This is a genomic window from Paractinoplanes ferrugineus (assembly GCF_016862195.1).
GTDB classification, from domain to species: domain Bacteria; phylum Actinomycetota; class Actinomycetes; order Mycobacteriales; family Micromonosporaceae; genus Actinoplanes; species Actinoplanes ferrugineus.
This window is the reverse complement of sequence record NZ_BOMM01000008.1, coordinates 115,344-171,002: the sequence shown is the minus strand read 5'-3', so window position 1 is coordinate 171,002 and position 55,659 is coordinate 115,344. Positions and strand designations below refer to the sequence as shown.

Sequence of the window (55,659 nt, the reverse complement as noted above, 5' to 3'; positions counted from 1 at the left end):
TGTGCGCGTCCTCGCCGGCCAGGAACGCCGGGACGTGCGCCTTGTTGAACTCGGCCGGCCGGTGCAGCCCCATCTGCGACCAGACCGGCGCCAGGTGGCGGCCGAACGCGGTCCGGCGGAACAGGCCGTACGCGTCCTGCAGCGCGTCCGACGAGCCCGAGTGCCACCAGATCATCACGTCGGCGTCGGCCCGCAGGCCGGACACGTCATAGGTGCCGCGGACCGTCACGTCCTTGCCCGACAGCTGCTCGAACAGGCCGTCGACCTCGGTGGCGAGGTCCTCCCGCAGCGCGGGCAGCGGCGTGGTCGCCTTGAACACCGACCACATCGTGTAGCGGATCGATGCGTTCAACTCGGCAATGCGCTCGCGGGTGGGCTGGGTCTCGTCGCTCATTCATCCTCCAAGGACTTGCTTACGTCTTCCGCCGCGCGCTCGCCGCTCGCCACACACGCGGGAATGCCCACTCCGTCGAACGCCGCCCCGGCCAGGGCCAGGCCGGCCGGCAGCTGCTGCCGGGCGAACGCCACCCGGTCGCGGTGGCCCGGCGCGTACTGCGGGAGGCCGCCACCCCAGCGCTGGACCCAGGTCGCCATCGGGGCCGGCAGCTCGTGGCCGACCAACTCGCCGAGCTCGCGGATCGCCCGCGCCAGCAGCTCCTCGTCGGGCAGCTGCAGACGCTCCTGCTCGCCGAAGCGGCCGAGCGACGCCCGGACGATCACCGGGTCGGCCGCGTCGGCCAGATGGGGCCATTTGCGGGTGAAGAACGTGGCCGCCTTGACCAGGGTGCCCTCGCTCGGCGGCACCAGGAAGCCCGACAACTCGGGCAGCGGGGTGCCGGGCGGCAGGGCGAAGGCGGCAAGTGCCACGCTCGCGTAGTCCAGCACGCTCACCGCGTCGGCCGCCTCCGCCGAGATGCCGGTCAGCAGGCGGGCGGCCGGTTTCGCGGGGACGGCCAGGACCACCGCGTCGACGTCGTCGGTCTGCGGCGCCGGCACCGGGCCGAGCAGCAGACGCCAGCCGTGCGCCGTGCGGGACAGGTCGCGCACCGGCAGGCCCAGGCTGATCCGGGCGCCGCTGGCCGCCGCGGCCGTGGCCACCAGCCGGCTCATCCCACCTTTGACGGTCGTGAAGATCGGACCCGGATTACGGGTACGGGCGGCCTGCGCGGCCCGCACCGCCCCCTGCAGGGTGTGCTCGATCCGGGCCGTGGCGGCCAGTTGCGGCATCGTCGCCTCGAGCGAGAGCCGGTCGGCGCGCCCCGCGTAGACGCCGCCGAGCATCGGGTCGACGAGCCGGTCGACGACCTCCTCGCCGTAGCGGGCGCGGACCAGCTCACCCACCGCGACGTCCTCGCCCACGGCCAGCAGCGGGCGGCCCTCGTCACGGTCGGAGCCGGTCACGTGCGCGACGTCGCCGAGCTTCGTCAGGTCACCGGGGACGCCCACCAGCGTGCCGCCCGGGATCGGAGCCAGGCCGCCACCGACCGCGAGGGCGGCCGGAACGGTGGCCGGGTGCACGAGGGAGTCGGCCAGGCCCAGATGTTTCGCCAGGGCCACCGAGGCCGACTCGGCACCGGCCGGACCGGCGGTCAGGAAGGACTCGGCGCCCCGCTCGACCGGCCGACCGGCCAGCTCGCCGGTGCGCAACTTGCCGCCCAGGACGCCGCTCTGCTCGTACACGATGATCTCGGTGCCCGGCGGGGTCAGATCCCGCAGGCGCACCGCCGCGGCGAGCCCGGCGATGCCGCCGCCGATGACCGCAACCCGCTTCCGCACGCTTTCCACCCTCCCAGGTCGCGCCCCGCCGCGACCACCGGGGTCGACCCTGGTCGGTGAACGGCCGTCGCGGGAGGGCCGGAAGTCCCGGTCAGCGCGCGGAAACGAGGTGCACCAGCTCGACCAGCCGGGTCAGCATCTCGGGGTCGGTCTGCGGCAGCACCCCGTGGCCCAGGTTGAAGACATGGCCGGGGGCGGCCCGGCCCTCGGCGAGCACCCGGCGGGCCTCCCGCTCGACGACTTCCCAGGGGGCGAAGAGTACGGCCGGGTCGAGGTTGCCCTGCAGCGCGCGCTCCGGGCCGACGATCTCGGTGGCCCGGTCGAGCGGGGTGCGCCAGTCGACCCCGACCACGTCCGCGCCGGCCTCCCCCATCGCCCGCAGCAGCACGGCCGTGCCGACGCCGAAATGGATGCGCGGGACGCCGGCGTCGGCCAGGCCGCCCAGCACCTCGGCGGAGTGCGGCATCACGAACTCGCGGTAGTCGGCCTCGGACAGCGCCCCGGCCCACGAGTCGAACAGCTGGATCGCGCTCACGCCCGCGTCGATCTGGGTGCGCAGGAACGTCTGGGTGATCTCGGCGAGCCGGGCCAGCAGCGTGTGCCAGAGCTGCGGCTCGCCGTACATCATCGCCTTGGTCTTGAGGTAGGTCCGGGACGGGCCGCCCTCGATCAGGTAGCTGGCGAGGGTGAACGGCGCGCCCGCGAAGCCGATCAGCGGGGTGTCGCCGAGCTCGCCGACCAGCAGCCGCACCGACTCGGCGACGAAATCGACGTCGCCGGCGGTGATCGGGCGCAGCCGGTCGAGGTCGCCGGCGGACCGGATCGGCTCGGCCACCACCGGGCCGGTGCCGGCCACGATGTCGAGGTCGACACCCGCCGCGGCGATCGGCACCACGATGTCGCTGAACAGCACGGCGGCGTCGACGTCGTGCCGGCGGACCGGCTGCAGGGTGATCTCGGTGACCAGGTCGGGACGACGGCAGGAGTCGAGCATCCCGATGCCCTCGCGGATCTTGCGGTACTCCGGCAGCGACCGCCCGGCCTGCCGCATGAACCAGACGGGGGTGTGCGGCACCTCTTGCCCGCGGCACGCCCGCACGAACGCCGATTCGTTCAGCACTGAAGTCACGCGTTCAATCCTGCCTTCAGCCGGCAATCGGGTGGTGGGCGGGGCGGCCGGACGGCCCCGGCGACAAATTCGCGATCGCCCGGCCAAAGACACAGCGCGGCGATCGACGAGAACAAGCGTTGCGCGGCATAGGCTTCCGGCATGGCGACCCCCTCCGCGGCACCCGAGGCGTTCACCCGCGCCGTCGCCGGGTTGCGGGCGGTCGCGTCCCGCCCGGAGATCCTGCTCGAGGAGATCGCCGCCCCGCAGAAGCTCGCGCCGTTCGCGTTCGCGCTCAGCGCGACCGTGCTGCGCGCCGGCGACGAGGTGGCGAGCGGCCGGCTGATCCTGCTGCACGACCCGGCCGGGCACGAGTCCTGGCGCGGCGAGACCCGGCTGGTCACGCTGGTCACCGCGGAGCTCGAGTCGGACATGGCGAGCGACCCGCTGCTGCCCGCGGTGGCCTGGACCTGGCTGACCGACGCGCTGGAGCAGCACGACGCGACCTACACCGCGATCGGCGGCACCATCACGCAGACCGCGTCGACCCGTTTCGGTGAGCTGGCCGGGCCGGAACCGACCGCCGACCTGGAGGTGCGCGCCTCCTGGACGCCGACGTCGTCGGACACCGCGGCGCACCTGCTCGGCTGGTGCGCGATGCTGGCCTCGACCGCCGGCCTGCCGCCGCCCGGGGTGACGTCCTTCAACGAACGCCACCGCGTCGGCTAGCGCCCGCGGATTCAGAGCTTCAGAAGATCGGGGCCTCAGCAGATTCCGGCGAAGGTCTCGCAGGCCGTCTTGATCGGGATGGCCAGGCCGATGCCCTCGGCGTCCTTGGCCTTCGCCGTGGCCAGGCCGACCACCTGGTTGTTCGCGCTGACCACCGGGCCGCCCGAGTTGCCGGGGTTGATCGGGGCGTCGAACTGGATCGTCGGGCCGTCCGGGTCGGACGGGCGGTAGGCGCTGATCACCCCGGTCGTGACGGTGTCGTCGAGGCCGAGCGGCGCGCCCACCACGACCACCTGCTGGCCCGGCTTGACCTGGGTGGCCGCCGTGGCCAGCCCGGGAATCGCCTGGTTGGCCCGCAGCTGGGCGAGGTCCTTGCCCTTGTTGACCTTCACGATGGTCGCGTTGATCTTCGTGTTGCCGCGTTCCAGCGTCACCGAGCGTCCGCCGCCGGCATAGAGCTCGGCCACCACGTGATAGTTCGTGAACAGGTTCGACTGTCCGCCCTTGGCCTTGGACCCGACCGAGAACGCGGTGCCGGTGAAGTCGCCCGCCCGCACCCGGAACACGCTGGGCAGCACCTTCGACGACACGGCCTCCGGGTCGAAGACGCCGGCCAGCTGCTTCTCCAACTGGTCGGTGCGGCTCTTCTCGGCGGCGACCACCGAGTGCATGGTGGCGTTGTCGTGGTTCATCGTCTCGATCCGGTACGCCTGCCAGCCGGCCACCCCGAGCAGAATCCCGACCAGCGCCGCCACCAGTGGCTTGGTCTTCGACCGGCCACCCGCGCGCGGCTCCGGCGACAGGCTCGTCGGCACGGTCGGGAAACTGCCGGTCTCCCAGCGCTGCTGTTCCGACATGCGCGGCTGATATTGCGGTTCGGGCTGCGAGGGATGTTGCCACGTGGGCTCGGCAGGGCGCTGCGCCTGCGGATAGCCGGGTTCGGGAGCCTGCCAATGCTCCGCCGGCCACTCCTGAACGCGCCGTCTGCCGTCGTATCGTTGCTGGTCCGCGCCTTCGGCAGGGATGAACGGGTCGTACGTCGTGGTCATCCGGCACGGCCTCCCGAGTCTCGGTACTGCGGGCAGTAGTACGCAGAAAACGTCGCCGCGGATGAGTCCGGTTCGATCGAGAACCGACGCGCCGGTACCCGGCTGCATGTCACCCAGGTGTTGCACCCGTACGGTTACGGAGTGACCGACGAAGCACCCCTGCGCCGTCGGGACGAGCCAGAGACGGCAGGGGACGGACGACCGCTCCCCGAGCCGCCCGACCCGACGTCTGGCGGTCCCGCGTCCCTGCCCGCCGCCGTCCCGCTGACCGCCCCTCGCGAGGGCACCCCCCGCCCGGTCGAAGCCGACAGTGAATTGGCCGAGGTGGTGGCCAAGATGTCGGCCGGCACCGGGCCCGTCGCCGTGGACGCCGAACGGGCCTCCGGCTACCGCTACACCCAGCGCGCCTACCTCGTGCAGTTGCGCCGGGCCGGGGCCGGGACCGTACTGATCGATCCGTTGCCCCTCGATGATCTGCGCACCCTCGATGCCGCTCTGGCCGAGAGCGAATGGGTGCTGCACGCCGCCAGCCAGGACCTCGCCTGCCTGGCCGAACTCAACTTCCGGCCGCGCCGCCTGTTCGACACCGAGCTGGCCGCCCGGCTTGCCGGATTCGAGCGGGTCGGCCTGGCCGCGCTCACCGAGCAGCTCCTCGGCTACTCGCTGGAGAAGCACCACTCGGCGGCGGACTGGTCGACCCGGCCGCTGCCGGAGTCGTGGCTCACCTACGCCGCCCTCGACGTCGAGCTGCTCACCGACCTGCGCGACCTGCTGGCCGCCGAGTTGGAGCGGCAGGGCAAGTCGGCGTGGGCGGCGGAGGAGTTCGCCGCCCTGGTGGCCAGCGCCGACCGGCCACCCAAGGTTCGGCCCGACCCGTGGCGCCGCACCTCCGGCATCCACCGGGTGCGCGGCGCGCGGGCCCAGTCCCGGGTGCGCGCCCTCTGGTACGCCCGGGACGGCGTGGCCGCCCGCCGCGACTCGGCTCCCGGCCGGGTGCTGCCCGACTCGGCCATCGTGGCCGCGGCCGAGCAGGACCCGAAGGACGAGCGCGCGCTGCTCGTCATTCCCGGTTTCGGCGGGCGCTCGGTGCGCCGGCTGGCCCGGGTCTGGCTGGACGCGCTGGACGAGGCCCGTTCGCTGCCGGACGACGAGTTGCCGATCAACCAGCCGATGGACGGCCCCCCGCCGCCGCACCGCTGGGCCGAGCGCGATCCGGTCGCGGCGGCCCGGCTGGCTCGCTGCCGGGCGGTCGTCGTCGCGACGGCGGAGGCCCACAACCTCCCGCCGGAAAACCTGGTGAGCCCCGATTACGTCCGTCGCCTGGCCTGGTCGCCACCGGACGAGGTGAGCGGTCAGACGGTCGGTGACGCTCTGCGCGGTTTCGGGGCCCGCAACTGGCAGGTGGGTCTGCTGGCCGACCAGCTCGCCGAGGCTCTGCCGGACCCGCTGCCCACCGCATGATCAACCGGCCGGGCGAGGATTCGCCCGGCCGGCGCGGCGACCGGTCACGCAGAATGAAGGGGACATTCCCCACGGGCGGTGGCACTCCTTAGTTACCGGCGAGTAGCATCCACCCCACAGGAAATATGCCCGCAAGGAGACTCCCGTGCCCCGTGAAGTACGTGAGGTCGTCTTCGTCGACGGCGTCCGCACCCCGTTCGGCAAGGCGGGCGGCATGTATGCCGAGACCCGCGCCGACGACCTGGTCATTCGCTGCATCCGCGAGCTGATGCGCCGCAATCCCCAGCTTCCGCCCGAGCGGGTGGACGAGGTCGCGATCGCGGCCACCACCCAGATCGGCGACCAGGGCCTGACGATCGGCCGCACGGCCGCGCTGCTGGCGGGCCTGCCCAAGACCGTCCCCGGTTACGCGATCGACCGCATGTGCGCGGGCGCGATGACCGCGGTGACGAACGTGGCCGGCGGCATCGCGATGGGCGCCTACGACATCGCCATCGCGGGCGGCGTCGAGCACATGGGCCGGCACCCGATGGGTGAAGGCGTCGACCCCAACCCGCGCATCCTCGCGGAGAAGCTGGTCGACCCGTCGGCCCTGGTCATGGGCGCGACGGCGGAGAACCTGCACGACCGCCTGCCGGACATCACCAAGGAGCGGGTCGACCGCTACGGCCTCAACTCCCAGCTCAAGACCGCCAAGGCGTACGCGGACGGCAAGCTCCAGGGTGACCTGGTGCCGGTCGCCCTGCGTGACGCCGAGCAGGGCTGGGGCCTCGCCACGGTCGACGAGGCGCCCCGCGAGACCTCTCTCGAAAAGCTGGCCACCCTCAAGACTCCGTTCCGCCCGCACGGCCGGGTCACCGCCGGCAACGCGGCCGGTCTCAACGACGGCGCCACCGCCGCCCTGCTGGCCGACGAGGCCACCGCCCGCGAGCTCGGCCTGCCGGTCGCGATGCGGATGGTGTCGTTCGGCTACGTCGGCGTCGAGCCGGAGATCATGGGTTACGGCCCGATCCCGTCGACCGAGAAGGCCCTCAAGAAGGCCGGCCTCACCATCGACGACATCGGCCTGTTCGAGCTGAACGAGGCGTTCGCCGTGCAGGTGCTCGCGTTCCTCGACCACTACGGCATCGCCGAGGACGACCCGCGGGTCAACCCGTGGGGCGGCGCGATCGCCATCGGGCACCCGCTCGCCTCCTCCGGCGTACGGCTGATGACCCAGCTCGCGCGGCACTTCGCGGAGCACCCGGAGGTCCGTTACGGCCTCACCGCCATGTGCATCGGCATCGGCATGGGCGGCACCGTGATCTGGGAGAACCCGAACTGGAAAGGCGCCGACAAGTGACCATCGAGCACCCCAACGAGGTGGTCACCAAGGCCATCGTCCGGCTCGTCGCGGTTCCCGGCCTGGACCGCCAGGCCGCGCTGATCACGCTGGACAACGGCTTCGACTACAAGAAGCCGAACAGCTTCGGGCCGGCCGGGCTGGCCTCGCTCGACGCCGCGATCACCGAGGCGACGGCGGCGGAACCGGCCTTCATCGCGATCACCGGCAAGCCGTACATCTTCTGCGTCGGCGCGGACATCACCGGCATCCCGTTCCTCACCTCGCGGGAGCAGGCGCTCGAGCTCGGTGAGCTGGGCCACCGGGTGTTCGTCCGGCTGAAGAACTCGACGATTCCCACGTTCGCCTTCATCAACGGCGCGGCCCTCGGCGGCGGCCTCGAGGTCGCGCTGCACTGCCACTACCGCACCGTCTCGACCGGCGCGACCGCCCTCGGCCTGCCCGAGGTTGCGATCGGCCTGGTCCCCGGCTGGGGCGGCAGCCAGCTGCTGCCCAACCTGATCGGTGCCCCCGGGGCCGCCCAGGTGATCCTGCAGAACCCGCTCACCCAGAAGGTGCTCCGGCCGAAGCAGGCCCGCGAGCTGGGCGTGGCCGACGAGATCTTCGAGGCCGCCGACTTCCTGGAGAGCTCGCTGCTCTGGGCCGCCGGCGTGGTCGGCGGCAAGACCACGGTCGAGCGCCCCGAAGTCGACAAGGACATGTGGGACGGCGTCCTGTTCTTCGCCAAGCAGCAGCTCGACGAGAAGCTGCACGGCGCGGTCCCATCCGCCAACAAGGCCCTCGAACTGCTCGCCCTGGCCAAGGAAGCGACGTTCGAGGACGGCACCGCGGCCGAGACCGAGGCCCTCGCCGACCTGATCATGGGCGACGAGTCGCGCGCCTCGCTCTACGCGTTCGATCTGGTCCAGCGCCGCGCCAAGCGCCCGGTCGGGGTGCCCGACAAGGCGCTCGCCCGCAAGGTCACCAAGGTCGGCATCATCGGCGCCGGCCTGATGGCGTCGCAGCTCGCGCTGCTGTTCGCCCGCCGCCTCCAGGTGCCGGTGGTGCTCACCGACCTCGACCAGGCACGGGTCGACAAGGGCGTCGGTTACGTCCTCGGCCAGATCGACAAACTGGCTTCTCGGGGGCGGCTGGACGAGGGCACCGCGGCCAAGCTGCGCGGGCTGGTGTCCGGCTCGGTCGACAAGTCGGTCTTCGCGGATGCCGACTTCGTGATCGAGGCCGTCTTCGAGAACCTCGACCTCAAGAAGCAGATCTGGGCCGAGCTCGAGAAGATCGTCTCCCCCGAGGCCATCCTCGCCACCAACACCTCGTCGCTGTCGGTCACCGAGATGGCCGCCGACCTCGAGCACCCCGAACGGGTGGTCGGCTTCCACTTCTTCAACCCGGTGGCGGTCCTCCCGCTCCTCGAGATCATCAAGGGCGAGCGGACCGACGACGCCACGGTGGCCACCGCGTTCGCCGTCGGCAAGGAGCTGAAGAAGTCGTCGGTGCTGGTCAAGGACGCGCCCGCGTTCGTGGTCAACCGCGTGCTGACCCGCTTCACCAGCGAGGTCTTCAAGGCCGTCGACGCCGGCACCCCGCTCGACGTGGTCGACACCGCGTTCGACCCGCTGGGCCTGCCGATGCGGCCGATCGCGCTGCTCCAGCTGGTCGGCCCGGCCGTCGCCCACCACGTGGGCGAGACGCTGCACGCCGCCTTCCCGGACCGCTTCGCGGACAGCCCCACGCTGAAGAAGATCGTCGACGCCGGCCTTCCGCTTCTCGTCGACGACGAGATCAACCCCGAGGTGGTCAAGCTGGCGACCGGCGGTTCCGCGCCGCTGACCACTGATGAGGTACGCGGTAAAGCACTCGAGGCCCTGGCCGAGGAGATCCGCCTCATGCTCGACGAGGGAGTGGTCGCCGAGGCGCAGGACATCGACCTGTGCATGGTGCTGGGCGCCGGCTGGCCGATGCACCTGGGCGGCGTCACCCCGTACCTGGACCGCAGCGGCATCTCCGAGAAGGTGACCGGCAAGCGGTTCCTGCCGAAGGGCGTCGGCAGCCTGCCGGCGTGACTTTCGTCGGATCGACGACGCCCCGCACCGCTTCGGTGCGGGGCGTTGTCGTACTCGCTGCCGGTTTGTCCGGTCGGGTGTGATCACCTACCCGGATAGGGGGGCGACCGGCCTGGCGCTGGGCCGATAGGCTGCCTGGCGGGAAACCCAATCGATGGAGCTTTGATGTCGCAGCCGCCGTACTCCGGCCAGCCTTACAACGGTCAGCCCACTTCCGGCCAGCCCTACCAGGGCGGCCAGCAGTACCCTGGCCAGCCTCAGTCCGGGCAGCCCTACCAGGGCGGCCAGCCGCAGTACGGCCAGCCCAACCCCGACGTGCCGACCTCGGTGCCGCCCCAGCCGCCGTACCCGCCGACCCAGGCCTACCCGTCGTCGGGTCAGCCGGACTACGGTCAGCAGCCCCCGCAGTACGGCCAGCCCCAGCCGCCGGCCTACGGCCCGGGTGACTACGGTCAGCAGCCGCCCCAGTCCGGCCAGCCCCAGTTCGGGCAGCCTCAGTCCGGCCAGCCCCAGTTCGGGCAGCCGCAATACGGTCAGCCGCAGTACGGCCAGCCCGAGTTCGCGCAGCCCGGCTTCCCGCAGGGGACCCCGCCGAAGAAGAAGTCGAAGGCTCTGCCGATCATCCTGGTGTCGGTCGCGATCGTGCTGGTGCTCTGCATCGGCGGTGTGGTGGCGCTCGTCATGGTCGGCAAGGACAAGGCCGACGACATCAACAACCAGCTCGCCGACTCGACCGCGAAGCCCACCGCGACCGCCACCGCCGAGGCCGCCGATCCCACCGAGCAGCCGACGACGACCGCGTCGAACATCAAGATCGTCGAGCCGGCCACCCTGGGTGGCCGCCCGAAGCTGACCGACCCGCAGTTCGCGTCGGTGGCCAAGGAGCTCAAGGACGGGCTCGCCTCGGTGCCGTCGGCCACCAACACGGTCGGCTCGCTCTACGGCACGGTCGCCAAGCAGGACATCGTGATCGTCGTGGCCGCCGAGGCCCCGATCGCCAACCCGGAGAAAGAGCTCGACCAGACGTTCATGGGCGCGGGTGTCGGCGGCCTGAAGATCTCCAACATCACCGACGCGCCGACCGGTTCGCTGGGTGGCACCGCCAAGTGCGGCAGCGCCGAGACCTCCGGCATCGACATGGCGATCTGCTCGTGGGCCGACGACGGCAGCCTCGGCATGGTGATGTGGTACTTCAAGTCGGTCACCAAGGCCAAGGCCGAGTTCCCCAAGCTCCGGGCCCAGATCGAGAAGAAGTCCTGAGCTGGTCAAGCCGACACGCCGTCCGCGGCGATCACATGATCACAACGCCCTCGGCACGGACCGGTCACGGTTCCGGGCCGAGGGCGTTCTCGTGATCCGCAGCCGTCAGCATGGTTGGCGTCCCGAGCCCGACCCCCCGACTGGCTGAGGAGTGTTACCGGTGGTCCTGCAGCACCTGCGCCGCGTCCGGTGGGCGGTGCGTGCCACGCTGTTCCTGGGCGTGGCCGCTTCCGTCGTCGCCAACGTCCTGCACGCGCTGGACAACCCGATCAGCCAGGCCATCGCCGCCTGGCCACCCCTCGCGTTGCTCCTCACCGTCGAGCTGATCTCCCGAGTTCCGGTGCACCGCCGATGGCTGGCCGCCGCCCGCCTGATCGCCACCGCCACGATCGCCGGCATCGCCGCCTGGGTCTCCTACTGGCACATGGTCGGCGTCGCCGCCCGCTACGGCGAAACCGGCGCCTCGCCCTACCTGCTCCCCCTTTCGGTGGACGGCCTCATCGTCGTCGCCAGCATCTGCCTGGTCGAGCTGGGCGGCCGGATAACCTCCTTGGAACGCGACCAGGACGCCCAGCCCACCCCGGGCCACCCCTCCTCAGCCCAGCCGGCCCCCTCGGTTTCCGCCGACCCGGTCATTCCGGACCTGATCCCGACACCGGCCGCGACGGTTGCCGCGATGACGGCCCGAACCGGCGGTCTGCCACTGCACCGACGCGCCTTCGAGGAGGCGGCCGCCGCGCTCCCCCGCGCAACCGGCGCCGACGGCACCACGTTCGCTCCCACGCTGACCCGCCAGGCGCGCCCACCGGCCTCCTCGATCGGGCGTGCCGCCGATCCGGCAGGCTCAGCTCCCCCGCCCAGCTCCGCACGGCCCAGCTCCGCACGGCCCAGCGCCCCACCGTCCGGCCTTGCCACCAGTGCCGCCGCCGGGCGGACGGTGTCGGCTGCGGTCTCGGGCCGGCGGCCGGGGGTGGCTTCCGGCCGGGCGGTTCCCGCGCAACGTGGCCCGGCCACCGGGAAAGCCGGCGTCGGACGCGCGGCCGGGAACGGCCAAGTCGGCGGGGACGGCGCCTCGCGTACCGAAAAGAAAGAAACGGCTGGGCGGGCGCGACGCAGCCCGGCCGAGACGGTGGCCCTCGCCGAGCGGCTGGCGGCCGAGCGCCCGTCGATCACCGACGCCGAGATCGCCGCCGAGCTGGGCATCACCACGTCGCGGCTACGCACGGTCCGGCGCGAGACCCAGGGCGGCGACCACACACTGGCCGCTTGAGGCTCGGCCGGCAGCGGATGCCGATCCGGCTGGCGGGGCGGCTCCGGCCCCGACCGCCGGGGAGGCGGCTGGGCCGAGGCGGCTGAGGTGGGCGGCTGAGGCGAGCTGGCTGAGGTGGGGCGGGGATCAGGTGGCGAGGCCGAGGTTCTTGCCGCGCGGGACGGCGGCGGAGGCGGCCACCACCGGGGTGGCGTCGGCGGTGGGCAGGGAGACGGTGACCTCGAGGCCGCCGCCGGGCTGAGCGATCGCCGAGACCGTGCCGCCGTGGGCGTCGCAGACCGCTCGGACGATGGAGAGGCCCAGGCCGGAGCCTCGGGAGCCGGTTCGTTCCCAGCCGCCGCGGCGGAACGGCTCGAACAGGCCGGGCACGTCGCCCGGCTCGACCTCGTAGCCGGTGTTGCCGACCACCAGGACGGCCTGGCCGTCGACCATGTCGGTGCGCAGCCAGAGCTTGCCGAGCAGGTGGTTGTAGCGGATCGCGTTCTCGATCAGGTTGCCGGCCAGGCGGTCGAGCAGTGACGGGTCGCCGACCACGGGAGCCGGTCGCAGGTCGGTGGTGACGTCGAGCTTGAGGCGTTCGGCCTCGGGCTTGACCGCGGAGAGGGCGTTGGTGACGCTCATCGACAGGTCGGCCGACACCTTGCGGGCCAGCCGGCGGCCCGACTGCGCCTCCGAGCGGGCCAGCACCAGCAGGGCGTCGACCAGGCCGTTCGCCCGTTCGGAGGCGTCCCGCACGACCTTCGCCATGCGGCGGTATTCGGCGACGTCGGCCTCGTCGTCGGTGAGCGTCACGTCGATCTCGGTGCGCATCACGGCCAGCGGGGTGCGCAGCTCGTGGGAGGCGTTGGCGACGAAGCGTTTCTGCGACTCGAACGCGCCGGCCAGCCGGTCGAGCATCGCGTCGAAGGTGCGGGCCAGCTCGGCCACTTCGTCGTCGGCGCCGGAATAGCGGATGCGCTGGTCGAGGGTGGCCTCGCCGAGGCGGCGGGCGGTCTGGGTGACGGTGTGCAGTGGGCGCAGGGCGCGGCCGGCCACCGCGTAGGCGCCGGCGGTGCCGATGATGCCGATGGCGAACAACGCGACCAGGCCTTTGACGAGCACCTCTCGGGAGGCCCGCTGGACGAGGCCGGTCTGCCAGGCGATGGCGTCCTCGGTGGTGCCGTTGCGCAGGGTGACCACGGAACCGGGTTGGAGCTCGTTCACCGGGTGCATGGCGTCGCTGACCAGCAGCCAGGCGAGCAGCACCAGGATGGCCCCGGCACCGACCAGCAGGATGCCGTTGAGCAGCGTGAGTCGCAGCCGCAGGGTGGGGCGGAGGTTGAGGCGCCGGCTGCGGCCCTGGTAGACGGTCACGAGAGGCCGACCGGTTCGGGCACCCGGTAACCGGCGCCGACCACGGTCTCGATAAGTGGCGGGTCGCCGACCTTCTTACGCAGGGTCATCACGGTGACCCGGACGGTGGTGGTGAACGGGTCGGTGTTGGCGTCCCAGACACGTTCGAGCAGTTCTTCGCTGGACACCACGCCGCCGCGGGCCTTGAGCAGCTCCTCGAGCACGCCGAACTCCTTGTTGGTGAGCTCGATCGGCAGGCCGCCGCGGGTCACGACCCGGCGGGTCTGGTCGAGCACCAGGTCGCCGACGGTGAGCACGGGCGGGGCGGCGGGGGTCGCCCGGCGGCCGAGTGCCTGCACCCGCGCCACCAGTTCCTCGAAGGCGAACGGCTTGGCCAGGTAGTCGTCGGCGCCGAGCTGGAGGCCTTCGACCCGGTCGGCGACCGTGCCGCTGGCGGTGAGCATCAGCACCCGGGTCAGCGCGCCCGACTCGACGAGGGCGGCGCAGATCTCGTCGCCGTGCATGCCGGGCAGGTCACGGTCGAGCACGACGACGTCGTAACGCGTCACGTAGGCCATCTCGTGACCCTCGAGTCCGTCGTAGGCGACGTCGACCGCCATCCCTTTGCGTCGCAGGCCCCGTGCGATCGCGTCGCAGAGGTTCCGCTCGTCTTCCACCACAAGCACGCGCACCGCAGAATCCTCCGTCGACCGCCGGGCAACCAAGCCTCCCCGACCAGGTGTGAAGAGGCCGTAAGTGAAGGCTACCGAAGGTGCCAGACAGCGTACGAGGCGTCGACGAGCCGGCACACCAGCACCGGGTCGGCGATCGGGGCCGTCTGGCAGTTCCCGGAGACCCGCTCAGCGGTGCCGAGGTATTCGACCTGGCGGGTGGCCGGGTCGAGCAGGCCGTACCAGATGCGGTACTGACCCTTGGCGTCCTTCTTGCCGTAGAGCCGGCCACCCCCGGCCGGGCCGAGGCTCTGCCAGTCGCCGAAGTCGCCGAGGACCTGGCCGGTGGCCGGGTCGAGCACCGACAGGGCGGGCGTTTCGGGGCCGGCCCCGGCGAGCAGGTACGACCCGAACGGCTCGGCATATCCCCACCGCTCCGACCGCCACACCGCACGGCCGGTCGCCGGGTCGACGGCGGTCATCCCCCGCTGCTGCCGGAACATGCAGATGATCACCCCGCAGTCGGTCTCCACCGAGCTCTGCGACAGGTCGGTGGCGGTGTGCCAGAGCCGGTCCAGGCCGGGCAGCCGGTAGGCGTCGTAGCCGTTCCCCACATCGACCATCACCAGGTCGCCGACCGGCCACATCAACCCGGCCGCGGTGGGCAGGGTGGTGGACGCCAGCGGCCGGCCGGTGCGCGCGTCCCAGGTGGCGAGCTGCCCGGAGTCCGAACCGAGCACCAGCCAGCGGGGATAACCGCCGTCCGGGCCGCCGTCCGGGGTCAGCAGTCCGCCGGCCGGGCCGGGCACCCGCCAGCGCAGCGCCCCGGTTCGCACGTCGACCGCGATCAGCCCGGCGCCGTCGTCGAGCAGCGCGATGCCGTCGGCCGTGGCGGCCTGGACGAACCGTGCGGTCTTCCGCCACAGCGGGGTGGTCGCCCCGACGGCCTGCGCCACCACCCCCTGCCTGCCGTCGGTGTTGAACTGGTAGCCCAGCACCAGCACGTCGCCGATCTGTTCGAGCCCGAGGACGGCACCGGTCACCGCGATCGTGGTACGGGCGATCACCCGCGCTTCCGGCAGTTGGTAGGTGGTGACCACCCGGTTCTGCGTGGTCTCGTCGCCTTCCGCGCGGCCGGAGGCGATCAGGTAGAGCCGGTCGCCGTAGAGGAAGGTCTCGTCGCCGAGCCCGGCCGGGATGATCGCGGGTGCGCGGGGCGGTGCCTGGCCGGCCGCGCCCCCGAGCGCCGCGACGAGCACCAACGTGATCGCCCCGAGGACAGCACGGTAGGGCACCGGGCGTTCCGCCACCGGTACCGCGCGTTCCGAGCCGAGATCGATGAGGGCGACGCCTCATTATCCGGACCGGTACGTCCAGATCTCCAGTCCGTTGTTTCCGCGGCAGAGCACGTAGGCGTGGTTGGAGCTGCACTCGCTCACCGGTTTCGGGCCGGCCCCGAGCACCTGCACCTGGTCGCGGTCCGCCAGCACCACGCCGAACGCGCTGCGGCCGCCGCGCAGGGCCTTGCGCAGCACGATGGGCGCCCCCGCACCGCCGGTGATCTCGGCGTTCCAGCCGGCCAGGCCGACCCGGACGCGGCCGGTGGCCGGGTCGACGAGCCGGAGCGGGATGCCGGAGCCGGCGTTGGTCTCCAGCACATAGCCGTCGAGCAGATCCATGTCGACAGTGCCCGGCGCCCGCCAGACCGCCTGGCCGGTGGCCGGGTCGAGCACCTCGAGGGCGGTGCGTGGCCCCGAACAGAGCACCGCGCCGCAGGCCGGCGGGTCGACCAGCACCTCCGGGGCGGGGCGCTGCCAGAGCTGGTCGAGGGTGTCGGGCGAGTAGACGACCTCGCGATCGGCCGAGCCGGCCCGGCCGTAGTAGATGACGACGACGCCACCGGTGAGGTCACCGCCGATCGGCCGGTCCGCCCCGATCCTCGGCAGGGCGACCTCGCGCCGGACCGCGCCGGTGCCGCCGTCGATCCGCTCGAGGCGGTCGGACGCCACCACCAGCACGTCGGAGCCCCTGGTCAGCACGTTCACCGAGCCGGCCAGCACGTTCGTCCACCGGGTCTCGCCGGTGACCAGGTCGACGCCCCGGATCTCGGTGCGCACCGGCGGTTCGGTGTGCGGCCGGCCGGTGGCCGAGAAGTAGAGGACACCGGGGTCGCCGGAGTCCTGGTCGTAGAGGGTGCCCTGGCGGAAGACCTGATTCTGGATGAAGCCGACTCGGCCGCCCGGCAGTGCGGTGATGCCGACGTCCGACTGCCAGCGCACCCGGCCGGTCCGCGCGTCGACGACGGTGGTGGCCGGGCCGTCGGTGAGCAGCAAGCTGTCGCCGGACTGGCGGGCGTCGACACCGCCGAAGCCGACGTCGTCGGGTCCGATCACCCGGCCCGGGTAGCGCACGGTCCACAGCTCGTGCGGCTCGGGGGTGAGCGCGAACGCGGTGGTGACGCGCTCCCCGCCGGATCCGGAGATGGTGTAGACGCGATCGCCGACCAGCCGGGACTGGGTCTCGGCCCCGCCCGGCGGCGGGACGGCACCCAGGTAGCGCCAGAGGGTCGAGCCGCCCGGCGCCGAACCGCCGAGCACGGCCAGCAGCACCCCGGCGAGGAGCAGGCCGGTGAGGCGGTAACGGTAGGCCGGTGGCGGCGAGGCGGGTGCCAGGTCGGGCTGGGTGGTCAGGTCCAGCTCGATCAGCGCCAACGCTTCACTCCTCCTGGTACGACCAGACGACCAGTTCGCCGTACGTGGTGCGGCAGATCAGCCGGGCGGGAGCGGCCTGGCAGTCACCGGTGCCCGCGGGCAGCGCGGCGAGCAGGCGCGGTCGCGGATCGCCCGGGTGGGCGACGGCGACCATGGTACGGGCTCCGCCGTCGACCGACCGGATCAGAAGCAGCCGGCCGTCCGCCCCGCCGCTCCCGGTGATCGGGATCCACCCGTCCAGCTCGGTACGCACCCGCCCGGTCCGCGGGTCGAGCACGCCGACCGGGTCGGTGCCGTCGGACCCGGCGTACGCGATGAGCGACGTCCCGTTCTGGGTGACTCCGGCCCAGCCCGGGTGCGCCCAGCGCTGGTCGCCGGTGGCCGGGTCGATGGCGCGCACCTGGCCGGCCCCGGACAGGCAGGCCAGCTGTCCGCAGGCGGCCAGCTCGTACGCGTTCTGAGCGGGCTCGGTCCACTGCTGGCGCAACGTGACCGGGTCGTACGCGGAGATCTCCGGCCCGTCCGTGCCCGGGTGCCGCAGCAGGATCTTCCCGCCCGCCACCACCGGGTTGTCCGGGTTGTAGTCGGCGCCCGGCACGGTGGTCGAGGCCAGCCGGCGGCCGGTGCGCAGGTCGTGCACGGCGAGGGTGCGGTCGTCGTGCACGAGCAGCATGCGGGAGCCCTCGTCGGCGACGCCGGGCAGGCCGAGCAGCACCGCCGTGGAGGGCACGTGCACGCTCCAGAGGGTGCCGCCGGTGCGCGGGTCGACCGCGGCGACGTCGCCTTGCACCCGGCGGCCGGTGCCGGTGAGGCTGCGCACCGAGTCGACGGCGAGCAGGCTGTCCGAGCCGGCCACGGTCACCACGTTGCCGGGTCGCTCCCACCGGGCGGCACCGGTGTGGGCGGAGACCGCGGTGGTGCCGGGTTCGCCGGAACTGGTCGTCCAGGGCCGCAGCAGCACGAGGCCGCCGCCGAGGCGCAGCCGGTAGCCGGGCGTGGCCTGGGCAGCCTGCCAGCGCAGTTGCCCACGGTCGAGGCCGTACGAGGTGAGCTGCCCGAACGTCTGGGCGAGCAGCTGACCGTCGGCGGTCACCGCGTACGTGTCGGCGGGGCCGATCTGGAGCCGGAACACCGGGTTGAGTGCCGGGTCGGCGGGGGCTGCCGAAGCGCCCGCGAACAGCAGCACGAGTGCTCCGAGCAGGGCCACCGGGACCCAGGAGGGGAACGTCCGACGGCTCGGCGAGCCGTACGAGGGCGGCTCGCCACGGTCGTAACCGAGATCGATCACGAGCACGCCGCCGTTGTCTGCCATACCTCAAAGGTAACGAGCAGATAACGACAGCACCGCTTCCCTATCCCCTATGCCGGGTTTGTAGGTGATTCGCCGTTCTACCGAGTGGTCTGTGCCGCTTCGACGGCTTCGTCCACTCGGGACACCCACTCGGTCACGTCCCGGGCGATGTCCTGGGCGGTCAGACCGAGCGCGGTCAGGATCTCGGCGCGACTGCCGTGCGGGTGGAAGCCCACCGGCACACCGAAGTCGCGCAGCGGCACGTCGACCCCCGAGTCGCGCAGCGCGCTGGCCACCGCGTCGCCGACGCCCCCGGCGCGCACGCCGTCCTCGAGCGTGACCACCCGGCGGTGCTGGCCGGCCAGGCCGATCAGCTCGATCGGCACCGGGCGCACCCAGCGCGGGTCGACCACCGTGACGCCGTAGCCCTGCTCGGCCAGCCGGTCGGCCACCTCGAGGCCGAGCCGGGCGAACGCGCCGACCGCCACCAGCAGCACGTCCTTGCGTCCGCCCGCGAGGGAGTCCTCGCGCAGCACGTCGACCTGACCCGCCCGGCGCACGGCCGGAGTGTCCTCGGCCACCGATCCGGTCGGGAACCGCACGATCGTCGGGCCGTCGTCGACCGCGATCGCCTCGCGCAGTTCCTCACGGAGGGTGGCGGCGTCGCGCGGGGCCGCGATGCGCAGGCCCGGCACCACGCCGAAGACGCTCATGTCCCAGATGCCGTAGTGGCTCGGCCCGTCCGGACCGGTGATGCCGGCCCGGTCGAGCACGAACGTCACCGGCAGCTCGTGCATCGCCACGTCGAGCAGCACCTGGTCGAACGCCCGGTTGAGGAAGGTGGCGTAGACCGCCACGACCGGGTGCAGACCACCCATGGCGAGGCCGGCCGCGCTGGTGGCCGCGTGCTGCTCGGCGATGCCGACGTCGTACGCCCGGTCGGGGTATTTCGCCGCCAGCTTGGCGATACCGGTCGGCTCGGCCATCGCGGCCGTGATGCCCACCACGTCGACCCGCTCGTCGGCGATCTTGACGAGCTCGTCGGCGAAGACGTGTGTCCACTTCACCGACGGCTTGGCGAGCAGCTTGCCGGTCTCGACGTCGAAGGCGCTGCTCGGACCGTGCAGCCGGTCGGCCTCGTCGGTCTCGGCCGGCCGGTAACCGAAGCCCTTGCGGGTCACCGCGTGCACGATGACCGGCGCGTTGTAACCCTTGGCCCGGCGCAGCGCCGACTCCATGGCGACGAGGTCGTGGCCGTCGATCGGGCCGATGTACTTGATGCCGAGGTCCTCGAACATCGGCTGCGGGCTGACCGCGTCCTTGATGCCCTTCTTGACCGCGTGCAGCACCTCGTAGGCCGGCTTGCCCACCACCGGGGTCGAGCCGAGAGCGTTCTTCACCAGGTCGAGCACCCGCTCGTAGCCCGGGTTGAGCCGCAGCGTGGACAGGTGGTCGGCGAGGCCACCGATCGTCGGAGCATACGAACGGCCGTTGTCGTTCACGACGATGACCAGGCGGTTCTTCGCCGAGGCGATGTTGTTGAGCGCCTCCCAGCACATGCCACCGGTGAGCGCGCCGTCGCCGACCACGGCCACCGTGTGCCGCTCCTCACCCCGCAGCGCGAAAGCCTTGGACAGGCCGTCGGCATACGACAGGGCGGTGGAGGCGTGCGAGTTCTCGATGAGATCGTGCTCACTCTCGGCCCGCGACGGGTAGCCGGAAAGGCCCCCACGCTGCCGGAGCAGGTCGAAGCCGTCCTGGCGCCCGGTCAGGATCTTGTGCACGTACGCCTGGTGGCCGGTGTCGAACAGGAGCCGGTCGCGGGGCGAATCGAAGACCCGGTGCATCGCCAGGGTCGTCTCCACGACGCCCAGGTTGGGACCGAGGTGACCGCCGGTGCGAGACACCTTGGCCACCAGGAAGTCGCGGATCTCGGCGGCCAGCTGGGTCAGCTGCTCGGTGGTGAGGCGCTTGAGGTCACCGGGACAGGTGATGGACGCCAGCAGGGCTTCGCTCATGGGAGTGAAGTCTATCGGCGCCTCGAGGCCCCGCACCCCACGCGAACGGCCAGAGCGGGCTCCTACACACAACCTGCACAGAGCTGAGACCGGATCGTAAGGCATTCTTGCGGCCATGACCGCTCGTCTTCTTCCCGGCGCCCCGGTTGCCGAAGCCGTTCTCGCCGACGTCAATACCCGCGCCGCCCGCCTGCGCGAGCGTGGCATCGTGCCGAGCCTCGCCACCATCCTGGTCGGCGACGACGACGCCAGCGCCGGTTACATCCGCATCAAGCAGCGCCAGGCCGCCGAGATCGGCTTCGAGTCGCCGCACCGGCACCTGCCCGCCGACACCACCCAGGAGCAGCTGCACGAGGTGATCGCCGGCTTCAACGCCGACAAGGGCGTGCACGGCGTCCTGATCCAGTACCCGATTCCCGGCCACCTCGACTACGACGCCGCGCTGCAGACCCTCGACCCCGACAAGGACGTCGACGGCATGCACCCGCTCAACATGGGCCGCCTCGCGCTCGGCATGCCAGGTCCGCTGCCCTGCACGCCGGCCGGCATCGAGGCGCTGCTCGCCCACTACGAGATCCCGGTGGCCGGCCGCGAGGTGGTCATCCTGGGCCGCGGCGCGACGCTGGGCCGGCCGCTCGCGATGATGCTGGCGCAGAAGCGCCCGACCGCCAACGCCGCCGTCACGGTCGTGCACACCGGGGTGACCGACTGGCCGCGTTACACCCAGCGGGCCGACATCCTGGTCGCCGCGGTCGGGGTGCCGCACATCATCCAGCCCGAGCACGTCAAGCCGGGTGCGGTGGTGGTCGGCGCGGGTGTCCGCTACGAGGGCCGCCGGCTGCTGCCGGATGTCGACGAGTCGTGCGCCGAGGTGGCGAGCGCGATCACCCCGCGGGTTGGCGGCGTCGGCCCGACCACGGTCGCGATGCTGTTCCGCAACGTCATCGAGGCGGCCGAACGGGCCAACTAGTCAGACAGTCTGGTTAGTAGGTAACCTACCTAGCCATGCTGCATGGCTTCCTCGATCTCTGCCTGCTCGCGATGCTGCGAGAAAAACCCGATTACGGGTACGGACTGGCCCAGCGCCTCGCCACGGCGGGGGTGGCGGACGTCCCCGGCGGCACGCTCTACCCGGCCCTGCTGCGCCTGGAGCAGCAGGGCCTGGCGTCGCCGAGCTGGGGCCCGTCCGAGTCCGGCCCCCGCCGCAAGTACTACGCGATCACCGACCTCGGCCGCACCGAGCTGGCCGCCCAGGTCACCGGCTGGCAGCGGTTCCGCGACGGGGTCGACACCCTGGTGGCGGCCGGGGCCCGGCGATGACCGCGTGGGGGGTCCGCTTCGAGGACGAGTTGCGCCGGCTCGGCGTGCAGCCCGGTCGCGCGCGACAACTCGCCGACGAGACCGCGCAGCAGGCGGCGGAGTGCGACGCCGCCCCGGACTCGCTGTTCGGACCGGCCCACCTCTACGCCCGGCACCTGCTCTCGGAATTGACCACGAGAACCCTGCCGCTGAACGGGCCGAGCGGACCGGTTCGGTTACGCCTGACCGGGGTGGGCAAGCGCTATCGACGCCGCACCGTGTTCGACGGGGTCGACCTGACCGTGCGGGGCGGGGAGGTCGCCGCCATCGTCGGCGCGAACGGTTGCGGCAAGTCCACCCTGCTGCGCATCTGCGCCGGCCTCACCCGGCCCAGTTCCGGCCGCGTGCAGCGGACCCGCCGGGTCGGGTTCGTCCCGCAGGACGCCGGCACCGCCGGCTGGCTGACCGCCGACGAGCACTTCACGCTGTTCGGCGCGGCCGCCGGGATGGCACCGCGGCGCGCCCGCTCGACCGGCGAGCACCTGGCCGCCCGCCTGGCCTGGCGCCCCGGCCGCAAACAGCTCACCCAGCACCTGTCCGGCGGCACCCGGCAGAAGCTCAACCTGGTGCTCGGCGAGCTGCACTCGCCCGACCTGCTGCTGCTGGACGAGCCCTACCAAGGCTTCGACCAGGGCACCTACCTCGATTTCTGGCACCAGGTGCGGGCCTGGCGCGAGGCCGGCCGAGCGGTCGTGGTGGTCACCCACCTGCTGCACGACCTGCAGCACGTCGACCAGGTCTTCGACCTCGGGGCACTGCGGTGACCGCGCTGGTGGTGGCGGCCCTCTCGGCCCGCGAGGTCGGCCGGCGGCGGACTGCTTTGGTGCTGGTGATCAGCCTGCCGCTGTGGTTCTACCTGGTGCGACGCGACCTGACCGGGCAGTCGCTGCGGATGCTGACGCTCGGCATCGGCTGGGCGGTCTCCACGCTCACCCTGTTCGTGGTCAACGCGTCCCGCGGGGTCGACCCGCGGCTGCGGCTCAGCGGCGCGTCCACGGCCGCGGTGATCGGCGGCCGGCTGCTCGCGACGACCGCCGGCGGGGTGGCGCTGGCCGCCGCCTACTGGCTGCTCGCAGCCGTCGACCAGGGCCTCGACCGGCCCGCGGCGGCGGCGCTGATGATGGCGCTCACCGCGGCCGTGGCGGCCCCGCTCGGCGGTCTCGTCGCCGCCGTGCTGCCGCGCGAGCTGGAGGGCGCGCTCGCGCTGCTCAGCATCTGCGCGGTGCAGATGCTCGCCGACCCGGCCGGGCTGGTCGCCAAGCTGATGCCGTTCTGGTCGGGACGCGAGATCGGCACCTACGCGGTCGACGCGACCGGCCCCGAATACCTCTGGCGGGGCCTCGCGCACGGCGTGCTGACCTGGCTGATCTGCGCGGGCGGCACCTGGTCGATCTTCGCCTGGCGACTGCGCCTCCCGCGCTGCCCCGAGCCCTAGGCGCGTTCGATCAGGGCCACGCACTCGACGTGCTGGGTCATCGGGAAACAGTCGAAGGCCCGCAGTTCGGTAAGCCGCCAGCCGAGCTCGCCGAACGTCTTCAGGTCGCGGGCCAGGGCGGCCGGGTCGCAGGCCACATAGGCGATCGCCCGGGGACCGGCGCCGGCGATGGCCCGCACCACCTGGGCGCCCGCTCCGGAGCGCGGTGGATCGAGCACGACCAGGTCGACCGGTCCGGTGACCCGGCGGCGCTGCAGGGCGTTCTCCACCCGCGCCTCGACGACCTCGACGGCGGGCCGGTCGGCGAGGTTGGCGCGGGCCGCGGCGCAGCCCGCCGGGGACGACTCGACGACCGTCATCCGGGCCCCGGTGCGCTCGGCGACGGCCGCGGCGAACAGGCCGGCTCCGCCGTAGAGGTCCCAGGCCACCTCACCGTCGGCGGGCCGGAGAAGTTCGACGACGGTCGCGGCGAGCGTGTCGGCGGCGGCCGGGTGGATCTGCCAGAAACCCTCCGGCGGTACGCGCCAGTCGCGGCCCGCCGCCACCTCGAGAACCCGGGGCGGGCCCAGGATCTGCAGCCGCCCGCCGGACGGTGCCCCGTCGATCGGGTCGTCGGTCGGGAGCGCGCCCTCGCCGGTCGGGCGGATCAGCACGGCCACGTCGCCGCCGGTGGTCGCGGCCACCTCGACGGCGTCGGCCTCGGGCCAGTCGCGGGCGAGCAGGTCCAGATCCTGGATGGCGGGGTGCGAGATCAGGCAGCGTTCGATCGGGACCACCTGGTTGGACCGGTGCTGGAGCAGACCGGGCCGGCCCTGCGCGTCCACCGCGTACCGGATCCGGCTGCGCCAGCCGAGCAGGACATCGTCGGCCGGCAGTGGCTCCACGCGTACGGTCCGGGAAATTCCCGCCATCCGCTGGAGCAGCTCCGTGACCACCGCGCCCTTCCAGCGCAGCTGCGCGTCGCCCGCGACGTGCTGCAGGTCGCACCCGCCGCACCCACCCGGGTGCGCGTAGGGGCACGGGGGTGTGACCCGGTCCGGCGCGGCCTCGAGGATCTCGACCGCGTCGGCTCGCAGGTAGCCCCGGTGGCGCTCGGTGATCTCGGCGGTGATCCGCTCGCCGGGCAGCGCGTGCCGCACGAAGAAGACCCGGTTGTCCAGGCGCGCCACGCAGTGACCGCCGTGCGCGGGGGCGCCCACGGTCAGCTCCACCCGCTCGCCCTCGACGAAGTCCAGACTGGGATCGGAGATCATGTGCGGGCTTCCTCGTCGTCGGCCGGCTGCTCCACCTCGGTGGTCCGGGTGCGCGGGCCCCGGCGGGGCACCTGCGCCAGGGCGCTGTCGTAACGCTCGAGATCGCGGTCCTGACTGGAGCGCAGCTGCCAGGGCACGCTGGTGACCATCACGCCGGGCTCGAAGAGCAGACGCCCCTTGATCCGCAGCGCGCTCTGGTTGTGCAGCAGGTTCTCCCACCAGCGACCGACCACATATTCCGGGACGAAGACCGTGACCACGTCGCGCGGAGAGCCCCGGCGGACCCCCTTGACGAAGTCGATGATCGGCCGAGTGATCTCGCGGTACGGCGAGTCCACGACGGTGAGCGGCACCGGGATCTGCCGGCGCTCCCACTCCGTCTGGATGGTGCGGGTGTCCTTGTCGTCGACGTTCACCGTGACCGCGGTCAGCGTGTCCGGCCGGGTCGCCTGGGCATAGGCGACGGCTCGCAGGGTCGGCTGGTGCACCTTGCTGACCAGCACCACCGCGTGGTTGCGGCTGGGCAGGATCGGTCGCTCCTCGGTGGGCTCCAACTCGCGCGCCACCCGGGTGTAGTGCTTGCGGATGCCGAGCATCATCACATAGAGGACGAGCATCGCGGCGATCGCGATCCACGCGCCGAGCAGGAACTTCGTGACCAGAACCACGATCAGCACGGCACCGGTGAGGCACATGCCGAACGCGTTGATCGCCCGCGAGCGCTTCATCCGGCTGCGCCGGACCGGGTCGCGCTGGGTGCGCAGCAGCCGGTTCCAGTGCCGGATCATGCCCTCCTGGGAGAGCGTGAACGACACGAACACGCCGACGATGTAGAGCTGGATCAGCCGGGTCGTCTCCGCCTGGAACGCCACCACCAGCACGATCGCGGCGACGGCCAGCAGCAGGATGCCGTTGGAGAAGGCGAGCCGGTCGCCGCGGGTGTGCAGCTGGCGGGGCAGCCAGCGGTCCTGCGCCAGGATCGAGCCGAGCACCGGGAAGCCGTTGAAGGCGGTGTTCGCGGCCAGGAACAAAATCAGGGCGGTGACCGCGCCGGTCGCGTAGAGCAGGACCGACCCCGCGCCGAAGACCGTCTCGGCGAGCTGCGCGGTGACCGTCTTCTGGTCGTAACCGGCCGGCCCCGAGATGATCTGGGTGGCCTGGTCCTCGACGTACTGCAGGTGGGTGACCCGGGCCAGCACGACGATGCCGACGAGCATGACGATCGCGATGCCGCCGAGCAGCATCAGGGTGGTCGCGGCGTTCTTGCTCTTCGGCGGCTTGAACGCGGGCACCCCGTTGGAGATCGCCTCGACGCCGGTGAGCGCGGCACATCCGGAGGAGAAGGTCCGCAGGAGCAGATAGGCGAACCCGAAACTGGTCAGGTGGTCGTCCTCGGCGGTGATCACCAGCCCGGCGCTGGGCGCCTGGAGGTCCTGGCCGAGTACGAAGACGCGGATCAGGCCGGTCACGATCATGCCGACGATCAGCACGATGAAGGCGTACGTCGGGATGGCGAACGCGGTGCCCGACTCACGCAGGCCGCGCAGGTTGAGGGCGGTCAGGATGGCGATCGCGCCGATCGCGAACGGCACCTTGTGGTCGGCCACGAACGGCACCACCGAGCCCAGGTTGTTCACGCCCGACGACGTCGACACGGCCACCGTGAGGATGTAGTCGACGAGCAGCGCACTGGCCACCCCGAGCCCGGCCCGCGGCCCGAGGTTGACCGTGGCCACCTCGTAGTCGCCGCCGCCGGACGGGTAGGCGTGCACGTTCTGCCGGTAGCTCGCGACCACCGTGATCATCACCACGGCGACGGCGAGCGTGATCCACGGGGAGATCACGAACGCCCCGGCCCCGGCGATCGACAGGGTCAGCAGGATCTCATCGGGCGCGTACGCCACGCTCGACAGCGCGTCGCTGGCGAAGACGGGCAGCGCGATCCGCTTGGGCAGCAGGGTGTGCTGCAGCTTGTCGGAGCGGAACGGTCGGCCCAGCAGCAGCCGCTTGGCGAGGGACGTCGAACTTGCCACGAGTGCTTAGCGTACGGACGGCCCCGCCATCGTGTATGCCGCCCCGGGCGCCGCCCACAGTGTGCGCATGGCACGCTCATCGGTGTGAGCTTTGATCCGGGAGGGCGCGACACGTGCACGTGGTGATCATGGGGTGTGGCCGGCTCGGCTCCACGCTCGCCCAGAACCTCGAGGCCCACGGCCATTCGGTCGCGGTGATCGATCAGAATTCGGAAGCGTTCCGGCGGCTCGGCTCCGAGTTCGCCGGCACCACGGTCACCGGCATGGGCTTCGACCGCGACGTCCTGCGCCTGGCCGGCATCGAGCGCGCCGACGCGTTCGCGGCCGTCTCCAGCGGCGACAACTCCAACATCATCTCGGCCCGGCTGGCCCGCGAGACGTTCGGTGTCTCCCGGGTCGTGGCCCGCATCTACGACGCCCGCCGCGCCCAGGTCTACGAGCGGCTCGGCATCCCGACCGTGGCCACCATCCGCTGGGCCGCCGACCGGATGTACAGGCACCTGGTGCCCGAGGGCACGGTCGAGGTGTTCCGCGACCCGACAAGCGTCGTCTCCATCGTCGAGGTGCCCTTGCACCGCGACTGGGTGGGGCGCACGCTCAAGTCCCTGGAGGAGGAGACCGGCTCCCGGGTGGCCTACCTGATGCGTTTCGGGATGGGCACGCTCGGCACCGGATCCACCGTCATCCAGGACGGCGACCAGGTCTTCATGCTGGTCACCGACGACACCGTCGCCGACGTCCTGGACGTCGCCTCGGGCTCGCACCAGAGGGAGCACTGACCATGCGGATCGCCATCGCCGGGGCCGGCAACGTCGGCCGGTCGATCGCGCAGGAGCTGATCGGCAACGGCCACCGGGTCATGCTGATCGAGCGCCAGCCCCGCCAGCTCAAGCCGGAGCGGGTGCCCGAGGCCGAGTGGGTGCTCGCCGACGCGTGCGAACTGGCCAGCCTCGAGGAGGCCGACGTGGCCGGCTGCGACGTCGTGGTGGCCGCCACCGGCGACGACAAGGCCAACCTGGTGGTGTCGCTGCTCGCCAAGACCGAGTTCGCGGTGGGCCGGGTGGTGGCCCGAGTCAACCGGGCCGAGAACGAGTGGCTGTTCACCGAGCAGTGGGGCGTCGACGTGGCAGTCAGCAAGCCCCGCCTGATGGCCGCCCTGGTCGAGGAGGCGGTCACGGTCGGCGATCTGGTGCGGCTGATGACGTTCCGGCAGGGCGAGGCCAACCTGGTCGAGATCACCCTGCCCCGGCACGCCCCGTACGAGGGTGAGCCGGTGCGCGAGGTGCCGCTGCCCCGGGACGCCGCCCTGGTGGCGATCCTGCGGGGCAAGCGGGTCCTGGTGCCGACGCCGGACGATCCGCTGGAGGCCGGCGACGAGCTGATCTTCGTCTGCACCAGCGAGGTGGAGGACCAGATCCGCGCCGTGATCCTCGGCAGCGCCGGGCGCGAGCTAGGCGGCTGAGGTCGTCTGGGTGCTGGTCACCCGGTGGATGGCCCAGGCGGTGAAGGCGAACGTGGCGGCGTAGATCGGCCAGCTGATCAGGATGCGGACGATGCCGAGGGCGTTCGCCTCGCCGAGGGCCCACAGGTAGTACTGGATGCCGGCGCGCAGGCACAGCGAGACCACCCAGACCAGGGTGAGCCACTGGAACGTACGGAACAGCCGGGCGTTGCCGAACCAGTCCTGGTGTCCCTTGTTCGCCATGATCCCCCACGCGTACCCGATCAGGGGTTTGCGGATGACCACCGAGAGCAGCAGCACCGCGGCCTGACCGAAGGTCAGCAGGATGCCGGGCAGGTAGAAGTTCTTGGCGTCACCGGTGCGCCAGGCCAGGTAGGCGCCGACCGCGATGCCGAACAGCCCGTTTATCGCGTGCCGGACCGGCTCCTTGCGGATCAGCCGGTAGACGCCGATGCCGACCGCCGAGAGCACCGAGCCGGCGATCGCCCAGTAGAGCGCCTGTTCCTTCGCCAGCCCCGCCACCGCGTCGCCGAGCAACACGTTGAGCAGGACGAAGACGAGCACCGGAAGGCTCGACTCGATGAGCCCGCGAACGCCGCCCAACTGCTCGGCGATCTGCTCGCTCATCGAGGGAAGCGGCTCCTCGTCCTCGACCTTCTGCAGGTCGAGCTCCTCGACGACCTCCTCGGCGAGCCGCTCCTCCACGGATTCGTGCGCGGCGTGACGCGGCTCGCTGCCGGGTGTCACCGGGGCGCCTCCAGCTCGTAGAACGGGTTGTAGATGACCTTACGGTCGTCCCGGATCGCGATCCGGCCACGCGCGGTGAGCTGCCGCCCCGGTTCGATGCCGGCAATCGAGCGCCGGCCCAGGAAGACGAGCGTGACCACGTCGCTGCCGTCGTAGAGGTCGGCCTCAAGCGTCGGCAGGTTGGTTCGAGGAGTGTACGCCACCGTCCGCAGTCGCCCGGACACCGAGACGACCTGTCCTCGGCTGCACTGCCCCGCCGGCATGGCGCCGCACTTGGCGCTCTCCCGCTGCAGGTGCTCGGCGTCGAGCTCGGAGTCGGTTGCGGTCAACTGTTTGAAGAACCTGCGAAGACCGGTGCGTTGATCGGTCGACATGATTCTCTCCTAGGCCCGCCGGGGTGGACGGCACAGTGTGCGCGTATGCCGTCCAACCACGGTACGCCGGAAGCGCCCCCGGTGACCCCGGTCACCGGGCTGGTTCTCAGGCCGATCGGCCGTTCGTGCCGAACTGCTCGGCCTCGGCCTGCTCCGCCTCGGCCGCCGCCTGCGCCTGCTCGCTCATCTCCTTGGGCAGCCGCAACGGCAGCGCCTCACGCACCGGCCGAGCCTCGGCGTCCCGGATGACCACCAGGCCGGAGAGCACCTCGCCGAGCGCGCCCTCGCGACCCGGATCGGACGCCGCCGCACCCTGGTAGAGGGCCCGCACCATCCAGCGCGGCCCGTCCACACCCACGAACCGCACGTCAGCCGGTCCCTCCGGGGTGTTGACCCGGGCGGTCAACTCGACTCCGTACGGCCCGCGGACCTCGCGCGGGGAGACACCGTCGGCGGCCATCGCCTCGGCGATCTCCGCCCGCACCTCGTCCCAGATGCCTTCACTGCGGGGCGCCGCGAAGACGCCGAGCTGGAGCGCGCTGTCACCGTCGACGAGCACGATCTGCTCGACCCCGCCCTCGGGGTTGGCCTGCACCCGCACTTCGACCCCGTCGATGGCGGGGATCAGGAGGCTGCCGAGGTCGAGACGCTGCACGCCCTCGGGGGCGTACTTCTCGTCCCACGGCCCATGCTCGGGCGCCGGGCCGTCGTCGTCGGCCGCGAGGCTGCGCTCGAGAGCTGCCGAGGGCGGCGCGTCCGTCGCACGTACGTGCTTCGGGCCGCCGCGCTTACGGGAGAACATGCGTGCCACCTTCCGTTTCAGTACTGCGTCTGCCGCGGCGGCAGCGCGTGGTGCCCGCCGGTCGAGCCGGTCCCACCGGCACCGCGAGCGGTGTCGTCGAGCTCGTCGACCACCTGGAACTCGGCTCGCTCGACCCGCTGGACGACCAGTTGGGCGATGCGGTCGCCGCGAGAGATCTTGACCGTCTTCACCCGATCGTGGTTGACCAGGATGACCAGAATTTCGCCGCGGTAGCCGGCGTCGACCGTACCGGGCGCGTTGAGGACCGTCACGCCGAGGCGAGCGGCCAGACCGGAGCGTGGGTGCACGAGCCCGACGTATCCCTCGGGGAGGGCCATCGCGACGCCGGTGCGCACCGCCGCGCGGTCGCCCGGAGCCAACTCCGCGTCCTCGGCCGCGACCAGGTCAGCGCCCGCGTCCCCGGGGTGCGAGTAGGCCGGCAGGGGCAGGTCGGGGTCCAGGCGGCGGATCGGGATCACAACATCTGGCAAGACACTTTTCCTCACATCAGCGGTGGCGGGGGCGGGACACCACCCTGCCATCCTGCCGTGCTCGACCACGAAGGCGCGCCGTACCCTCCAAGGGTGACACCGGAGTCCCCCGCCCGCACGACCGCGCCCACCGCCGCCTACACCGAGCGGCTCGGGCTTTCCGTGTGGGCCTGGCTGGGCGCGCTCGTGGTCGACGTGATCGTGGGCCTGGAGGTGCTGCTCGGCTTCGAGGAAATGCCGTTCTGGCTGCCGTTCGCGTTCCTGCTGCCGTTCACCGCCGCGTTCCTGCTCTGGATGGGCCGCATCCGGGTGACCGTGACCGGCGACGAGCTCCAGGTCGACGACGCCCGCCTGCCGCTGACGGCGATCGCCGACGTGGTGGCTCTCGACGCCGCCGGTAAGCGGGAGGCGCTGGGCGTGGGCGCGCACCCGCTGGCGTTCGTCATCCAGCGGCCGTGGATCGGCCCGGCGGTGCAGGTGCTGCTCGACGATCCGGCCGACCCGACACCCTTCTGGGTGATCAGCACGCGCAAGCCGGTCGAGCTGGCGACCGCATTGCTGACCGGCGCTAACCTTCGATGACCTTGGGGCGGGACCGCCTCAGGTCCTTCAGCACGTGCTCGCCCAGCGAGCGGGACGCCCGCCGGTTCAGGAATCCGGCCACCGCGGCCCCGGTGAGCAGCGGGCCCATCGTGCTCAGGCTCCGGCCGAACCGGCGGAGCAGACTCTTCTGCAGGTCGCGTCGCGCGGCCGTGCCGAGCACCGTGGCCACGCCCACGCCGGGCACCAGCGGGTTGACCCCGCGCTGTTCCGACCAGGCCTGGATCAGCGACAGCGCGCGCTGGCCGGGGGTGCCGACGATCGGCCGCCCGTAGACCTCGTGCAGCTCGCCCACCAGCTTGAGCTCGGTCGCCACGACCGCGATCGTCTCGGCGGCGAGCAGGATGGGCGCGGACAACAGGGTGGGCGGGGCGACCCATTCGACGGCCGCCACGCCGCCACCGACCGCCCCGATGCCGGCCGTGGAGCGGGCGGCGTTGCGGATCAGGCGCTCGGCCAGATCGTCGTCGTCGAGGCCGGGAAAGTGCCGGTGCAGCGTCGCCTTGTCCCGGATCGGGACGTGCGGAGCCACATCGGCGACCGCGTCGGCCATCCACCGCAGCGCGGCCCGCGGCCGGAACAGCTGGCCCAGCCCGCGCCGGCGAATGTCACCGACCAGCCGGCCGAGCAGCTCACGTCGGCCGGCCGGCTCCAGGTCGTCCGCCGTGAGGGCGGCGACCGTGCGGCTCAGTTCGACATCCGTCGGCTCCACCGGCTCCGGCGTCTCGCCGGCCTCGGCGTGCTCCGGGTGGCTCATCCTCGTCCTCCCGTCATGCGTCGCATCAGGCTTCGCTGCCTGATGCCCGGTGGCGTCCCCTCCTCAAACAAACCCAGGGAACGCCTGCACGCCCGACCGCGTGCGAGCGGCCGGGTGGTGGCGCGCTGCGCGCGAGTGAGCCGGTCAGGCGCACTCGCGGCAGATCAGCTCCCCGTTGCGCTCCGCCGCCAGCTGGCTGCGGTGGTGCACGAGGAAACAGCGGGCGCAGCGGAACTCGTCTTGCTGCATCGGCAGCACTTTGACGGTCAGTTCTTCGTCGGCCAGGTCGGCGCCGGGCAGCTCGAAGCTTTCCGCCACCTCGACCTCGTCGACGTCCACTGAGCCCGACTGCGAATCGGCGCGACGGGCCTTGAGCTCCTCGAGGCTGTCCTCGCCGAGGTCGACCTCATCGCGACGCGGGGCGTCGTAGTCGGTGGCCATCGGATTTCACTCTCCTGTATCGATGAGTCACTTGGCGTTAGTAACGCCGGTGACGAGGTTTCGGTTCCCGCTTCCGCCGGACGATTTCTGACACTCTTACTGACCTGCAGAACTGCCCCGGGAGCGCGGAACCATACCGCCGTAGCGGCATGCTTGTACGCGTACAGGCGGCCCATTGTTCCCGATGTGACCGAGGCGACATCAAAGTAGGGGCACAACGCTCTGGATCATCGTCGGCGCGCCGGAAGGATTCCCTGTTTCCGCAAGCCTGGCGCGTAGACGCTAACCTCTCGACAGGTCCCGCCCCACCGATCTGGAGCCGTCCCCATGAGCTTTGCCCGCGTCCGAGCGCTCGTCGTCGTCGGCGTGCTCGCCGTGGCCGCGGTGATCTTCGTGATCACGGCGCTGGTCCGTGACACCCAGGGTGGCGCGACGGCCGGCGACGACTGCCCCGCGGACGCGCCGCTCGCCGACGTGACCCTGCCGGACGATCCGGCCGAGGTCACCGTCAAGGTGTTCAACGGCACGAGCACCGCCGGACTGGCCGACAGCGTCACCAACGAGTTCAAGAACCGCCGGTTCACGGTGCAGAAGCCCGACGAGAGCAAGACGAAGTTCAAGGGCGTCGCCCTGATCCGTTACGGTCCCGACTCGGTCGGCCGCGCCCAGCTGCTCCGGGCCTACTTCCTCGCGCAGTCGAAGATGGAATACAACGCCAAGCGCAAGGGCGCCCTGATCGACATCGTGATCGGCAGCCAGTTCCGGCAGCTCGCCACGACCACCGAGGTCAACCAGTCGCTGGTGGAGGTCGGTGAGCCGACGGTGCCGCCGGGTGCGTGCCTCAAGCCGATCGAGAAAAAGAAGATCGAGAGCTCCTAGGCCCCACCCGCCGCGTCCAGTTCGACGAGCCGATCGTGCAGGGGCGTAAACAGGGCCGACGGGGCCGCCACGACCATGTCGAGCCCCGGGGGTGCCCCGGCCAACCCCGCGACGGTCGCGCCCGCCTCCGTCGCGACCAGACCCCCGGCAGCGTGGTCCCATGGATTGAGGCCCTTCTCGAAGTACGCGTCGAGCAGTCCCTCGCCGACCGCGCACAGGTCGAGCGCCGCCGCGCCGAACCGCCGGATGTCCCGCACCTTGGTGATCAACCGGGCCAGCACCGCCCCCTGATGGGCGCGGCGCTTCGCGTCGTAGCCGAAGCCGGTGCCGACGAGTGCCTGGGACAGGTCGGTGCGTTCGGAGCACCGCAGCCGCCGGCCCGCGCGCCAGGCACCGCCGCCGCGGGTCGCGGTCCACTCGTCACCGGTCGCCGCGTTGATCACCACGCCGGCCACCACCACACCGTCGAACTCGGCCGCCAGCGACACCGCGTACTGCGGGAGGCCGTACAGATAGTTGACCGTGCCGTCGATCGGGTCGAGGATCCAGCGGACCGCGCCGGGCTCCGGTTCGGCCGAGTCGCCGTACTCCTCACCCAGCACGCCGTCACCTGGACGCGCCGAGCGCAACGAATTGATCACTTGTCGTTCCACGGCCCGGTCGGCGGCCGTCACGACATCGGTGAGCGTGCTCTTCGTTTCGACGTCGGTGATCGCCTCGGCCCGCATCCGCCGAGCTGTCGCGGCGGCTTCCCGCGCGACCGGCAGCGCGATCTTCAATAACTCTTCGGCCGTCAATGCCGCCGGAATCTCGTTCACTTTTCCGCCCTTTCCCCCGCTAACATCTTCTCGCCGGGCGCCTCCGGCTAGGTCGGCGACCCCCTTGCGGCGTGCTGCGGCGGGAGGATCTCACCGGACGGCGCTACAATTCACGCCTACCCACCGCTTCGCGAACGTCAAATGCCCGATCGTCCGCGTCCCGGGGGTCCCCACACCAACACCGGCCAGCCTCTTCGCCGTGCGCTGCGCTGGGCTCACCACCGTGCCAAACCTCATCGCCTTCGGAAGGTCTTTCGTGACAGAAGCCCACCAGAACGGTGCCGACGTTCGTTCTCTCACCGAGGCCCTGATCGCCCATGCACAGGGCGCGGGCGGGCAACTCACGTCGGCCGAGGTCGCGCGCAGGCTCGAGTCCGCCGAGGTGAACCCGGCGCAGGCCAAGAAGATCCTGCGCGGGCTGGTCGACGCCGGCGTCACCGTCGTCGTCGACGGTTCGGCGAGCACCCGCCGGCCCAAGGTCTCCGCGGCCCGGGCCGCGACGCCCGCCTCCAAGGCCACCACGGCCAAGGCCGCACCGGTCAAGAAGACCGCACCGCCCAAGCAGGCCCCCGCGGCCGCTGACGGAGCGCCCCAGGCCGCCGCGGCGAAGAAGGCGGCCCCGGCCAAGAAGGCCGCGGCCGGCCCGGCCAAGAAGGCCACCGCGGGCAAGCCCGCCGCGCCCGGCGAGGAAGGTCCCGCGGACGGCGAGGAGATCGACCCCGAGGAACTCGCCGCCGAGATCGAGGACGTCGTCGTCGAGGAGCCGCCGGCCCTGGTGGCCGCCGCCGCGTCGGACGCGGCGAGCTCGGCCACCGACGGCGACTTCGAGTGGGACGACGAGGAGTCGGAGGCGCTCAAGCAGGCCCGGCGGGACGCCGAGCTGACCGCCTCGGCCGACTCGGTCCGCGCCTATCTCAAGCAGATCGGCAAGGTCCCGCTGCTCAACGCCGAGCAGGAGGTCGAGCTGGCCAAGCGCATCGAGGCCGGGCTCTACGCCGCCGAGCGTCTGCGCGCCTGCGACGAGGGCGAGGAGAAGCTCGAGCGGACGATGGAGCGCGACCTGCGCTGGATCGGCCGGGACGGCGAGCGGGCGAAGAACCACCTGCTCGAGGCCAACCTCCGGCTGGTGGTGTCGCTGGCCAAGCGCTACACCGGCCGTGGCATGGCGTTCCTCGACCTGATCCAGGAGGGCAACCTGGGTCTGATCCGCGCGGTCGAGAAGTTCGACTACACCAAGGGCTACAAGTTCTCGACGTACGCCACGTGGTGGATCCGGCAGGCGATCACCCGAGCGATGGCCGACCAGGCCCGGACGATCCGCATCCCGGTCCACATGGTCGAGGTAATCAACAAGCTCGGCCGCATACAGCGTGAGCTGCTTCAGGACCTGGGCCGCGAGCCTACCCCCGAAGAGCTGGCCAAAGAGATGGACATCACTCCGGAGAAGGTTCTGGAGATCCAGCAGTACGCGCGTGAGCCGATCTCGCTCGACCAGACGATCGGCGACGAGGGCGACAGCCAGCTCGGTGACTTCATCGAGGACTCCGAGGCGGTCGTCGCCGTCGACGCGGTCTCCTTCTCGCTTCTGCAGGACCAGCTGCAGCAGGTGCTGCAGACGCTCTCCGAGCGCGAGGCCGGCGTGGTCCGGCTCCGCTTCGGCCTGACCGACGGCCAGCCGCGGACGCTGGACGAGATCGGACAGGTTTACGGGGTCACCCGGGAGCGCATCCGGCAGATCGAGTCGAAGACGATGTCGAAATTGCGACACCCTTCGCGCTCGCAGGTTCTCCGGGACTACCTGGACTAGGCCGTCCAGTCAACTCAACGTGTCTGTTTGGTCACCACTCGTACATCAACGGGTGGTGATCAGACCGTTGTGCAGAAGTGATCGTTGACGTGGCACCCTTGGATCACGGCACACTAGCCGGAACGCGTGTGACCTCGGTCCCCCCGAGCCACCGTGGGAAGGCTGCAACGGTGCAGGGTGTTGCACGATGTGTAGCAGCAGTAAGCCGAGGAACATGTTCATCGGTGACGAACAGAGGAGGAAGGCGATGACCCCGACCCTCACGCCGCCGGCGGGAAGTGTGGCCGGCCCAGCAGCCGATGAACGGTGCGACCGCTGCAATGCAGCCGGAAAGCTCCGTTTGACCCTGGCTGGTGGCAGTGAACTGGTGTTCTGTGGACACCACGCCAACCGGTATGCCGAAGACCTGGTGAAGATCGCGGTCCAGTACGCGGCGGATCCGGAGTTCACGTGGCGCGGCGCGGACATGATGTCTAACTCCAACTAGAACCGAAGTTCTCCCGGACCTACAGACGTGAGACAGGGGCGCCCAGGTGTACGGGCGCCCCTTTTCACGCCTCCGTCCCCCAGAGGCTCTCGACTGTCACGCCGAGCGCCCGGGCGATTTTGACGGCCAGGTAGACCGACGGGGCGTAATCGCCCGTCTCCATCGCGATGATGGTCTGCCGGCTCACCGCCACCGCGGCCGAGAGCCCCTGCTGAGTGAGCCCGGCTTCCTTGCGGGCGGCCCGGATGCGGGGCCCGGCCCCGGTGTCGCTCTCCGGGGCCCGGACCGGTCCCGACGGTGGCGCCATCAGTCGTCGTCCCCGACGAGCGCCTCACGCTGGTCCCGCCGCTTGATCTTCAGGATCGTGCCGATGATCGCGCCCGTCCCGCCGAGGACGCCGCCGACGGCCGCGCCGATCCAGGTGTCGCCCGCCGGGTCGTAGGCGTGGAGCGCGCCGACCAGGAACACCACATAGGGGCCCACGCCCAGCACGGTCAGGACCAAGCGCTTGAGGTTCCACGAGCGCGGCACGGTGTCGACCCGACGGCGCCGCACGTAGAGCGTCGCGAGCAGCATGGTCAGCCACTGCAGCACCAGGATGACCGCGAGCGGCGGCACCGCCGCCCGGCCCAGCGGCCAGACCATGACGGCGGCGGCCCCGGGGACGAGGACGGACTGCAGCGAGCTCGAGGCCGCGATCCCCTCGTACCACCGGAAGCGCTCCCGCTCGTCGCCGTAGAGGTCGCCGTCGAGATCCAGGTTCCACCGCACCACACGGTCGATCACGTTCGTCGTCATGCGTTCCATCCTGACGTCAAGTTCTCTTAACGTCAAGAGTATTTGACGTCAAGAAGACTTGACTTGAGTTGGGGCGGCTCGGCCGCGCCCTCACAGGGTCTGGATGGTGGCGATCCGCTCCTCGAGCTGCTCGATGGTGGCCTGCGCGCTGGGCGGTCCCCCACACAGCCGCCGCAGCTCCGCGTGGATCTTCCCGTGCGGCAGGTCGGTGCGGTGGTGGTGCGCGGCCACCAGGGTGTTCAGCTGGCGCCGCAGAGTGTTCCGGCGCTCCCCCGCCGACATCGGCACGACCTCCGGCTTACGGGGCTCCGGGACCGGCTCAGCGGCCTTCTGCCGCTTCTGGGTGGCCAACTGCTCAGTCTGCCGCCGGCTGAGGAGCATCGTGACCTCGTCGGGCGTCAGGAGGCCGGGCAGGCCCAGGTATTCCGCCTCTTCGACGGTGCCGCTGCCGGCTCCGGTGCCGAACGAGGTGCCGTCGTAGATCACCTGGTCCAGCTCGGCGCTGGCGCCCAGGGCCTCGAACTGCTTCTCCAGCTCGCCGGACGCGTCCTCCTCCCGCTGGGCGCGATCGAGCAGGTCGTCGTCGAGGCCGTCCTTCTCCTTGGGCGCGCCGAGGACGTGGTTGCGCTGCGCTTCCATCTCGCTGGCCAGGCCGAGCAGATGAGGCACGCTCGGCAGGAAGACGGTGGCCGTCTCGCCGGGGCGGCGGGAACGGACGAACCGGCCGATCGCCTGGGCGAAGTACAGCGGGGTGGAGGCGCTGGTGGCGTAGACCCCGACGGCCAGGCGCGGGATGTCGACGCCCTCGGACACCATCCGGACGGCGACCATCCAGCGCTGGTCGGAGACGGCGAACGAGGCGATCCGGCCGGAGGCGCCCTCGTCGTCGGAGAGGACCACCACGGCGGGCTCGCCGGAGATCTCGTGCAGGAGTTTCGCGTACGCCCGGGCGGTCTGCTGGTCGCTGGCGATGACGAGGCCGCCCGCGTCGGGGATGCCGTGCGCGCGCAGCTTGCTCAGCCGCGCGTCGGCCGCCCGCATGACCTGGGGCATCCAGTCACCGCGGTGGTCCAGAGCGGTACGCCAGGCCTGGGCCACCAGGTCCTTGGTCATCGGCTCGCCGAGCCGGGCGGCGAGCTCGTCGCCCGCGTTGGTGCGCCAGCGGGTCTCCCCGGAGTACGCCATGAACAGCACCGGCCGGACGACGCCGTCGCGGAGGGCGTCGGCGTAGCCGTAGACCGAGTCGGCCCGGGAACGCTGCAGGCCGTCCTCGCCGCGCTCGTAGGACACGAACGGGATCGGGTTGTCGTCGGAGCGGAACGGCGTCCCGGTCAGCATGAGGCGGCGGTCGGCCTCCTCGAACGCCGACTTGACCCCGTCGCCCCAGGTGCGTGAGTCGCCGGCGTGGTGGATCTCGTCGAGGATCACGAAGGTGGGGCGGGTCATCGTGCGCCGGCGGTGCACCTGCGGGGCCATGCCGACCTGCGCGTAGGTGAGCACGGCGCCGTGGAAGTCGCGGGACGAGTGCACGTCGGAGTTGCGGAACATCGGGTCGAGCTGGATGCCGACCCGGGCCGCGGCGACCGACCACTGCGTCTTGAGGTGCTCGGTGGGGCAGACCACGGTGACCGCCTCGACGGTGCCGTGGGCGAGCAGCTCGGCCGCGATCCGCAGGGCGAACGTGGTCTTGCCCGCGCCCGGCGTCGCCACTGCCATGAAGTCCTGGCCGGGTCGTCGCAGGTAGGCCACCAGGGCTTTGCGCTGCCAGTCCCGCAGCGGCGGGAAGGTGTCGATGTTCGGTAAAGGCGGGCTCACGCCGGAAAGTCCCCTCCAACAAAATCGCCCCCGACTGGCGGGGGCGGCGTCCAGCATAGCCAGTCGATGGTCACGGCAGCGCGACCGGCGCGGACCACCTCCGGCGCAGGGCGAGCAGGCGCAGACCCGTCATGAGCACGGCGGCGCCGGTCATCGGCAGGGCGCTGACGAAGCCGATCCCGTGCAGGATCGTGACAAGAATCGCTCCGCCGAGGGCGACGATCGCGTAGATGTCACGCTGCAGCACCACCGGGATCTCGGCGGTGAGCAGGTCGCGCGCGAGGCCGCCGCCGATGGCGGTGAGCATGCCGACCAGGCAGGCACCGACCGGCGGCACGCCGGTGGTGAGCGCCTTGAGCGTGCCGGTGACGGTGAACAGGCCGAGGCCGGCCGCGTCCAGCACCAGCACGGTCCGGCGGAGCCGGGTGAGGTGGGGATGCAGCCGGAACACGGCGATCGAGGCGAGCACCGCGGTGATCGCATAACGCCAGTCGGCGAACGCGAGCGGCGGGACCGCCCCGATCACGAGGTCGCGCAGGATCCCCCCACCCAGCGCGGCCACGAAGCCGACGAAGGCGACCCCGAAGAGGTCGAGCCGCTTGCCGATCGCGGCCGAGGCTCCCGAAGCGGCGAAGACCGCTACGCCGACCAGATCGCCAACGAGTAGGAAGTTCAGTGCTTCATCGCCTCGTAGATCTCTTTGCACTGCGGGCAGACCGGCGAACCGGGCTTCGGGGTCTTGGTGACCGGGAACTTCTCCCCGCAGAGTGCCACCACGTAGGTGCCCATGACCGCGCTCTCGGCGATCTTCTCCTTGCGGACGTAGTGGAACATCTCCGGGCCGGTGTCGGCGTCCTTGGTTTCGGGGCGTTCCAGGATCTGGGTGGTCACGACATCAGCCCTTCAAGAAATGAACCGAAAGCTCCAACCAGCAAGTCTTGCACCTCACGCCGAAGCGGTCCAACGCCGCCGAGGGCGATCGGCACCGTACGGTAGCTGGCGTGACAAACTTTCAAATCCACTACGGCGAGCAGGTGACCCGTGCCCGCCGGGACGGCCGGCCGGTGGTCGCGCTGGAGAGCACCATCATCTCCCACGGTCTCCCCCACCCGGACAACCTGCGGGTGGCGCGGGAGATCGAGCAGACCGTCCGCGACAACGGCGCCGTGCCGGCCACCATCGGCATGATCGGCGGCGAGCTCGTCGTCGGCCTCGACGACCGCCAGATCGAGCACCTGGCGCTGGCCGAGGGCGTGGCCAAGCTCAGCGTCCGGGATCTCGCGGTGGCCGCCGCGAAGAGAGCGGACGGCGCCACCACGGTGGCCGCCACCAGTGCGGTCGCCGCCGCCGCCGGGATCGGCGTGTTCGCCACCGGCGGGCTGGGCGGGGTGCACCGCGAGGCGAACGTCACCTTCGACGAGTCGGCCGACCTGACCACGCTGGCCCGCACCCCGATCGTCGTGGTCTGCGCCGGGGTGAAGTCGATCCTCGACGTGGGTGCCACGCTCGAGCGGCTCGAGACGCTCGGCGTCGCCGTGGCCGGCTATCGGACCAAGCGCTTCCCCGGGTTCTTCATCACCGACGGCGGCTTCGACGTCGACTGGCAGCTCGACTCGCCCGACGAGATCGCCGACGTGATGCGGGCCCGGACCGACCACGGGGTGGGGGCCGGCGCGCTGATCCTGGCCAACCCGCTGCCGGTCGACGAGCAGCTCGAGCCGGCGCTGCACGACCGCACCCTGGCCGAAGGCCTCGCTCTGCTGTCCCGGGGCGGCATCACCGGCAAGGCGGTCACGCCGTTCCTGCTCTCGCACTTCCACGCCAGCACCGAGGGGCAGAGCCTCGCGGTGAACGTACGGATCATCCTGCGCAACTCGGCGCTGGCGGCGCGGATCGCGGCCGCGCACACGCCCGCACCCGCGCCGGTGGGCTTCACCGCGTGATCGTCGTGGTCGGCGACCTGGTCACCGACGTCCTGGTGGAGCAGGCGGGGCCGATCCAGATCGGTTCGGACACCAACGCCTCGATCACGGTGCGTGGTGGGGGCCAGGCCGCCAACACGGCGGCCTGGCTGGCCCGCACCGGTCAGGCGGTCACGCTGGTGGCGGCGGTCGGCGATGACCCGGCCGGGCGGGACCGGGTGGCCGAGCTGGTCGCGGCCGGGGTCCGCTGCGCGGTCGACCGGCAGGCCGGCGCGCCGACCGGCAGCGTGGTGGTGCTGGCCGGGCCGGACGAACGCACGATGATCACCGATCGGGGCGCGTCGCTACTGCTCGACCCGGCCGCGGTGGTCGCCGCGATCGACGCGTCCGGAGCCCGCCACCTGCATCTTTCCGGCTATCCCCTGCTGCACGACGGGTCCCGGGCGGCCGGTCTGGCCGCCCTGGCGGCGGCCTCGGAGCGGGGCCTGACGACGAGCGTCGACGCGGCCTCGGCGGCCCCGTTGCGGTCGGTGGGTGCCTCCGCCTTCCTGACTTGGGTACGCGCGACCGACCTGCTCCTGTGCAACGCGGACGAGGCGGAAGTGCTCGCCGGGCCCGGCGAACCCGCGGAACAGGCCGCCCGGCTGGCCGCGCACGTGGCCAACGCAGTGGTCAAGCAGGGTGCGGCCGGGGCCTGGTGGGCCGCCGGGAACGGCCTGGTTCGGCGGGGGCGCTCCACCCGCGTACCGATGAAAGATCCGACCGGAGCGGGAGACGCCTTCGCGGCCGGCCTGATCGCCTCGTGGTGTTCCGGCGGCTCGCCGGAGGCCGCCCTCGCGGCCGGGGCCGCACTCGGCGCCGAGGCCGTGAGCCAGGTCGGCGCCCGGCCCTAGGTCTTGCGGTCGTGCTCCGACACCCAGTGCTCGCCGTCGATCGTCAGGTATTCCACCGGCTCCGGCTCGGCCGCGTGCTGGGCGAGCACGGCCTGCTCGTAGTCGCGTTCGGCGGCCGCGGCGGCGCGCTCCTCCTTGGACCGGGCCGGGCGGTCGTTCGCGATCAGGACGGCTGCCCACGGCAGGAACACCATGCCCGCCGCGCAGAAGATCAGCCACAGCCCGAGCAGCGGGGGATGGACGCTGACCAGGATCGCCCCCAGGATGACGCAAGCGGCCCGCGCGCCCATCATCGTCACGTAACGGATCTGCCGGCTGCGGTACTGCTCGTCCTGACTCCGCGCGGCGTCGGTGATCAGGACCGTTTGTTTCTTCACGATGGGGTCCTCCGGACTCCATCCTTACACCGATCGCGTGGTCGCGCGCGAATCAGGGCCGGTCGGCTCTTTCCTCGAGCAGCACGACCACCTCGTCGGCGATCTCCTTGAGGAAAACCAGGTCGCCCTGGCTGAACGGACGCGGCTCGACGTCCAGCCCGCACACCCCACCGAGCACGTGGCCCGACTGCGACACGAGCGGCGCCCCGGCATAGGACCGGACCCCACCCGCCTTGACCAGCGGGTTGTCCCGGAACAGCGGATCGGTCGCCAGGTCGGGCACGGTGCGCGGCGCCCGTTCGGTGACCAGCGGCTGGCAGAAGGCCCACTCCAGCGGGGTCCCGCCGGCCTCCTGCAGGAACTCCGGGATCGGGCCCAGCTCGGCCAGGAAGACCTGGGCGTCGTTGAGCAGCACGTCGATGATCACGTACGGGGTGTCCAGCCGTTCGGCCACCCGTTCCACGTGCGGACGCAGGAACGGGCGCTCGGCCTCCCGGTCGAGACCGAGCCGGGCCACGTCGGTCAGCCGGTCCACGGTGCGGATCGCCGGGTAGAAGTCACTCAGCAGTTCCGCGCTCATGAGATCACCGTCCGGCTCAACGCCTCGTAGGTGATCACCCGGACCTTGGTGGAGCGGCCGGCGACCCGCAACAGGTCGCCGACGGTCATCAGATGCTCGGCGACCCGGCGCAGGTCGGCCGGCTCGGAAACGGGGCGGCGCAGGCCGAGCTCACGCGCGGACAGGTCCCAGATTCCTTCGGCGACCCGGTGACCGACCAGTTCGGCCAGGGCGTCCACCGACTCGCGCTCGGTGGGGCACTCCTGGCCGTACCCGTTGCTCGACGCCATCTCGATCCCCCGTCGTCAGAACAGCTCGATCATGGGTGCGGTGTCGGCCTCGGCCGGCCCGCCCGTGCTCGCCGCGTGCGTCGCCCGCTGTCGCCCCATCACGTGCCGGGCCCGCAGGTCGTCGACCCGGATCATCTTCTCGCGCAGAGCCTCCGCCCCGAGCGCTCCTCGGGAGTAAGCCACCAGATCCTCGGACTGCCGGCGCACGTCGCCGAGCGCCGCCAGCACGTGCTCGAGCATCTGCCGGCTGATGTCCTGGAACTGGATGTGCCCGACCGCACCGGTGGTCTCGTCGGTCAGGGCGCTCGACGTGCTCTCGACCTGACTCGCCGCCTGCAGGGCGTCGTGCAGGATGGTCGACACCATCTCCGACATCTCTCGCTGGGCACTGGCGACGCCGGCCAGCCGCCGGGTCATCGCCGTGTCCATGGTCGCTTCGACCGCGGCCTCGTCCTGGTCGAAGTCCTGATCCCGGGCGAGGACCTCGTCGAGCCGGGTGGTCAGGTCGGCGAGGCTGCTGCCGATGCCGTTGGCCGCCTGGCGGGAACGGTCGGCCAGTTTGCGTACCTCGTCGGCCACGACCGCGAAGCCCTCGCCCGCGTCGCCCGCCCGGACCGCCTCGATCATCGCGTTCAGGGCAAGGATGTTGGTAGCCTTGCTGACCTCCTCGATCTGCTTGACGTGCTGCTTGAGCCCACGCATCTCCTCGACCAGCCGGTGGATCTGCTCGTCGCGGTAGATGAAGTAGCGGATGAGCCGGTCCACCAGTTGGTCGTTGGCGCCGGTCACGGTGACCAGCTCCGACTCGACGTGACCCAGCGTGCTTGCCAGCCGGGCCACGTCTCCGGACATCATCTCGGCCAGCGAGTCGATCGCCACCAGCTTGTGGACGATCCCCTCGGCGGCCTCGCCGGTCTGTTCGATCACGTCGTGGATGTGCGCGTCCATGACGTCGCAGAACTCCGGTACCGGGCGCAACGCCTCGGCCACCAGTTCGGGGCTCACCGACGGGTCGTTCGTCTCCTCAGCGAACGAGCCCGATCGGCGGAGCAGACCGGACATGGCGTTACCTCCAGGCGACTGCGGCGCCTTCGGTCAGGCGCCGGGGAGAACCTGCTTGATGACCCCGAGGAGCTGTTCCGGGGCGACCGGCTTGACCAGCCACCCGGTGGCGCCCGCGGACTTGGCCTCGGTGCGCTTGGCCTGCTCAGACTCGGTGGTGAGCATGAGCATCGGGGTGAAACGCAGACCGGGCGACTTACGGGCCTCCCGGACGAAGGTGATCCCGTCCATCTGCGGCATGTTCACGTCGCTGATGATCAGGTTGGGCTTGACGCCCTTGCCGAGCTTGTCGAGCGCCTCCTTGCCGTGGCCCGCCGTCTCGACGGCGTAGCCGGCCTTGGTCAGGATGGACTTCAGGCTCATGAGCATGGTGGCGGAGTCGTCGACGAGCATCACAGTTGTCATGGAGGTTCACTTCCTTGTCGAGCCAGCAACGGCAGCACCCGCTCGGCCAGAAAACTGTCCGTCGGTGCTGCACTCACTTTCGGGCGGAAAAGGAGCAATGCCTGGAACGCTCCGGTGTGCAGATGGTTGCATCTGCGTAGGTTGACCTTGGGCCGCGTGGTCGCCCGGAGCCAGCCGGCCAATTCCTCGACCTCGTCGACGGTGACCACACCGATAAGCGTCGCGGTGCCTTCACCCAACTCGAGCGGCAAGACCGAGCACCTCCTTCATGTTCAGCACCAGCAGCACCAGGCCGTCACCGAGCAGCGCCGTGCCGGAGAACTCGTCGGCGTAGGCGAGCAGGCCCTCCATCGGTTTCAGGATCACGTCGACCTCCCGATGGAACTGCTCCACCAGGAGCCCCACCCGTTGCCCGCCGACGTTGGCGATCAGGATCGCCCGGTCCCGGTTGTCGTCCGGGATCCACGGCATGTCGAGGGCGCGGGCCAGGTCGAGCACCGGGATCACCTCGCCGCGCAGCACCACGACGTCCTGGTGCAGCACCCGGTTCATCTCGTCGACCGGCACCCGGACGGTTTCCACCACCAGGTCGACCGGGATGCCGAAGCGCTGACCGGCGACGCTGACCACCATCACCTGGGTGACCGCCATGGACAGCGGCAGGCGCAGCCGGGTCGAGGTGCCGATGCCCAGCTCGGAGCGCATGGTCACGGTTCCACCGAGCTTCTCCACGCTGGCCCGCACCGCGTCCATGCCGACGCCGCGACCGGAGAGGTCGGAGATCTGCTCGGCGGTCGAGAACCCGGGCCGGAAGACCAGGTCGACCGCGTCGACGTCGCTGAGGGTCTCGAGCTCCTCCTCGGAGATCAGACCTTTCTCGTACGCCTTGCGCCGCACCCGCGCCGGGTCGACCCCGCGCCCGTCGTCGGCGATCTCCACGATCACCGCGTCACCGTCGGCCACCGCCGTCAGGGTGATCCGGGCGGTCGTCGGTTTACCCGAGGCCAGCCGTTCGTCGCTGGTCTCGATCCCGTGGTCCAGGCTGTTGCGCACCAGGTGGACAAGCGGATCGGCGAGCGCCTCGATGACGTCCTTGTCGGCCATCGTGTCCTCGCCCTCGAGGACCAGCTCGATGTTCTTGCCGAGCCGCCGGCTCAGGTCGCGGACCAGGCGGGGGAACCGGGAGAAGGCCACCGACAGCGGCAGCATCCGGATGTCCATGACCGAGGCCTGCAACTCCTCGGCGATGCGGTGCAGTCCCGAGTACTGATCCTTGATCCGGCGGGCCAGGGCGCGGCTGCCGAACTCCTCCTCGGCCGCGCCCGCCAGGAAGGTCAGCCCGTTCTTGGCCACGTTGAGCTCGCCGACCAGCTCCATCAGGTGGTCGACCTTCTCCTGGTCGACCTTGAGGATGCGGCTGCCGACCTGGCCGCCCGGGTCGTCGGCACGGCGCTCGGCGGCCGGTGCCTCGTCGGCTGCCACCAGGGGCACCACCGTTCGCACCGGGTCCTCCACCGCCTCCGCGGTGTCGCCGAGCAGGCGCGTCACGGTCGCGGTCAGGGTCACGACGTCCGGTTCCTGGATCTCGACCGGGTCGCCGAAGGCGTGCGCCGCGTAGGTGATGGCCTTGGCCAGGGAGATCAGATGGCACGTGTTCGTCGGATTGAGGGCCAGCGCCTTCAGCGAGGCGGCGAGCACCGCCCGCGCGTCGGCGAGCAGGGCCGGATCCGTACTCGACGACGGCTTTTGATCTTGCTTTTCCGCGGTGCCGGACTCGGGCTCGACCTCGATCTCGATCTCGCCGGACAGGTACCGCTGGATCGCGTCACCGTCGAGGTCGACCAGCTCGAACTGGTCGACCACGTAGCGGAACAGGTATTGGATCTCGCCCATCCCGGCCCGCGTCGCGCAGACGAACGCGACCAGGCAGGCGTATTCGTCGTAGTCGGCGGCCTCCGGCCACTCCACCGGCTCGATCACGTTGAGCCGGTCCAGGGCCGGGACCTGGCGGATCAGGTGCAGCGGATCCTCGGCCCGGAAGAAGCAGCCGGAATCCGGGGCGTACCGGATGAATCGCATCTGCGACGAGGTGGTGCGCAGCCAGGCGGCGGTCTCGGCGAGCCACTCCTCGTCGAAATAGGCAAGCCAGGCCGGCGCGACATCGCCGGCCTGCGGGCCCGACAGCGTCGGCGCCTCGCGAACCACCTCACCGCCGATCGGCGCCCGCAGCCGGACGATCAGGCTCGCCGCGTCGGCCCCGGCCGTCGACGGCAGACGCTCCTCGGTGGTGACGTAGGCGAGCCAGCCCCGGATCAGGTCGAACGTGGCCAGCAGGTCGTCGGTCATGCCCGAGTCCAGCGGCAGCTCACCGGCGCGCACCGCGTCGAGCAGGTCCTCGGCCGCGTGCGTGAGCTTGGTCAGCTCGGGGAAGTCGAACAGGCCGGACGACCCCTTGAACGTGTGCGCGGCCCGGAACACCTCGTTGACCAGCTCCGGGTCGCCGGGCGTGCGCTCCAGCTGGAGCAGGCCCTCGTCGACCTGGGTGAGCAGGTCAGCGGCCTCGGCCAGGAACTGGGCGAGCAGCGGGTTCATGCCGCCACGCCCCGTCCGGTGAGCATCCGGGAGATCCGCACGAGGCGGGCCGGGACCACCGGTTTGACCAGATAGAGGTTGGCGCCGGCGGCATAGGCACGGTCCGCGTCCCCGGGCCGGTCCTCGGTGCTGATCATGATCACCGGCGCCGGCGTGCCGACCGTCTCCGAGCGCAGCGTCTCCACGCAGGTGTAGCCGTTCATCTTGGGCATGTTCACGTCCACTACGAACAGGTCGAAGGCGGTGCCCAGGGCGGCCTCGACCGCCTCCAGCCCGTTGGCCGCCTCGTGGATCTCGAAACCGGCCTCGGTCAGCAGCGTGCTGTGGTACATCCGCACAGTGGCGGCGTCGTCCACGACGAGCACCTTGGGCTGCGTCTCGGTCATCACTTCGCTCCGGTCGGTCGTTGATAGACGATGCCCTCCGGCAGGCGCGTCGGGGTGAAGATCGGCGAGATCCGGCTCATCGACTCGGAATGGCCGAGGAACAGGTAGGCGCCGGGCCGCATCGAGCCGTACAGGTTCTCGGCCGCCCGCCGGCTTGACAGCTCGTCGAAATAGATGAGCACATTGCGGCAGAAGACGACGTCGAAGTCGCGGAAATTACGCATCGTCGCGGTGTCGCAGACGTTTATCTGATGCAGCGTGACCGCGCCCCGGATGCTCTCGTCGAGCTGATAGCGGCCGGCCCCGACCAGGTTGAAGTACTTCGCCACCCACGGCTTCGGAACCCGCTGCAGGGAACGTTCGCCGTAGCTCGCGTGCCGGGCCCGGGCCAGCACCTCGCTGTCGATGTCGGCGCCGTGGATCTCCACGTCCACGGTGTCGATGTGCGGCCACTCCTCGAGCAGACGCAGCGCGATCGAGTACGGCTCCTCGCCGGTCGAACACGGCAGCGAGAGGATCTTGATCGGTCCGGGAATCCGGCTCCGGTTCTTGAGAACCTCCGGGAGTACGGCGTTGAGCAGCGCGTCGAACTGGTAGTCCTCGCGCAGGAAGTACGTCTCGTTGACGGTCAGTTGATTGATCAGCTCCTGCAGCAGGGCCGGCTTGTCGCCCAGTCGCAGGGCGCCGAACCAGCCCGCGAACGAGTCGTAGCCGGACGCGCGGATGCAGTTGTCGATCCGTTTGTCGACGAAATACCGCTTCGACTCGGAGAACTGGATGCCGGTGCGCTTGTAGAAGTAGTCGCGAAATTTCTCGAAGTCGGCCCCGGTCAGACCGGTGCCGGCGGTGGCCGAGGTCATCGCAGTGCCGCCTCCACGGTGAAACGCAGGAACGGGTCGTCCGGGAAGCGCCGGACCGCGCGTTCCAGCAGCTCGGTGTGCTCCGGGCCGAGCGAGGGCAGCAGCGCGTCGATCGCCGACGCCACCACGTTGGGATGCGGATCGTCCTTGATCATCACGGTCAGCCAGGTCGTCGCCTCCGGATGCTGAAGATCGGCGAGAACCATCGCGGCCATCACGCGTACGTCGTGGTCCGGGTCCTCCAGCAACCGCGGGATGATCGCCGGTACCGACTCCGGCATGCTCGCCAGGGCCTCCGCCACGCCCGTCCGCAGACCCGCGTCGTCGCTGGCCAGATGCACCGCCAGGCCGGCCGCCACGGCGTCGGTGTCGTGCGCGGCGAGGGTGGTGAGCATCGCGTCCCGCACTCGCGGTTCGTCCTCGGTCGCGACCCGGTCGAGCAGCACCTCCACCGCGCTCTCCGCCTCGAGACCCAGCGCGGCCTCCCGCCGCCGGTCCGGGTCCGGGTCGTCGAGTTGTGCCAGCAGATCGCCGGGCCCCATCGTCTGCGGTTCCGGCTCCGCATTACGCCGAACTAGTCCCATGACCTCTCCCTCAACGGACCCAGGCGGCCAGTCGGTCAGCGATCTCGTACGACGGCAGGACCTCGGACGCACCACCCCGCCGGGCCAACTCGCCCGGCATGCCCCAGACCACCGCGGTCTCCTCGGACTCGGCGATGGTGCGCCCGCCGCCCGCGCGCACCTCGGTCATCTCCGCGGCCCCGTCGTCGCCCATCCCGGTCAGCAGCACGCAGACCAGGCGGGCCGGGTCGCAGTACCGGCGGGCCGTGGCGACCATCCGGTCCACGCTCGGATGCCATCGGTAATCCGCGCCGGCCGGCACGCTCTTGACGATCAAGCCGTCGGTACGCCGTGCCACCACCACATCGGCACTGCCCTTGCCCAGATAGATGTTTCCCCGCTTGATCGTCATGATCTTGTCCACCTCGTGCACCCGCAGCGCACACGTCTCGTCGAGCCGGCGGGCCAGCGCCCCGGTGAACGACGCCGGGATGTGCTGAGCCACCACCACCGGTGCGCCGAGCGAGGCCGGCAGCCGCGGCAGGATCTCGTTGAGCAGATGCGGTCCCCCCGTCGAGGAGCCGATCAGCACGAGATCCACCGTGCCCGGCCGCACCGGCGGGTCGAGTGTCCCGCGAGGCGGTGGCGTCGCCCGCGGGACGGCCTTGCGGCCGAGCCGGGCCGAACCCGCCGCCCGCACCTTGGTGATCAGTTCGTCCGCGACCTCGTCGATGTTCAGCGAGACCGTCCCGCCCGGCTTGGGCACGTAATCGACCGCCCCCAGCTCCAGCGCCTCCAGGGTGACCAGCGCGTTCTTCTCGGTGATCGACGACACCATGACCACCGGGGTCGGACGCTGCTCCATGATCCGGGCGAGACAGGAAAGTCCGTCCATCTCCGGCATGTTCACGTCCAGAGTGATGATGTCGGGCTGGACCCGGTCGAGCTGTTCGAGCGCGTCCACCCCGTTGCGGGCGGTGTGCACCTCGAACTCGCCGGTCTCGACCAGAATCTCCTTCAACGCCCGGCGCATCAGAGCCGAATCGTCGACGACCAGAACCGAGGTGGCCACTCAGACCGCCACTAGCTCGTCCTCGGCGAGGACGTCCGCCAACGCCTCGGCCTGCCCCGCCGCCAACAGCTGATCGACCTGCACCAGCAGCAGCATGCGTTTCTGCTCCGGCAGGTTGGCCACCCGCGACACCACCCGGGCCTGCTCGGCGGAGAGCTCCGGGGCCGGTTCCAGCACCTGCCGGCCGACCCGGGCCACCTCGGCCACCGAGTCCACGACGAACCCGGTGCGCACCCCTCCGATGATCAGGACCACGATGCGCTGCCGCTCGTCGCGGTCACATCTCGCCAACCCGAGACGGGTACGGAGATCGACCACCGGCAGCACTGTTCCCCTGAGGTTGACCAGGCCCTCGACGAACTCGAACGACCTGGGCACCCGGATCAGCGCCTCCGGTACGCGAATGATCTCCTGCACGGCGTCGACGTCGACCGCGTACTCCTCATCGTCCAGCCGGAACACGACGAACAGTTCCTCATCGCCCCGGCCGTCGTCAGCGACCCGCTCCGCAGGCATTTCCGCGCCCTCCTCCCAGCCCTGATGCTCGGCGATCTCGCTGCGCACCTCGGGCGAGTCGAACATCCGGTTGACACTCAGCACCGACACCAGGCGTTTGCCGTCCTCGAGCCGGCACACCGACTCGACCTCACTCTTGCGCCCGTCCCCCGCCACGAACGACGGCAGCGGCGCCACCAGCTGATGCGGGACACGCAGCACCTCGCGGACGGTGTCCATCACGACACCCACCACGCCGTCCTTGATCGAGACCACCACGATCCGGTTCTGCGGCTCCAACTCGGTGACCGGCAACCCGAAGACCCGGCGCATGCTCACCACCGGAAGCAACCGGCCACGCAGGTCGATCACGCCCAGGACCCGGCTGCCCGCATTGGGTACGTGACTGACCTCGGTCGGGGCCTGCACGATCTCCTGCACCTGATCGATGGGCAGGGCGTACTCCTGGCCCTCCACCGCGAAGCTGACCAGCTCGAGGGTGTCGTTGCTCTCGGCGTCGTTCTCCTCGCTCATCGGCACCCGGGCTGTCGACTCGGTTCGGCCCACCCGCGCGGCCAGTTGGTCGAACTGGCTACCGACCAGGCGGTCCACGTCGAGCACACTCGTCATCGCGACGCCATCCGACTTGATCACGCCGATCAGGACGTCCGAGTTGACGGTCGACCGCACCGAATCGGCCGACTCCATCGCGGCCGGGTCGATGCTGATCACGCTGGCCACCCGGTCCACCACGAACCCCAGCGGCACCCCGCCGTCCACCACGATCACCCGGGTGGTCTCGTCGTGCTCGACGCCCGGCATGTCGCAGCACTCCCGCAGGCCCACCACCGGCAGCACCCGGCCACGCAGGTTGGCCAGGCCGGCCAGCGACGGCGGACCGAGCGGCACCTTGACCACCGTGGGCATCCGGATGATCTCCTGGACGCGCGTCATCGGAAACGCGTACCGCTCGCCGGCCATGTCGAAGGTGACGTAATCGGCGTTGTCCGCCTCGCCCTCCGGCGCCTCGTCGTCAGGCCGCATTTTGCAGCTCATCCGCGAGCGCCGCGATCTCCTCGACGGCGGCGGCCAGATCCTCGGCACCCTGCGCCTGCTCCCGAGCCGCCGTGGATGCCTGGCCGGCCAGTTGCTCGGCCTGGCTGGCGGCGCTGGAGATCTGCTCGAGACCGGTCTTGACCTGCCCCAGGGTCGACGCGATTTCCAGAGCGGCCTGGCGTACCTCGTCGTTGCCGCCCCGGACCTGCTGCATGTCGCGCTCGATCTCCTCGAGCCGATCGGTGGTGGCCTTGGCCGCCTCCACCTCGGCGAGCGCCTGCCGGCTGGTCTCCTCCAGATCGGCCCGGACCTCCACGATCCGGTCCTGCACCGCCTTGACCAGGTCCTTGATCCGGTCGGCGTTCTCGGCCGAGTCCCGGGCCAGGTTGCGGATGTCGGTCGACACCACGGCGAAGCCCTTGCCGAACTCGCCGGCCCGAGCCGACTCCACCGAGCCGTTCACGGCGAGCATGTTGGTCTGGATCGAGACGTTTGCGATCGCGTCCACGATCTTGTCGATCCGCCGGGAGATCTGCTCCAGCTCGGAGACCTTGCGGACGTTGTCGATGCCGTCCCGGGCGGCCTGCTCGATCGCGCCGATCATCGAATCGACCGCCGCCTTGTTGGTGGCGAGCAGCGCCAGGATCGAATCGGCCCGCTCCACGGCGGCACCGCCCCGGCTCTCGGACAACTGGGCGCCCTGCTCGATCCGGACGACCAGCTCGGTGGTCTGCTGCCCCTTCTCGGCGGCCGTCCGTGCCCCCGAGTTGATCTCGTTGATCGCCGTGTTGATCTGCCCGGCGGCCCGGTTGATCTCCTCGACCGCGGCGGACAGCTCCTCCGCCGCGCTCGCCACATCCTCGGCGCTCTTCGCGATGTCGGTGCTGCTGCGCAGCGTCTCGGAGATCTCGGACAGGCTGTCGGCGGCCTGCTCGCTCTGCCGCAACGCCTGGGTCTGCTGGTTGACCGTCTGCAACGACTCCTCGCAGGCCGCGGACTGCTGCTCGGCCGCGGCCGCGATCTCCTCGGAACGGGTCTTGGCCTGGCCGGTGGCCCTTTTCGACTCGTCGGCCGCGGCGGCCATCTCGACGGCGCCATCCATGATCGAGCTCATGTCGGCCCGGATCGTCTCGAGCTGGCCGGTGATCGTCTTGCCCTTCTCGACCTCGCCGCGCGCCGTGTCGGCGGACGCCTGCACGCCCGAGGCGATGTCGGTGACACTGGCCCGCACCTCGTCGATCAGGTCACGGATCAGCCGAGCGCTCCGCTCACTGGTCTCGGCCAGGGTGCGTACCTCGTCGGCGACCACGGCGAAACCCTTGCCGTGCTGCCGCGCCCGGGCCGCCTCGATCGCCGCGTTCAGGGCCAGCAGGTTCGTCTGGTCGGCGATGTGCGCCACGGTTTTGACGATCTCGCCGATCTCGTCGGCCTGTTTCTCCAGCTCGGTGATCGTCACGACGGACGTCGACTGCCGGTTGGAGGCGCTCTCGACGTTGCTGAGCAGGGCGCTGATCCCCGCCCGGGTGTCGTTCAGCAGGTTCCGCAAGGCTTGGCTGAGCTCCGCGACCTGCCTGGTGGTCTGTTCCTGGCGGCCGACCCGCTCCTCCACCAGGTTCATCGCGGCGAGGCTTTGCTGGGTGGCGCCGGACGCCTGCTCGGCACCCGCCGAGATCTGCTGCATCGATTCGGTGAGCTGCCGGGACGACTCGGCGGCCTCGGCGTTCTGGGCGGAGATCTCCGCCGTCGCCGTGGCGATCCGTTCGGCGGCCTGCTGCTGTTTGGCGACGGACCGAGCCTGCCGCCGGCTGGCCTCGGTGTCTCCGCCCCGCGGTGGCCGCGTGGAGACCGGGGACGAGGTGGGTCGCACCGACCGTTGGTCGGCGCGCCCGTTAGAGCTGCTGGTGGTCAAGGGCATGGGGTTTTTCTCCCCTTTGTCGGCGGTGCCCGGCCGTGTCCAACGACGCCAGATTCACCGGATTCCAGGGGGACGCGCCCGCCATCCGTGGCCCAGCACCCAGTCGCGCCGGCCGCCAGCCGTACGCCCCGGTCACCCTTCAGGTGTTGCTGAGCTTCCCCCGCCTACCCTGCAAATCCTGGCACTGCGCAATCATCCGACGGAGGGAAATGCGCCACCTTGGATGGCCGGTTCGATCGCCGCTCACTGCGCCTTGGCCGCCGCCTTCATCTCTTTCTTGTACGCCCGCACCTTGCCGAGCGACTCGCCGTCGACGATGTCCGCGACCGATTTGAACGAGCCGGCCTCGCCGTACCCGCCGGCCGCGTCCCGCCAGCCCGCCGGCTGCACCGCGTACTGCTTGCCGAGCAGAGCCACGAAGATCTGCGACTTCTGCTTGCCGAACCCCGGCAACGACGCCACCCGCTTGAGCAACTCCTTGCCGTCGGCCACGCCCGCCCACAGGTTGCCGGCCTCCCCGTCGTACTCCTCGACGAGCGCCCGGCACACCTCCTGCACCCGCCCGGCCATAGCCTTCGGAAACCGATGCAGCGCCGGCGGCGTGGCAAAGATCGCCACAAGCGCCTCCGGGTCGAACTCAGCCAACTCCGCAGCAGTAGGCGCATGCCCAAGCCGCCGAGCAAGCACCCACGGCGAACTGAACGCCTTCTCCAACGGAATCTGCTGATCAAGCACCATCCCGATGAGCAGCGCCAGTGGGTCGGTGGAGAGAAGCTCGTTGGCTTCGTCGTCAATCGGCAGGCTGAGCGTCATAGCCCTATCTTGCCGCTTCCCCCAGCCCACACCCCCTCCACTCCGCCGCCCTCACCCCCTCCTCCACTCCGCCGCCCCGCCTTTCGCCGCGCTGCTCTGCCTCTTGCCGCCCCGCGCCGCCTCTTGCCGCCCCACGCCCCCTCTGGCCGCCCCACGCCCCCTCTCGCCGCCCCACGCCCCCTCTCGCCGCGCTGATTACCTTTTGCCGCGCCGCTTTGCCTCTTGCCGCGCCGCCCGCCGCCGCGCCGCCCGCCGCCGCGCCGCCCGCCGCCGCCCCGCCGTCCTCCGCCGCCGCGCCTGGCCTACCCGCGCTGCGTTCGGCTCTGCTTGGCCCGGCCGCTTTTCTCAGCGGAGCCCCGTCTCGTAGGCGATCATCACGAGCTGCGCCCGGTCTCGTGCGCCCAGCTTGGCCAGAAGCCGCCCGACGTAGGTCTTCACTGTTCCCATGCTCAGGTGCAGCTCGTTGGCTATCTCCTCGTTGGAGCGGCCGCGCGCCACCAGCGCCAGCACATCGCGCTCGCGGGCTGTCATTTCCGGCGCCGGGTTGACCTGACGCTCTGGCTGGGCCATATAGGCCGAGATCAACCGTCGGGTGGCCGCCGGCGTCAACAGCGCTTCCCCCGCCGCCACCACCTTGATCGCCCGGATCAGCTCGTCCGGCAGAACCTCCTTCAGCAGGAACCCGCTGGCCCCGGCCCGGATCGCCCCGAACACATACTCATCCAGGTCGAACGTCGTCAGCACGATCACCTTGGTGGGCAGCTCCGCCAGCCCTTGGCAGATCTCCCGAGTCGCATCGAGGCCGCTCATCTCCGGCATCCGAACATCCATCAGGACGACGTCAGGACGCTCCCGGCGGGCCAGCTCGACAGCTTCCCTGCCGTTACCGGCCTCCCCGACGCAGACGAGGCCGGGCGTGTGATCGATAAGTATCCGGAAGCCCGCCCGCAACAACGCCTGATCGTCGGCCAGGGCCACCGTGATGTCACTCATGTCGCACGTCGAAGCGTCGCCGCGACAAGCCAACCGCCCTGCGCCCGCGGTTCGGCCGCGAGCTCGCCCCCGAACAGCGCCGCCCGCTCCCGCATCCCGACGAGTCCCTGGCCGGCAATCCCGCTCGCCCGCGGTGCGGCTGTGCCGTCGTCGCTCACTTCGACGCGAACCTCGTCCGGCCCGATGTCGATCTGAACCCGGCACGCGGTGGCGTGAGCGTGTTTGAGCACATTGGTCAGCGCTTCCTGCACCAGACGGAACACTGCAAGTTCAAGTCCATCCGGCAGAACCTCATCACCACGCACATCCAGGTCGACGGCCAAGCCGGCGGTGCGGGCCGCCCCGATCAACCCACCGAGATCGGCCAGCCCCGGCGCCGGGGTCACGACCGCCTCGGTGCGCAACGCGGCCAGGGCTCGGCGCAGCTCGGCCAACGCCTCCCTGCTGGTGGCGGCGATGACCTGCAGCGACTCCCGCATCTGCTGCGGGTTGGCGTCGGCGACATGATCGGCCACAGTGGCCCGAACCGCGATCACGCTCATGCTGTGCGCGACGATGTCGTGCAGGTCCCGGGCGATGCGCAGGCGTTCCTCGCCGAGCGCCAACTCGGTGGCCTGCCTCGCGGCTCGGGCGGCGTAGGCACGACGCTCCCGAACGGTGCGCCCGACCGCCCAGCATGCACCGAGAACCCACGTCACCAGCAGCACCTCGAACGGTTGCCGGGCCACCCACCCGAACACCACAGCGACCGCGACCAGGCCGACGACGACGATCGGCACCGACCGGCGCCGGTCGAGCTCGGTGCCGACCGTGTAGAGAACCAGCCCGACCACAACCGTCGGAGCGAGGCCGGCATAGTCGGGGACAACGCCCGTGGCAGCCGCGGCCACGGTCAGTACGAGTGCGCCCGAAGCCGCTGCCACCGGCCGGATTCGCCGGAGCGCGACCGGCACTCCGAGCAGAACGCCGA

The 55,659-nt window shown here is 71.1% G+C and carries 59 protein-coding genes (2 of these 59 running past the window's edge); 18 read left to right on the top strand and 41 right to left on the bottom strand.

Going from position 1 to position 55,659, the window contains the following annotated elements; genetic code table 11:
- From hemQ to Afe05nite_RS05910, 4 genes are all read right to left on the bottom strand, one after another.
- Positions 1-394, bottom strand: partial view of a hydrogen peroxide-dependent heme synthase gene (hemQ, locus tag Afe05nite_RS05925; protein ID WP_203815938.1) — the 5' portion only. The gene continues 314 nt to the left of window position 1, outside the view; only the first 394 of its 708 coding nucleotides appear in the window; it begins with the start codon at positions 392-394; its stop codon lies beyond the left edge, outside the window.
- Complete coding sequence (gene hemG / locus Afe05nite_RS05920) at positions 391-1,776, bottom strand: protoporphyrinogen oxidase (RefSeq protein ID WP_239117585.1); 1,386 nt, start codon at positions 1,774-1,776, stop codon at positions 391-393. Before hemG ends, hemQ begins: the two co-directional genes overlap by 4 nt.
- Before the next feature lie 91 nt (positions 1,777-1,867).
- On the bottom strand, positions 1,868-2,905 hold the full coding sequence (gene hemE / locus Afe05nite_RS05915) for a uroporphyrinogen decarboxylase (RefSeq protein WP_438867646.1): 1,038 nt from the start codon (positions 2,903-2,905) through the stop codon (positions 1,868-1,870).
- Positions 2,902-3,048: a hypothetical protein gene (locus tag Afe05nite_RS05910; protein ID WP_203816049.1), complete on the bottom strand. Its 147-nt coding sequence runs from the start codon at positions 3,046-3,048 to the stop codon at positions 2,902-2,904. Before Afe05nite_RS05910 ends, hemE begins: the two co-directional genes overlap by 4 nt.
- Between Afe05nite_RS05910 and Afe05nite_RS05905 the strand changes: the two genes are divergently transcribed.
- On the top strand, positions 3,047-3,613 hold the full coding sequence (locus Afe05nite_RS05905; RefSeq protein ID WP_203815935.1) for a DUF3000 domain-containing protein: 567 nt from the start codon (positions 3,047-3,049) through the stop codon (positions 3,611-3,613). The genes Afe05nite_RS05910 and Afe05nite_RS05905 overlap by 2 nt on opposite strands.
- Positions 3,614-3,648: 35 nt before the next feature.
- Here the strand turns inward: Afe05nite_RS05905 and Afe05nite_RS05900 are convergent, their stop codons facing one another.
- Complete coding sequence (locus Afe05nite_RS05900; protein WP_239117584.1) at positions 3,649-4,470, bottom strand: S1C family serine protease; 822 nt, start codon at positions 4,468-4,470, stop codon at positions 3,649-3,651.
- A 333-nt stretch (positions 4,471-4,803) separates the two neighbouring features.
- Between Afe05nite_RS05900 and Afe05nite_RS05895 the strand changes: the two genes are divergently transcribed.
- From Afe05nite_RS05895 to Afe05nite_RS43615, 5 genes are all read left to right on the top strand, one after another.
- Positions 4,804-6,123, top strand: coding sequence for a ribonuclease D (locus Afe05nite_RS05895; protein ID WP_438867644.1), 1,320 nt, complete (start codon positions 4,804-4,806; stop codon positions 6,121-6,123).
- 145 nt (positions 6,124-6,268) lie between these two features.
- The gene (locus Afe05nite_RS05890; RefSeq protein WP_203815933.1) at positions 6,269-7,465 is read left to right on the top strand and encodes a thiolase family protein; all 1,197 of its coding nucleotides are present in this window, start codon (positions 6,269-6,271) and stop codon (positions 7,463-7,465) included.
- The gene (locus tag Afe05nite_RS05885) at positions 7,462-9,525 is read left to right on the top strand and encodes a 3-hydroxyacyl-CoA dehydrogenase NAD-binding domain-containing protein (RefSeq protein WP_203815932.1); all 2,064 of its coding nucleotides are present in this window, start codon (positions 7,462-7,464) and stop codon (positions 9,523-9,525) included. The genes Afe05nite_RS05890 and Afe05nite_RS05885 overlap by 4 nt, the downstream gene beginning before the upstream one ends.
- 165 nt (positions 9,526-9,690) lie before the next feature.
- Positions 9,691-10,785: a flagellar basal body-associated FliL family protein gene (locus Afe05nite_RS05880; protein ID WP_203815931.1), complete on the top strand. Its 1,095-nt coding sequence runs from the start codon at positions 9,691-9,693 to the stop codon at positions 10,783-10,785.
- Positions 10,786-10,945: 160 nt separating this feature from the next.
- Positions 10,946-12,055: a DUF2637 domain-containing protein gene (locus tag Afe05nite_RS43615; RefSeq protein ID WP_239117583.1), complete on the top strand. Its 1,110-nt coding sequence runs from the start codon at positions 10,946-10,948 to the stop codon at positions 12,053-12,055.
- 126 nt (positions 12,056-12,181) lie between these two features.
- Here the strand turns inward: Afe05nite_RS43615 and Afe05nite_RS05870 are convergent, their stop codons facing one another.
- From Afe05nite_RS05870 to dxs, 6 genes are all read right to left on the bottom strand, one after another.
- Positions 12,182-13,408, bottom strand: a complete 1,227-nt coding sequence (locus Afe05nite_RS05870; protein ID WP_203815930.1) for a sensor histidine kinase — start codon at positions 13,406-13,408, stop codon at positions 12,182-12,184.
- The gene (locus Afe05nite_RS05865; RefSeq protein ID WP_203815929.1) at positions 13,405-14,079 is read right to left on the bottom strand and encodes a response regulator transcription factor; all 675 of its coding nucleotides are present in this window, start codon (positions 14,077-14,079) and stop codon (positions 13,405-13,407) included. Before Afe05nite_RS05865 ends, Afe05nite_RS05870 begins: the two co-directional genes overlap by 4 nt.
- Positions 14,080-14,150: 71 nt before the next feature.
- Positions 14,151-15,353, bottom strand: coding sequence for an outer membrane protein assembly factor BamB family protein (locus Afe05nite_RS05860; RefSeq protein ID WP_203815928.1), 1,203 nt, complete (start codon positions 15,351-15,353; stop codon positions 14,151-14,153).
- A gap of 60 nt (positions 15,354-15,413) precedes the next feature.
- Positions 15,414-16,769 carry a PQQ-binding-like beta-propeller repeat protein gene (locus tag Afe05nite_RS05855; protein ID WP_203815927.1) on the bottom strand — a complete coding sequence of 452 codons (1,356 nt, stop codon included), beginning with the start codon at positions 16,767-16,769 and terminating at the stop codon, positions 15,414-15,416.
- A gap of 4 nt (positions 16,770-16,773) precedes the next feature.
- Positions 16,774-18,081: an outer membrane protein assembly factor BamB family protein gene (locus Afe05nite_RS05850; protein ID WP_203815926.1), complete on the bottom strand. Its 1,308-nt coding sequence runs from the start codon at positions 18,079-18,081 to the stop codon at positions 16,774-16,776.
- A gap of 77 nt (positions 18,082-18,158) precedes the next feature.
- Positions 18,159-20,078 carry a 1-deoxy-D-xylulose-5-phosphate synthase gene (gene dxs, locus Afe05nite_RS05845; protein ID WP_203815925.1) on the bottom strand — a complete coding sequence of 640 codons (1,920 nt, stop codon included), beginning with the start codon at positions 20,076-20,078 and terminating at the stop codon, positions 18,159-18,161.
- Positions 20,079-20,193: 115 nt separating this feature from the next.
- On the opposite strand from dxs, the gene Afe05nite_RS05840 reads away from it, so the two are divergent.
- The 4 genes from Afe05nite_RS05840 to Afe05nite_RS05825 are packed head-to-tail and all read left to right on the top strand — an operon-like array spanning position 20,194 to position 22,872.
- The gene (locus Afe05nite_RS05840) at positions 20,194-21,048 is read left to right on the top strand and encodes a bifunctional 5,10-methylenetetrahydrofolate dehydrogenase/5,10-methenyltetrahydrofolate cyclohydrolase (RefSeq protein ID WP_203815924.1); all 855 of its coding nucleotides are present in this window, start codon (positions 20,194-20,196) and stop codon (positions 21,046-21,048) included.
- Positions 21,049-21,083: 35 nt separating this feature from the next.
- Positions 21,084-21,398 carry a PadR family transcriptional regulator gene (locus tag Afe05nite_RS05835; RefSeq protein WP_203815923.1) on the top strand — a complete coding sequence of 105 codons (315 nt, stop codon included), beginning with the start codon at positions 21,084-21,086 and terminating at the stop codon, positions 21,396-21,398.
- Complete coding sequence (locus tag Afe05nite_RS05830; RefSeq protein WP_203815922.1) at positions 21,395-22,201, top strand: ATP-binding cassette domain-containing protein; 807 nt, start codon at positions 21,395-21,397, stop codon at positions 22,199-22,201. The genes Afe05nite_RS05835 and Afe05nite_RS05830 overlap by 4 nt, the downstream gene beginning before the upstream one ends.
- The gene (locus Afe05nite_RS05825; RefSeq protein WP_203815921.1) at positions 22,198-22,872 is read left to right on the top strand and encodes a hypothetical protein; all 675 of its coding nucleotides are present in this window, start codon (positions 22,198-22,200) and stop codon (positions 22,870-22,872) included. Before Afe05nite_RS05830 ends, Afe05nite_RS05825 begins: the two co-directional genes overlap by 4 nt.
- Here Afe05nite_RS05825 and Afe05nite_RS05820 read toward each other — a convergent pair.
- Both Afe05nite_RS05820 and Afe05nite_RS05815 read right to left on the bottom strand, forming a co-directional pair.
- The gene (locus Afe05nite_RS05820) at positions 22,869-24,125 is read right to left on the bottom strand and encodes a class I SAM-dependent RNA methyltransferase (RefSeq protein WP_203815920.1); all 1,257 of its coding nucleotides are present in this window, start codon (positions 24,123-24,125) and stop codon (positions 22,869-22,871) included. The genes Afe05nite_RS05825 and Afe05nite_RS05820 overlap by 4 nt on opposite strands.
- Positions 24,122-26,158: an APC family permease gene (locus tag Afe05nite_RS05815; protein WP_203815919.1), complete on the bottom strand. Its 2,037-nt coding sequence runs from the start codon at positions 26,156-26,158 to the stop codon at positions 24,122-24,124. Before Afe05nite_RS05815 ends, Afe05nite_RS05820 begins: the two co-directional genes overlap by 4 nt.
- 113 nt (positions 26,159-26,271) lie before the next feature.
- Between Afe05nite_RS05815 and Afe05nite_RS05810 the strand changes: the two genes are divergently transcribed.
- Positions 26,272-26,937 (top strand): potassium channel family protein, encoded by a 666-nt coding sequence (locus Afe05nite_RS05810; protein WP_203815918.1) that lies wholly within the window; start codon positions 26,272-26,274, stop codon positions 26,935-26,937.
- Complete coding sequence (locus Afe05nite_RS05805; protein WP_203816037.1) at positions 26,934-27,620, top strand: potassium channel family protein; 687 nt, start codon at positions 26,934-26,936, stop codon at positions 27,618-27,620. The genes Afe05nite_RS05810 and Afe05nite_RS05805 overlap by 4 nt, the downstream gene beginning before the upstream one ends.
- On the opposite strand, the gene Afe05nite_RS05800 is transcribed toward Afe05nite_RS05805, so the two are convergent.
- The 4 genes from Afe05nite_RS05800 to dut all read right to left on the bottom strand — a co-directional run bounded on the left by Afe05nite_RS05800 (position 27,609) and on the right by dut (position 30,034).
- Entirely contained in the window at positions 27,609-28,367 is a 759-nt protein-coding gene (locus Afe05nite_RS05800) for a DUF3159 domain-containing protein (protein WP_203815917.1), read from the bottom strand. The two genes, Afe05nite_RS05805 and Afe05nite_RS05800, sit on opposite strands and share 12 nt — an antisense overlap.
- Positions 28,364-28,741 carry an OB-fold nucleic acid binding domain-containing protein gene (locus Afe05nite_RS05795; RefSeq protein WP_203815916.1) on the bottom strand — a complete coding sequence of 126 codons (378 nt, stop codon included), beginning with the start codon at positions 28,739-28,741 and terminating at the stop codon, positions 28,364-28,366. Before Afe05nite_RS05795 ends, Afe05nite_RS05800 begins: the two co-directional genes overlap by 4 nt.
- Positions 28,742-28,847: 106 nt before the next feature.
- The gene (locus Afe05nite_RS05790; RefSeq protein ID WP_203815915.1) at positions 28,848-29,543 is read right to left on the bottom strand and encodes a DUF3710 domain-containing protein; all 696 of its coding nucleotides are present in this window, start codon (positions 29,541-29,543) and stop codon (positions 28,848-28,850) included.
- Between the two features lie 17 nt (positions 29,544-29,560).
- Positions 29,561-30,034: a dUTP diphosphatase gene (dut, locus tag Afe05nite_RS05785; RefSeq protein WP_203815914.1), complete on the bottom strand. Its 474-nt coding sequence runs from the start codon at positions 30,032-30,034 to the stop codon at positions 29,561-29,563.
- Between the two features lie 93 nt (positions 30,035-30,127).
- Here dut and Afe05nite_RS05780 point away from each other — a divergent pair, with 93 nt between their 5' ends.
- The gene (locus tag Afe05nite_RS05780) at positions 30,128-30,616 is read left to right on the top strand and encodes a DUF3093 domain-containing protein (protein WP_203815913.1); all 489 of its coding nucleotides are present in this window, start codon (positions 30,128-30,130) and stop codon (positions 30,614-30,616) included.
- Here Afe05nite_RS05780 and Afe05nite_RS05775 read toward each other — a convergent pair.
- Together Afe05nite_RS05775 and Afe05nite_RS05770 are read right to left on the bottom strand one after the other, a co-directional pair.
- The gene (locus Afe05nite_RS05775) at positions 30,603-31,391 is read right to left on the bottom strand and encodes a hypothetical protein (RefSeq protein WP_239117582.1); all 789 of its coding nucleotides are present in this window, start codon (positions 31,389-31,391) and stop codon (positions 30,603-30,605) included. The genes Afe05nite_RS05780 and Afe05nite_RS05775 overlap by 14 nt on opposite strands.
- 144 nt (positions 31,392-31,535) lie before the next feature.
- Positions 31,536-31,832, bottom strand: coding sequence for a DUF4193 domain-containing protein (locus tag Afe05nite_RS05770; RefSeq protein ID WP_020512573.1), 297 nt, complete (start codon positions 31,830-31,832; stop codon positions 31,536-31,538).
- 327 nt (positions 31,833-32,159) lie between these two features.
- On the opposite strand from Afe05nite_RS05770, the gene Afe05nite_RS05765 reads away from it, so the two are divergent.
- The gene (locus tag Afe05nite_RS05765) at positions 32,160-32,711 is read left to right on the top strand and encodes a LytR C-terminal domain-containing protein (protein ID WP_203815912.1); all 552 of its coding nucleotides are present in this window, start codon (positions 32,160-32,162) and stop codon (positions 32,709-32,711) included.
- Here the strand turns inward: Afe05nite_RS05765 and Afe05nite_RS05760 are convergent.
- Entirely contained in the window at positions 32,708-33,529 is an 822-nt protein-coding gene (locus Afe05nite_RS05760) for an inositol monophosphatase family protein (RefSeq protein ID WP_203815911.1), read from the bottom strand. The genes Afe05nite_RS05765 and Afe05nite_RS05760 overlap by 4 nt on opposite strands.
- A 256-nt stretch (positions 33,530-33,785) precedes the next feature.
- Between Afe05nite_RS05760 and Afe05nite_RS05755 the strand changes: the two genes are divergently transcribed.
- Complete coding sequence (locus Afe05nite_RS05755; RefSeq protein ID WP_203815910.1) at positions 33,786-35,336, top strand: RNA polymerase sigma factor; 1,551 nt, start codon at positions 33,786-33,788, stop codon at positions 35,334-35,336.
- 247 nt (positions 35,337-35,583) lie between these two features.
- The gene (locus Afe05nite_RS05750) at positions 35,584-35,823 is read left to right on the top strand and encodes a DUF7455 domain-containing protein (RefSeq protein ID WP_203816035.1); all 240 of its coding nucleotides are present in this window, start codon (positions 35,584-35,586) and stop codon (positions 35,821-35,823) included.
- Positions 35,824-35,887: 64 nt separating this feature from the next.
- Here Afe05nite_RS05750 and Afe05nite_RS05745 read toward each other — a convergent pair whose 3' ends face one another.
- From Afe05nite_RS05745 to Afe05nite_RS05725, 5 genes are all read right to left on the bottom strand, one after another.
- Positions 35,888-36,130 carry a helix-turn-helix transcriptional regulator gene (locus tag Afe05nite_RS05745; RefSeq protein WP_203815909.1) on the bottom strand — a complete coding sequence of 81 codons (243 nt, stop codon included), beginning with the start codon at positions 36,128-36,130 and terminating at the stop codon, positions 35,888-35,890.
- Entirely contained in the window at positions 36,130-36,621 is a 492-nt protein-coding gene (locus tag Afe05nite_RS05740; protein WP_203815908.1) for a hypothetical protein, read from the bottom strand. Before Afe05nite_RS05740 ends, Afe05nite_RS05745 begins: the two co-directional genes overlap by 1 nt.
- Before the next feature lie 90 nt (positions 36,622-36,711).
- A complete protein-coding gene (locus tag Afe05nite_RS05735; RefSeq protein ID WP_203815907.1) occupies positions 36,712-38,436 on the bottom strand; it encodes a DEAD/DEAH box helicase in 1,725 nt (574 codons plus the stop codon).
- 70 nt (positions 38,437-38,506) lie between these two features.
- Entirely contained in the window at positions 38,507-39,142 is a 636-nt protein-coding gene (locus Afe05nite_RS05730; RefSeq protein ID WP_203815906.1) for a trimeric intracellular cation channel family protein, read from the bottom strand.
- A complete protein-coding gene (locus Afe05nite_RS05725; protein WP_203815905.1) occupies positions 39,109-39,327 on the bottom strand; it encodes a DUF3039 domain-containing protein in 219 nt (72 codons plus the stop codon). The genes Afe05nite_RS05730 and Afe05nite_RS05725 overlap by 34 nt, the downstream gene beginning before the upstream one ends.
- 110 nt (positions 39,328-39,437) lie before the next feature.
- On the opposite strand from Afe05nite_RS05725, the gene Afe05nite_RS05720 reads away from it, so the two are divergent.
- A complete protein-coding gene (locus Afe05nite_RS05720; RefSeq protein ID WP_203815904.1) occupies positions 39,438-40,379 on the top strand; it encodes a pseudouridine-5'-phosphate glycosidase in 942 nt (313 codons plus the stop codon).
- On the top strand, positions 40,376-41,251 hold the full coding sequence (locus Afe05nite_RS05715) for a carbohydrate kinase family protein (protein ID WP_239117581.1): 876 nt from the start codon (positions 40,376-40,378) through the stop codon (positions 41,249-41,251). Before Afe05nite_RS05720 ends, Afe05nite_RS05715 begins: the two co-directional genes overlap by 4 nt.
- Here the strand turns inward: Afe05nite_RS05715 and Afe05nite_RS05710 are convergent.
- The 16 genes from Afe05nite_RS05710 to Afe05nite_RS05635 all read right to left on the bottom strand — a co-directional run.
- Positions 41,248-41,628 carry a DUF3099 domain-containing protein gene (locus Afe05nite_RS05710; RefSeq protein WP_438867635.1) on the bottom strand — a complete coding sequence of 127 codons (381 nt, stop codon included), beginning with the start codon at positions 41,626-41,628 and terminating at the stop codon, positions 41,248-41,250. The two genes, Afe05nite_RS05715 and Afe05nite_RS05710, sit on opposite strands and share 4 nt — an antisense overlap.
- Positions 41,629-41,680: 52 nt before the next feature.
- Positions 41,681-42,208: a GAF domain-containing protein gene (locus Afe05nite_RS05705; protein ID WP_203815903.1), complete on the bottom strand. Its 528-nt coding sequence runs from the start codon at positions 42,206-42,208 to the stop codon at positions 41,681-41,683.
- Complete coding sequence (locus Afe05nite_RS05700; RefSeq protein ID WP_203815902.1) at positions 42,205-42,477, bottom strand: hypothetical protein; 273 nt, start codon at positions 42,475-42,477, stop codon at positions 42,205-42,207. Before Afe05nite_RS05700 ends, Afe05nite_RS05705 begins: the two co-directional genes overlap by 4 nt.
- A gap of 15 nt (positions 42,478-42,492) precedes the next feature.
- A complete protein-coding gene (locus Afe05nite_RS05695; RefSeq protein ID WP_203815901.1) occupies positions 42,493-43,539 on the bottom strand; it encodes a methyl-accepting chemotaxis protein in 1,047 nt (348 codons plus the stop codon).
- A 33-nt stretch (positions 43,540-43,572) separates the two neighbouring features.
- A complete protein-coding gene (locus Afe05nite_RS05690; protein WP_203815900.1) occupies positions 43,573-43,944 on the bottom strand; it encodes a response regulator in 372 nt (123 codons plus the stop codon).
- Positions 43,941-44,195 (bottom strand): hypothetical protein, encoded by a 255-nt coding sequence (locus Afe05nite_RS05685; protein WP_203815899.1) that lies wholly within the window; start codon positions 44,193-44,195, stop codon positions 43,941-43,943. Before Afe05nite_RS05685 ends, Afe05nite_RS05690 begins: the two co-directional genes overlap by 4 nt.
- Positions 44,176-46,536 carry a chemotaxis protein CheA gene (locus Afe05nite_RS05680; protein ID WP_203815898.1) on the bottom strand — a complete coding sequence of 787 codons (2,361 nt, stop codon included), beginning with the start codon at positions 46,534-46,536 and terminating at the stop codon, positions 44,176-44,178. Before Afe05nite_RS05680 ends, Afe05nite_RS05685 begins: the two co-directional genes overlap by 20 nt.
- Positions 46,533-46,922, bottom strand: coding sequence for a response regulator (locus Afe05nite_RS05675; protein ID WP_239117580.1), 390 nt, complete (start codon positions 46,920-46,922; stop codon positions 46,533-46,535). Before Afe05nite_RS05675 ends, Afe05nite_RS05680 begins: the two co-directional genes overlap by 4 nt.
- On the bottom strand, positions 46,922-47,782 hold the full coding sequence (locus tag Afe05nite_RS05670; RefSeq protein ID WP_203815896.1) for a CheR family methyltransferase: 861 nt from the start codon (positions 47,780-47,782) through the stop codon (positions 46,922-46,924). Before Afe05nite_RS05670 ends, Afe05nite_RS05675 begins: the two co-directional genes overlap by 1 nt.
- A complete protein-coding gene (locus Afe05nite_RS05665) occupies positions 47,779-48,366 on the bottom strand; it encodes a HEAT repeat domain-containing protein (RefSeq protein WP_203815895.1) in 588 nt (195 codons plus the stop codon). The genes Afe05nite_RS05670 and Afe05nite_RS05665 overlap by 4 nt, the downstream gene beginning before the upstream one ends.
- A gap of 10 nt (positions 48,367-48,376) precedes the next feature.
- Positions 48,377-49,417, bottom strand: a complete 1,041-nt coding sequence (gene cheB, locus Afe05nite_RS05660) for a chemotaxis-specific protein-glutamate methyltransferase CheB (protein WP_203815894.1) — start codon at positions 49,415-49,417, stop codon at positions 48,377-48,379.
- Positions 49,418-50,956 (bottom strand): chemotaxis protein CheW, encoded by a 1,539-nt coding sequence (locus Afe05nite_RS05655; RefSeq protein ID WP_275407446.1) that lies wholly within the window; start codon positions 50,954-50,956, stop codon positions 49,418-49,420. It lies immediately after the preceding gene.
- Positions 50,946-52,835, bottom strand: coding sequence for a methyl-accepting chemotaxis protein (locus Afe05nite_RS05650; protein ID WP_239117579.1), 1,890 nt, complete (start codon positions 52,833-52,835; stop codon positions 50,946-50,948). The genes Afe05nite_RS05655 and Afe05nite_RS05650 overlap by 11 nt, the downstream gene beginning before the upstream one ends.
- Positions 52,836-53,126: 291 nt before the next feature.
- The gene (locus Afe05nite_RS05645) at positions 53,127-53,696 is read right to left on the bottom strand and encodes an HhH-GPD-type base excision DNA repair protein (protein ID WP_203815891.1); all 570 of its coding nucleotides are present in this window, start codon (positions 53,694-53,696) and stop codon (positions 53,127-53,129) included.
- A 345-nt stretch (positions 53,697-54,041) separates the two neighbouring features.
- A complete protein-coding gene (locus Afe05nite_RS05640) occupies positions 54,042-54,689 on the bottom strand; it encodes a response regulator (protein WP_203815890.1) in 648 nt (215 codons plus the stop codon).
- On the bottom strand, positions 54,686-55,659 hold the 3' portion of the coding sequence (locus Afe05nite_RS05635; RefSeq protein ID WP_203815889.1) for a sensor histidine kinase. Its footprint extends 172 nt past the window's final position; the window shows 974 of its 1,146 coding nt (coding positions 173-1,146); the start codon falls outside the window, past its right edge; the stop codon is at positions 54,686-54,688. The genes Afe05nite_RS05640 and Afe05nite_RS05635 overlap by 4 nt, the downstream gene beginning before the upstream one ends.

Coding starts and splice junctions, on each gene's coding strand:
- Afe05nite_RS05905 (WP_203815935.1), top strand. CDS start 3,047: ATGGCGACCCCCTCCGCGGCACCCGAGGCGTTCACCCGCGCCGTCGCC.
- Afe05nite_RS05910 (WP_203816049.1), bottom strand. CDS start 3,048: ATGCCGGAAGCCTATGCCGCGCAACGCTTGTTCTCGTCGATCGCCGCG.
- Afe05nite_RS05900 (WP_239117584.1), bottom strand. CDS start 4,470: ATGTCGGAACAGCAGCGCTGGGAGACCGGCAGTTTCCCGACCGTGCCG.
- Afe05nite_RS05880 (WP_203815931.1), top strand. CDS start 9,691: ATGTCGCAGCCGCCGTACTCCGGCCAGCCTTACAACGGTCAGCCCACT.
- Afe05nite_RS05850 (WP_203815926.1), bottom strand. CDS start 18,081: ATGGCAGACAACGGCGGCGTGCTCGTGATCGATCTCGGTTACGACCGT.
- dxs (WP_203815925.1), bottom strand. CDS start 20,078: ATGAGCGAAGCCCTGCTGGCGTCCATCACCTGTCCCGGTGACCTCAAG.
- Afe05nite_RS05840 (WP_203815924.1), top strand. CDS start 20,194: ATGACCGCTCGTCTTCTTCCCGGCGCCCCGGTTGCCGAAGCCGTTCTC.
- Afe05nite_RS05835 (WP_203815923.1), top strand. CDS start 21,084: ATGCTGCATGGCTTCCTCGATCTCTGCCTGCTCGCGATGCTGCGAGAA.
- Afe05nite_RS05830 (WP_203815922.1), top strand. CDS start 21,395: ATGACCGCGTGGGGGGTCCGCTTCGAGGACGAGTTGCGCCGGCTCGGC.
- Afe05nite_RS05820 (WP_203815920.1), bottom strand. CDS start 24,125: ATGATCTCCGATCCCAGTCTGGACTTCGTCGAGGGCGAGCGGGTGGAG.
- Afe05nite_RS05795 (WP_203815916.1), bottom strand. CDS start 28,741: ATGTCGACCGATCAACGCACCGGTCTTCGCAGGTTCTTCAAACAGTTG.
- Afe05nite_RS05790 (WP_203815915.1), bottom strand. CDS start 29,543: ATGTTCTCCCGTAAGCGCGGCGGCCCGAAGCACGTACGTGCGACGGAC.
- Afe05nite_RS05775 (WP_239117582.1), bottom strand. CDS start 31,391: ATGAGCCACCCGGAGCACGCCGAGGCCGGCGAGACGCCGGAGCCGGTG.
- Afe05nite_RS05770 (WP_020512573.1), bottom strand. CDS start 31,832: ATGGCCACCGACTACGACGCCCCGCGTCGCGATGAGGTCGACCTCGGC.
- Afe05nite_RS05765 (WP_203815912.1), top strand. CDS start 32,160: ATGAGCTTTGCCCGCGTCCGAGCGCTCGTCGTCGTCGGCGTGCTCGCC.
- Afe05nite_RS05750 (WP_203816035.1), top strand. CDS start 35,584: ATGACCCCGACCCTCACGCCGCCGGCGGGAAGTGTGGCCGGCCCAGCA.
- Afe05nite_RS05745 (WP_203815909.1), bottom strand. CDS start 36,130: ATGGCGCCACCGTCGGGACCGGTCCGGGCCCCGGAGAGCGACACCGGG.
- Afe05nite_RS05740 (WP_203815908.1), bottom strand. CDS start 36,621: ATGACGACGAACGTGATCGACCGTGTGGTGCGGTGGAACCTGGATCTC.
- Afe05nite_RS05705 (WP_203815903.1), bottom strand. CDS start 42,208: ATGAGCGCGGAACTGCTGAGTGACTTCTACCCGGCGATCCGCACCGTG.
- Afe05nite_RS05700 (WP_203815902.1), bottom strand. CDS start 42,477: ATGGCGTCGAGCAACGGGTACGGCCAGGAGTGCCCCACCGAGCGCGAG.
- Afe05nite_RS05695 (WP_203815901.1), bottom strand. CDS start 43,539: ATGTCCGGTCTGCTCCGCCGATCGGGCTCGTTCGCTGAGGAGACGAAC.
- Afe05nite_RS05690 (WP_203815900.1), bottom strand. CDS start 43,944: ATGACAACTGTGATGCTCGTCGACGACTCCGCCACCATGCTCATGAGC.
- Afe05nite_RS05680 (WP_203815898.1), bottom strand. CDS start 46,536: ATGAACCCGCTGCTCGCCCAGTTCCTGGCCGAGGCCGCTGACCTGCTC.
- Afe05nite_RS05675 (WP_239117580.1), bottom strand. CDS start 46,922: ATGACCGAGACGCAGCCCAAGGTGCTCGTCGTGGACGACGCCGCCACT.
- Afe05nite_RS05670 (WP_203815896.1), bottom strand. CDS start 47,782: ATGACCTCGGCCACCGCCGGCACCGGTCTGACCGGGGCCGACTTCGAG.
- Afe05nite_RS05665 (WP_203815895.1), bottom strand. CDS start 48,366: ATGGGACTAGTTCGGCGTAATGCGGAGCCGGAACCGCAGACGATGGGG.
- Afe05nite_RS05655 (WP_275407446.1), bottom strand. CDS start 50,956: ATGCGGCCTGACGACGAGGCGCCGGAGGGCGAGGCGGACAACGCCGAT.
- Afe05nite_RS05645 (WP_203815891.1), bottom strand. CDS start 53,696: ATGACGCTCAGCCTGCCGATTGACGACGAAGCCAACGAGCTTCTCTCC.
- Afe05nite_RS05640 (WP_203815890.1), bottom strand. CDS start 54,689: ATGAGTGACATCACGGTGGCCCTGGCCGACGATCAGGCGTTGTTGCGG.